Genomic DNA, 57671 nt, shown 5'->3' with positions numbered 1-57671 from the left:
GCTACAACCCGAGGTCAAGCGCGGGGTTGTCTTCAATCACGATTCACGGCCTGGAAAAGAGACTCGGTTCGGCCTGGACCAAAGCAAAGCGCGGCACTTGCTCGCCGTCAACCTCGACCGACTCCAGAAACATCTCCAATGGGCGTACCCACAGACCGTAATCGCCATACAAGGCTTGGTAAAACACCACTTCTTCTTCGGTCTCGGAGTGCCTGGCAACACTGAATACGCGGTACTCGGGGCCTTTGTAATGGCGGTAGAGCCCTGGCTGTAATTTCATGCTGCTGTCCTCGCAAGACACATTGGAAAACAATTCTATAAAACAGCTTTTGCCAAAATACAAAAGCCGGGGCACTTGGCCCCGGCTTGCGTCACCCTGACAAATCAGACGCGTTCGAAGACGGTAGCGATGCCCTGACCCAGTCCGATGCACATGGTAGCAACGCCGAGGTTGCCGCCATTCTGCTTCATGACGTTGAGCAAAGTGCCGGAGATACGCGCACCGGAACATCCAAATGGATGGCCCAGAGCGATAGCACCGCCGTGCAGGTTAACCTTCTCGTTCATCTTGTCGAGCACTTTCAAATCTTTCAGCACTGGCAGGGCCTGTGCGGCGAAAGCTTCGTTGAGCTCGAAGAAGTCGATATCCGAGATGCTCAGACCCGCGCGCTTCAAGGCTTTCTGGGTAGCAGGCACTGGCCCGTAACCCATGATTGCCGGGTCGACACCGGCCACGGCCATGGAGCGGATGACCGCCATCGGCTGGATACCAAGATCCTGGGCACGTTGGGCAGACATGACGATCATGCATGATGCGCCATCAGTGATCTGCGACGATGTGCCCGCGGTCACAGTTCCGCCTTTCGGGTTGAAAGCCGGCTTCAAGGCCGCGAGGCTTTCCAGGGTTGTCTCCGGACGAATGGTCTCGTCGTAGTCGAAAACCTTGAGCAGGCCGTTCTCGTCATACCCTTGCATCGGGATGATTTCGTCCTTGAACTTGCCTTCCAGCGTTGCCTTGTGGGCCAACTGGTGCGAACGCACGCCGAAAGCATCTTGTTGCTCACGGGTAATGCCGTGCATCTTGCCGAGCATTTCCGCTGTCAGACCCATCATGCCCGACGCCTTCGCTGCGTACAGCGACATGTGCGGGTTTGGATCGACGCCGTGCATCATGCTGACGTGGCCCATGTGCTCAACGCCGCCAATGACGAAGACATCGCCGTTGCCGGTCATGATCGCTTGCGCCGCGGTGTGCAGTGCGCTCATCGACGAACCGCACAGACGGCTCACGGTTTGTGCCGCCGAGGTGTGCGGAATCTGCGTCAGTAGCGACGCCATGCGGGCGATGTTCCAGCCCTGCTCCAGGGTCTGGTTGACGCAGCCCCAGATCACGTCCTCGACTTCAGCCGGGTCGACTTTGCTGTTGCGTTCCAGCAATTTGCTGATCAGGTGCGCCGACATGTCTTCGGCGCGGGTATTGCGGTGCATGCCACCCTTGGAGCGGCCCATCGGGGTGCGACCGAAGTCGACAATCACGACGTCTCTTGGATTCAAACTCATAAATTCACTCCTGAAAGGCGCTTAACCGAAGAAGCTCTGGCCGTTCTTGGCCATTTCACGCAGCTTCGCAGTCGGGTGGTACAAGGCGCCCAAGTCAGCATATTGGTCAGCCAGGGCGACGAACTCAGCGACGCCGATCGAGTCGATGTAACGCAACGCACCGCCGCGGAACGGAGGGAAACCGATGCCGTAGATCAAGCCCATATCGGCTTCTGCGGCGGTATCGACGATACCGTCTTCCAGGCAACGCACGGTTTCCAGGCACAGCGGGATCATCATCCAGTTGATGATGTCCTCGTCGGACACTTCGCGCTGTTCGTAGATGACCGGCTTGAGCACTTCAAGCACAGCGGCATCGCTGACTTTCTTCGGCTTGCCCTTCTTGTCCGTCTCGTAGGCGTAGAAACCTTTGCCATTCTTCTGGCCCAGGCGCTTGGCTTCGTAGAGCGCGTCGATGGCAGAGCGACGGTCGTCCTTCATGCGATCCGGGAAGCCTTCGGCCATCACATCACGACCATGGTGACCGGTGTCGATGCCGACCACGTCCATCAAATACGCCGGGCCCATTGGCCAGCCGAATTTTTCCATGACCTTGTCGATGCGCACGAAGTCCACGCCCGCGCTGACCAGTCTGGCGAAACCGCCGAAGTACGGGAACAGCACGCGGTTGACCAAAAAGCCCGGGCAGTCATTGACCACAATCGGGTTCTTGCCCATTTTCTTGGCGTAGGCCACGGTGGTAGCGACGGCGACTTCACTGGACTTCTCGCCACGGATCACCTCAACCAGCGGCATCATGTGCACCGGGTTGAAGAAGTGCATGCCGACGAAGTTTTCCGGGCGCTTGAGGGCTTTGGCCAACAGGCTGATGGATATCGTCGAGGTGTTGGACGCCAGAATGGTGTCTTCGCCCACCTGGGACTCGACTTCGGCCAATACTGCCTGCTTGACTTTGGGGTTCTCGACGACGGCTTCAACCACCAGATCGACATTACCGAAATCGCCGTAGGACAGCGTCGGACGAATCGCGTTAAGCGCTTCAGCCATTTTCGGCACGGTCAGACGGCCTTTTTCAACGCGACCGCCGAGCAATTTGGCTGCTTCGTTCAGACCCAGTTGAATGGCGTCTTCGCGGATGTCCTTCATCAGGATCGGCGTGCCTTTGACAGCCGATTGATAGGCAATACCGCCGCCCATGATGCCAGCGCCCAATACGGCGGCCTGCTTCACGTCCTTGGCGACTTCGTCGTAGATCTTGGCTTTCTTTTTCAGTTCCTGATCGTTCAGGAACAGACCGATCAGACTCTGCGCCGCAGAAGTCTTGGCCATTTTCACGAAACCGGCGGCTTCGATTTCCAGCGCCTTGTCACGACCGAAGTTCGCGGCTTTCTGGATGGTCTTGATCGCTTCCACCGGCGCCGGATAGTTCGGACCGGCTTGACCGGCAACGAAACCCTTGGCGGTTTCGAAGGCCATCATCTGTTCGATGGCGTTCAGCTTGAGCTTGTCCAGCTTCGGCTGGCGCTTGGCCTTGTGATCGAACTCGCCGGAGATGGCGCGCTTGATCAGGTCCAGGGCTGCATCGCGCAGTTTTTCTGGTGCGACTACAGCATCGACTGCGCCGACTTTCAGCGCGTCTTCAGCACGGTTTTCTTTACCGGAAGCAATCCACTCGATGGCGTTATCGGCACCGATGATCCGTGGCAGGCGAACCGTACCGCCGAAGCCAGGGTAGAGGCCGAGTTTGACTTCCGGCAGGCCGATCTTGGCGCTGCTGGACATGACGCGATAGTCAGCGGCCAGGCACATTTCCAGGCCACCGCCCAACGCGACGCCATTGATGGCGACTACGGTCGGTACGCCAAGGTCTTCAAAGTCGCTGAAAATCCGGTTGGCTTCCAGATTGCCCGCCAATAGCTCGGCGTCCGGCAATTTGAAGTTTTCGACGAATTCGGTGATGTCAGCACCGACGATAAACACGTCTTTGCCGCTGGTGACAATCACGCCCTTGATCGAACCATCAGCCTTGATGGTGTCCACGGCCTGACGCAGGTCGTTGAGGGTGAGACGGTTGAACTTGTTGACGGACTCACCCTTGAGATCGAAATTCAATTCGACGACGCCACTCTCAAGAGCCTTAACCGTGATGGCTTTACCTTCGTAAATCATCAACTGATCTCCACGATATGGAAGCTGAACAATACACACCGGACGCTGGTTCTGGCGTGACTACGACGTCACCGTCGATGAAGCGCCAAATCACCAGGCACACCCGCCGGTGTAAGTAGCCGGGATTCTGTAAGAGCGGTCTGACGGACCAAACGCTCAATTCATACGCCCGTTTGATTTGGGTACGCACACCATCTTCCAAATCCGGATAATTGTCAATTCGGCTAAATGCCAATAAAACCGGGAAATGATCGGCGTCTGCGCAAGTAATCGTCCCGGTCAGCGACGATGATTGGCAGTCATTCAGCGCGTTTATCGTGAACAAACGGTGATAAACCCGGACAGGTTTTTGCACTGAAGCAGGTCACGCAAGAAAAAAAAGTGAAGGAATCGCGACAAAACGGCGCAGAAGGTCTACATTCAGCGCACTGCACAAGACGGCTGAACCGATCATTCGACCCCGCCGCTCTAGCCCGCGCTTTTTCGGCATTGCACCGAGATGCGCTACAGATTATCGGCCTGCCTGGCCAACCCCAGCCCGATGTTGTTGTCGGGCTTTTTAATGCCTGAGATTCAGTCCACGGGCCTCAAGCCAGGGCTTTAAGCACTGCAGCAATACGCTGCAATACTTCTGTCTCGCCCCGCTCGGCCCAATACAGGGCAATCATTTGCTCGTCAGCCTCGACCTTGAACACATCAGCGGGCAGCGTGTTGAATTGAGTCAACAAGCGCTCGTCCTCGCAGGGCTCACGCCAGCGATTGAGCCAGACGCCGGCCTCAGTCTGCCAATACACCCAGGATGCGGCTTTTTCCATGCGTCGTGGTCGGTGATATTGCGCACAAGGGCTCGGTGGCTCCTTGGGCAACCAGTGCGGCCACTCCTGCGGCGCCAGTTGCATGGCCAGCCCCATGCGCCGCGCCTCCATACGCAGTGCCATTCTGCCGCTCTGCTGCCGCGACGGCCGCAGCCACACCAATGGGCTGAGCATCACACCAACGATTGACAGGATTATCCAGACCGTCATATTGCTGCCTGCCTTTTGATTCGCACTGTTAAAAACAAGGGTCTGCCCAGAAAGGCATGAACCAGCCATACTGACGCCATTGCAAACCTCCGGAGGACTTCCTCATGAAGTATGAACACATTCTGGTCGCCGTTGACCTTACTGAAGAGTGCAGCCCTGTACTTGCCCGCGGTCGCGAGGTAGCAGTGCGCAACGGAGCCAAGCTTTCACTGGTGCATATCGTCGAACCCATGGCCATGGCCTTCGGTGGCGACGTGCCCATGGACCTTTCGCAGCTGCAACAACAGCAGTTCGATCAGGCCAAGGAAAAATTGGCCGCACTGAAAGTCAATTACCCTGAAGTCAACGTGGGCGACGCCCATCTTGTCTACGGGCAACCGCGTCAGGAAATTCACGAACTGGCCCGCAAGGAAAACTGCGACCTGATCGTGGTCGGTAGCCACGGCCGTCACGGCCTGGCCCTGCTGCTCGGCTCGACCGCCAATGACGTGCTGCACGGCGCCCCCTGTGACGTGCTGGCCGTACGCCTGAAAAAAGCTGAATAACTGCCAACTCCATCGCAGCCCGGCAGCAAAAAGCCCGAATCATTGAATGATCCGGGCTTTTTTATGGCAACGCCAAACGCACTCAGGCGTCCAGTTCAGCCCAACGCTCCAGCAAACCGTCAAGCTGAGCCTGCCGGTTTTCCAGCTGGGCCAGCACTGCGGCGGTCTGTTCGGCAGGACGCTGGTAGAAACCAGCCTCAGCCATTTCAGCATTCAAGGCAGCCATCTGCGCTTCGACTTCGTCGATTTGCTCAGGCAGCGCTTCCAGCTCGCGTTGCAGCTTGTAGCTGAGCTTTTTCTTGGCAACCGGCATGTCTTTGGCAGCAACAGGCGTTGCTTCGACGACTGCGGTGGCCAGCTCGGCTTTGCCGGACTTGGTATCAGTCACGCCCAGCAGACGTGGCGAGCCACCCTGACGCAGCCAGTCCTGATAACCACCGACGTATTCACGAACCTTGCCTTCGCCTTCGAACACCAGCGTACTGGTGACGACGTTGTCGAGGAATGCCCTATCGTGACTGACCATCAACACGGTGCCCTTGAAGGTCAGCAGCACTTCTTCCAGCAGTTCCAGGGTTTCAACGTCCAGGTCGTTGGTCGGTTCGTCGAGCACCAGCAGGTTGGCCGGCTTGCTGAACAGCTTGGCCAGCAACAAGCGCGCTCGTTCACCGCCGGACAGCGCCTTGACCGGCGTGCGGGCACGCTGCGGGCTGAACAGGAAATCGCCCAGATAGCTCAACACGTGACGGCTCTGGCCGTCGATATCGATGAAGTCACGACCTTCGGCGACGTTATCGATAACGGTTTTTTCCAGATCCAGCTGATGGCGCAGCTGGTCGAAGTAAGCCACGTCCAGGCGTGTGCCGACCTCAACCGAGCCGTTAGTCGGCTGCAGGTTATCGAGCATTAGCTTGAGCAAGGTGGTCTTGCCGGTACCGTTGGCGCCGAGCAGACCAATACGGTCTTCGCGCTGCAGGACCATGGAGAAATCCTTGATCAACATCGGGCCGCCCGGATGAGCGAAGCTGACGTTGTCGAGGACCATGACCTGCTTGCCGGATTTATCGGCGGTATCCAGCTGGATGTTGGCCTTGCCGGTGCGCTCGCGACGTTCGCTGCGCTCTACACGCAACTCTTTGAGAGCACGCACGCGGCCTTCGTTACGGGTACGACGGGCCTTGATGCCCTGGCGAATCCAGACTTCTTCCTGGGCCAGACGCTTGTCGAACAGTGCGTTGGCGGTCTCTTCCGCCGAGAGCATGGCTTCCTTGTGGACCAGGAAGCTGGCGTAGTCGCCGTTCCAGTCGATCAGGCCGCCGCGATCCAGCTCCAGAATCCGGGTTGCCAGGTTCTGCAGGAAAGAACGGTCGTGCGTGATGAACAACACGGCGCCCTGGAAGCCCATCAAGGCTTCTTCGAGCCAGGCGATGGCGCCGATGTCCAGGTGGTTGGTTGGCTCATCGAGCAGCAGCAGATCCGGCTCGGACACCAGCGCCTGAGCAAGCAGCACGCGACGACGCCAGCCACCGGACAACTCGGCCAGGGTCTTGTCGGCCGGCAGTTGCAGGCGACTCAGGGTGCTGTCGACCAATTGCTGCAGACGCCAGCCGTCACGGGCTTCGAGGTCTTGCTGCACATGCATCAGCTTGTCGAGGTCTTCCTCGGTTACGCAGTTCTGCGCCAGGTGATGGTATTGCGCGAGCAAGGCGCCAACGCCATCCAGGCCTTCGGCTACGACGTCGAATACAGTCCTCTCGTCGGCCACCGGCAATTCCTGGGGCAGTTCGCCGATCTTGAGCCCCGGCGCACGCCAGACAGCCCCGTCGTCGGGTTTTTGCACACCTTTGACCAGCTTCAACATGCTGGACTTGCCGGTACCGTTTCGGCCGATGATGCACACCCGCTCACCACGGGCAATTTGCCAGGACACCTTGTCCAACAACGGCATGGCGCCGAAAGCAAGGGACACATCGGTGAATTTGAGCAGGGTCATGAGCTTCTCCAAAAACTGGGGGCGCATTCTACCTGAGATAGCGGGCCTATGTTGGCTTTCAGTGATGATTGACCGGCCACCATAGGAGCGGTTGCCTCCTTATATAGTCGTCATTTATTTCCAAGTGCGACACCCCCGTCGGCAATGCTTTCACCCGGAGCTGGCAAAAGGCTAAGCTAGCGGCACTTTTCACGATTCATCTGCTCGGAAGTCTCATGCGCAGTCGCTTGTTCGGTCTTTTCTCCTGCCTCATCCTCTCGGCAACCGTGGCCCAGAGCACCTACGCCGCGGATCTTGGTCAACAACGCCAATATTACGATGAGGCCAAGCGCGCGCTGGCCAAAGGCGACACCGGCCCTTATCGGATGTACGCCGCTGAACTGGCCGACTATCCGCTGGAGCCCTATCTGGCCTACGACGAGCTGACCGCCCGACTCAAAAGCGCCAGCAATCCGGAAATCGAGAAATTCCTGGCCGAGCACGGCGACCTGCCGCAGGCCAACTGGATGAAATTGCGCTGGTTGCGCTCGCTGGCCGAACGCGGTGACTGGCAACCCTTCGTCAAGTATTACGACCCGAAGATGAATTTCGTCGAACTCGACTGCCTGTACGGCCAGTATCTGCTGGGCCACGGCAAGAAAGCCGAGGGCTACGCGAACGCTGAAAAACTGTGGATGACCGGCAAGACACTGCCGGAAGCGTGCGACGGCTTCTTCGCGCAATGGGCAGCCGACGGCCAGTTGCCAGAGCAGAAACGCTGGCAGCGCGCCAAGCTCGCGGCCACCGCTGGCAACTACAGCCTGGCGACAACACTGGTCAACAGTCTCAACAGCCTGGCCCCACAAGGCAGATTGCTGCTGGCGGTGGCGAAGAAGCCGGAAATGCTCAACAACCCGGGCCAATTCGCTCCGGTCGATGAAGCCATGTCCGATGTCGTTGGGCTCGGCCTGCGGCGTCTGGCGAAACAGGACCCGCAGAAAGCCCTGGAAATGCTCGACGGCTACGCGACCACCATGCACTTCTCCCGGGAAGAACAGGTGCAGATCGCCAAGGAAATCGGCTTGACCCTGGCCCGCCGCTACGATGGCCGCGCGTTGGAAGTGATGACCAAGTACGACCCGGAACTGCGTGACAACACCGTCACCGAATGGCGTCTGCGCCTGCTGTTGCGGCTTGGCCGCTGGGAAGATGCCTACGAGCTGACCCGCCGCCTGCCCAAGGATCTGGCCGACACCAATCGCTGGCGCTACTGGGAAGCGCGCTCACTGGAACTTGCCCAACCTGGCAGCCCGTTGATTGCCAACCTCTATAAAGGCGTGGCGAAAGAGCGGGATTTCTACGGATTCCTCGCCGCCGACCGCACGCAAAGCTCCTATCAGCTCAACAACAAGCCGCTGCTGCTCAGTCAGGCGCTGATCACCAAAGTGCGCAATACACCCGGCGTGCGTCGGGCTCTGGAATTTCATGCGCGCGGGCAGATCGTCGACGGTCGCCGTGAGTGGTACCACGTCAGCCGTTCGTTCAGCCGTGATGAAATGGTCGCCCAGGCAAAACTGGCCTATGACCTGAAATGGTACTTCCCGGCCATCCGCACCATCAGCCAGGCGCAATATTGGGACGATCTGGATATCCGCTTCCCGATGGCCCACCGCGAAACACTGGTCCGTGAAGCGCAGCTGCGTGGTTTGCATTCAAGCTGGGTGTTCGCGATTACCCGCCAGGAAAGCGCCTTCATGGACGATGCCCGCTCCGGTGTTGGCGCCAGCGGCCTGATGCAACTGATGCCGGCCACGGCCAAGGAAACTGCGCGCAAGTTCAGCATTCCGCTGGCATCGCCTCAGCAAGTGCTGGATCCGGACACCAACATCCAGCTCGGCGCAGCTTACTTGAGCCAGGTGCATAGCCAGTTCAACGGTAACCGCGTGCTGGCGTCGGCGGCTTACAACGCAGGCCCTGGCCGCGTTCGCCAATGGCTCAAGGGCGCCAATCACCTGGCCTTTGACGTCTGGGTGGAAAGCATCCCGTTCGACGAAACCCGCCAGTATGTGCAGAACGTGTTGTCTTATTCGGTGATCTACGGACAAAAGCTCAACTCACCGCAGCCGCTGGTGGATTGGCATGAGCGGTTTTTCGATGATTTGTGAGTGCTGAATTTGTTGGAGCGAGCGGGCGGCGTTCCGACTTGCCCACGAATCAGGCAGCGCGGTAGGCCAGACCCACCGCGTCGCTCCTCTTCGCGGGCAAGCCTCGCTCCTACGGACCGCTATTTAATCACTCCAGAATTTCAACTGGCATCCCCACCTCGATCACCCCGCGCCCATCACTGACCATGTTCTGGCCAAACCACACATCCCCTTCGCGTTCGCGATAAGTCTTGAGGGTGGTCAGGGGTTCGCGGTCGGCGTTGCGCTCGCCGGTGGCCGGGTCGATGGTGGTCAGGATGCAGCGCGAGCAGCCTTTGAGCAGGCGGAATTCGATGTCGCCGATGCGAATACGTTTCCAGCCATCCTCGGCAAAGGCTTCAGCGCCTTCGACCACCAGGTTCGGACGAAAGCGCAGCATCTCTTGCGGGCGGCCGATTCTGGCGGACAAGTCATCCAGCGATGCCTGACCGATCAACAGCAACGGGAATCCATCGGCGAACCCGACCTTGTCATCGATAGTGCCGTAACCACTGGGCAACCAGCGCGCACGATCCGAGGGCACATAAACCATGCGCGTCGGCTTGCCGATGAAGTCGCTGACCCAGCGCGCCGCTTCGTCACCGGCATCCGGTACGCGCAGGGTATCGCGCCAGAGCGTGACGCCACGCAATGTGGGCTCGCTGTTCTCGGGAAGTGGCACGTCAAGGGGCGAATGACCGGGCGCCGACAGCGTGACGCCGCCATCGCTGTTCCAAAGCACTGAAAGTTGCGACATGTGCGGCAAGGCGCGCTGGGTCAGGAAACGACCGCTGCTTTCTTCCACCAGCATCCAGCGTCGATCGCCGACCATCCCCAGTTCGTCAAACGCCGCCTGCTGCAACACATGGGCCTTGCAGGATTTGAGGGGGAATTGATACAGCGCACTGAGATGCAACATGGCCTGATCCTTGTGTAGCAGGTGATAAGCGAAGGCTCGGAGAGCAACAAGCTTATACGAACCTGCCAGGAATCAGACAGACAAAAACGACCTGCCCGAGCGGGTATCAACCCGGATTCAGGCAGGCACAAACATCAGCCGTGGATCATCATCAGGCGCTCACGCACCACATCCACCAGTTTGTCGGGCTGGAATTTGGAAAGGAAGTTGTCGCAGCCGACCTTTTTCACCATGGATTCGTTGAAACTGCCGGACAGCGAGGTGTGCAGCACGACATACAATTCGCGCAGGCGTGGGTCGTTACGGATTTCGGTGGTCAGACGGTAGCCGTCCATTTCCGGCATTTCGGCATCGGTAAAGATCATCAGCAGTTTGTCGGTCATGACTTCGCCGCTGTCCGCCCAGCCCTTGAGCATGTTCAGCGCCTTGAGGCCGTCGCTGGCTACGTGCAGCTTCACGCCGAGCTGGGACAAGGTGTCACGCAGTTGGCTGAGCGCCACTTTCGAGTCGTCGACCAGCAGGATTTCCCGGCCACGGGCACGCTCGAGAATCGGATCTTCGAGCTTCTCGCGCGAGACTTTGGCGTTGTACGGCACGATTTCAGCGAGGACTTTTTCCACGTCGATGATTTCCACCAGCTGGTCATCGACCTTGCTGATGGCGGTCAGGTAGTGCTGACGCCCGGCGCTGGCCGGTGGCGGCAGGATCGACTCCCAGTTCATGTTGACGATGCGGTCCACGCCACCGACCAGAAATGCCTGAACCGAGCGGTTGTATTCGGTAACGATGATCGTACTGGTTGGCCCCGGCACCAACGGGCGCATACCGATTGCCTGGGAAAGGTCGATCACCGGCAATGTCTGGCCGCGCAGATTGACCACACCGCAGACGAACGCGTGCCGCTGGGGCATCAGGGTCAGCTTCGGCAGCTGTAACACTTCCTGGACCTTGAACACGTTGATGGCGAATAACTGCCGACCCGCCAGGCGAAACATGAGAATTTCCAGGCGGTTCTCGCCCACCAGCTGTGTGCGTTGATCTACCGAGTCGAGAATGCCAGCCATGTATAGCTCCAGAAGCGTGGGTCACAGTGAGTCCGCTAGACCTGTTATCGGCTGATGTGAGCGAGACCTTAATCGCAATAAAATGCCACGTCCCAAGCTTGATGTCACATTAACACCATCGCTTGTCGGAATTTTCTTTCAGAGTGTCGGGCACGGCAAATGGGAGACCGGTCAGGTTTTGGCGAACTTCAGAATCGGCCTACAGACTTCCATTGGAAATCCACATTAACTGGCAGCCACTCGTCGAACGCGAGCCCCAGTCGCCGGCCATGGAATGTGGAGATCAAGCATGCTGAACGGCCTTCAATGGCAAGACAGATATCCCGAATTTCTCAGCGAAACCCAGGCGCTTCTGAGCCGCTTGCAAGAATGCCTGTCGCACCTGGAACTGATCAACGACGATCAAGACGCCATTGACTGCCTGATCGCCACGTTGCACAAACTCAGCGACGCGGCAGAAAACGCTGCGGTTGCCGGCGTTGCGGACTTCTCCCGGCAATTGCTGAGTGTGTTGAGTGCCGCAATGCTCGACAGGCATTTCCAGGACAACGTGCTGCAAGTGTTGAAAGACTGTTTCGCCCTGCTCGCCTGGCAACTCGAACTGATCGATCCCCGCGACGGGCTGTTACTGCTCGACGACAGCGAACAGCGTGAGCTGCTGGCAAATCTCACCTCTGCCACCCGACCTGCTGGAAGCGTGACGGACGCAGGAAAATGCTCGTTCCAACGGGTGCCGGTGTTTGCTGCGCGACAACGCGGCGCCTGGACGACAAGTCCTCTCCCACCGGAAGATCCAGAGGGTCAGTCCGCATGAGCTATGTGCCGGGGCGTCGTGAACAGCGCAGAATCGGCCGGCAGATGCACATGCAGCGCTGCCGGACGCGCCGAAAATCGCAGGTTTTCGCCTGACAACGGCTCGCCGTCCAGATTGATATCCAGCCCTTGGGCCGACTTCAGTTCGATCCAGGGCAGACGCGCGCGAATGAACATGTTGTCGATGCCCAACCCGCCCTCCAGCAGTCCTCTCAGGGTACCGACCAGTTCCTGGGGTGCGGGCAAGATGCTGATATCGAGCAAACCGTCATCGGCCAGCGCAGTTGGGCACAGCACATGTCCACCCCCGGCTTGTCGGCCATTGCCGATGCCCAGTGCCAGCAAGTCGCCGCGCCAGTGGAAATCCGGACCATTCAATTCACCGTAGGCCGTGCTCAGCTCACTGAAGCGTGTCAGCCCGGTGAACAGATAAGCGGCACCACCCAGGACCTTTTTCAGGTCTTCCGAGGTGTTGGCGGTGACTTGGCTACCGAAACCGCCGGTTGCCATGTTGAGAAATACCTTGCCGTCGACTTCGCCGAGATCCACCGGACGCGCAGGCACATCCAGCAAGTCCAGGGCCGCCTTGGGTTCCAGTGGGACGCCCGCCGCTCGTGCGAAATCATTGGCGGTGCCCAGCGGCATGATGGTCAGCTCTGCGTCGGTATCTGCCAGGGCTTCGGCGATGTCCCGCAACGTACCGTCGCCGCCACCCGCAATGATTTGCGTGTGTCCTGCAGCCAGCGCTTCTTTTACCAGACGTTGCGCATCGCCGCCCTCCCATGTGACACGCACGTCCAACTCCCAACCTTCATTGCGCTTGTCCATCACGGCCGCGCGCACTTCTTCATTGAGTGCCTGCTTACCGTGCAGAATTAACATCGCTTTTCGACCTGTCATCAACGCGCCCTCCCCTCTGATTCATTGCGCAAGATGTTGACCTCAGCGGAAGAAGAAAAACCCTTCAATCGCAGAATAATTTCTCCCGGGCGGCTGATTTCTTCGGACACGTCCCGTTTCATGAGCTTTACTCCCCAAAAATATCCGCTTGGGGGTGGTTCACTCAGCTAAATAGCAGCCCACTGCGTTTCGAATGGATAACGAACGAGAAATATCAGCAAAACGACAGAAGGGGTCGTGAAAATCGCGCACAAGCCAAAATACTGACTATATTTTTATCTTTCGCGACAAGTGACGTTTTATTGACCGCTCAATACCTGATTTGTCATGTCGTCTAAAAAGGGGCTGCGTGGTTAGACACTTACAACCTTTACGCACTGTCCCCGCAGTGCTTTTCACTCGTGAGGCTAATTGATGAGCACCCTCATCCCTTGCATCATCGCCGGCGGCGCCGGCACCCGGTTGTGGCCGGTCTCCCGCGAAGCCATGCCCAAACCTTTCATACGGCTTCCCGACGGCGAAAGCCTGCTGCAGAAAACCTTCATGCGCGCCGTAGGGCTGCCCGACGTTGATCGATTGCTCACCGTAACCAATCGGGAGGTGTACTTCCGCACGGTTGACGACTACCGGCAACTGAACAAAACCCGGGTCGCGCTGGATTTCATCCTTGAGCCATTTGGCCGCAATACCGCACCGGCAGTGGCTGCCGCCGCCTTGCACGTGGCCCGCCTGTATGGCGAAGACGCCCAGTTGCTGATTCTGCCGGCAGACCACCTGATTGCCGACGTCGCGGCCTTCTCCGCAGCGGTCCAGCAGGCACGAGTCCTGGCTGACCAGGGCTGGCTGGTGACCTTCGGGATCTTGCCGGACAAGGCGGAAACCGGTTTCGGCTACATCGAAAAAGGTCAGTCGTTGAACGACCACGGCTATCAGGTCGCGCGTTTTATTGAAAAACCGGACGCGGCGACCGCGCAAAGCTATCTGGACGGTGGCCTGCATTTATGGAATGCCGGCATGTTTTGCATGCGCGCCGATACGCTGCTGAGCGAATTCCGGGAGCATGCGCCGCAGATCCTCGCGGCGGTCGAGAAATGCCTTGAGCAAAGCACCAGCAAGCAAGGCAATCACGAACTGCAACTGGAGCTGGACAGCCATTCCTTTGCCCTGGCGCCGGATATCTCCATTGACTACGCGCTAATGGAACGCTCGCAAAAGGTCGCGGTGATCCCTTGCCAGTTGGGCTGGAGCGATATCGGCTCCTGGCAGGCCTTGCGCGAACTGACCCCGGTCGATGAGCTAGGCAACCAGTGCAACGGTCAGACCGTGCTGCACGACGTGACCAACTGTTACATCGACTCGCCGAATCGCCTGGTAGGTGGCATCGGCCTGGATGACCTGATCATCATCGACACGCCGGACGCCTTGCTGATCGCCGATGGCACGCGCAGCCAGGATGTGAAAGTCATCGCTCAGGAACTCAAGCGCCAGGGCCATGATGCCTATCGCCTGCATCGCACGGTCACCCGGCCATGGGGCACTTATACCGTGCTGGAGGAAGGCAAGCGCTTCAAGATCAAACGCATCGTGGTCCGCCCCCAGGCATCGCTTTCATTGCAAATGCATCACCATCGCAGCGAGCACTGGATTGTCGTCAGCGGCATGGCCAGCGTCACCAATAACGATGCCGAATTCATGCTCGACACCAATGAATCCACCTTCATAAAACCAGGACATACCCATCGCCTGGTCAATCCGGGGGTCATCGATCTGGTGATGATCGAGGTGCAGAGCGGCGAATACCTCGGTGAAGACGACATCGTGCGTTTCACCGATATCTATGGCCGGGTGCCGACCGAAGCGGCAAAGGTCTAGCGAACCGATCGGCAACTTGTATAACGCAGTCCTGCCGCACGTGCTGGTGGCAGGCCTGATCCTGTGATCCGGGTTTCAATGACTGATCATCCATGGCCTTCCTGCCATCTTGCCTTTCAGCGCATGGGGATTGGCCTTGGTCGGCAGCACGGTTTTGCTCGGCGCACAGCAGGAGCAACCGCTGGGGTGACGCTTGCTTTCCTGGTATTCGGCCACGGTTTTGGGGGCGTTGGCGCTGCGCTCATTGGTTTCGAGGGCGCGGCGCTTGTTGCCTGACACCGTACTCAAACCCGGCGCCGACAGAATCACCCGCATGCTCGACTCGCCGCATTGCGGGCAGGCGCAAGGCATGCCGCTTTCGGCCATGGGTTTGAGCGCCGTGAAATCGCCACAGCTGGGGCAATCGAATTCGTACATGGGCATGGGCAAATCCCTGAAAGTTGTTGAAATCTTGTTAGAGCGAGGCTTGCCCGCGAACCAGTCGCCTCGGTGTATCAGGCATCCCGCGTTATCGTTCTTCGCGGGCAAGCCTCGCTCCAACAAGTAGAACCTACAAATCGTAGGCAATCGGCAAATCCACCAACCCATCGATAAACCTGGTCGGGCCGTTGGCGTTGGGGTTGATGTCGAACTGGAAGATTTCCGTCGGCAGCCACAGGGTCGCGCAGGCGTTGGGGATATCGACGATGCCGCTGATATGCCCTTGCACCGGCGCAGAACCCAGCAGCGCATAACCCTGTGCCGGGGAGTAGCCGAACTTGGTCAGGTAGTTGATCGCGTTCAGGCACGCCTGGCGGTAGGCGATGTTGACGTCCAGGTAATGCTGCTTGCCGGCCTCGTCCACCGAGATGCCTTCGAAGATCAGGTATTTGTTGTAGTTGGGCACGATCGGGCTGGGCTTGAACACCGGGTTCTTGATGCCGTATTTCTCCATGCCGCCCTTGATCAGCTCGACGCGCATGTGCACCCAGCCAGCCATTTCGATGGCGCCGCAGAAGGTGATTTCACCGTCGCCCTGGCTGAAGTGCAAATCGCCCACCGACAGCCCCGCGCCGTCCACGTAAACCGGGAAGAACACCTTCGAGCCGCGGGACAGATCCTTGATGTCGCAGTTGCCGCCATGCTCGCGGGGTGGCACGGTGCGCGCGCCAGTCGCGGCCGCCAGATCACGGGCCGGGCCTTTGAGTTTGCCCAGGTGCGCAGTTGCAGCAGAGGGCGGATTGGCCAACGGCGGCACGCGAGTCGGATTGGTGTCGATCAGCTCCTGCTCGCGCTTGTTCCACTCGGCGAGCATTTTGTGATCCGGCAGGCAACCGATCAGACCGGGGTGAATCAGGCCGGCGAACTCGACACCCGGAATGTGCCGGGAGCTGGTCATCATGCCCTTGAAATCCCAGATGGCTTTTTGTGCCGACGGAAAGTGATCGGTCAGAAAGCCGCCGCCGTTATTGCGCGAGAAAAACCCGTTGAAGCCCCATTGGGAATCGGCACGTGCGCCGATGTCGAGCAGGTCCACCACCAACAAATCACCGGGCTCGGCGCCATGCACGCCAATCGGGCCGGACAGGTAATGCACGGTGGACAGGTCCACGTCGCGCACGTCGCTGGCGTCGTCGTTGTTCTTGATCGCGCCGGCAGTCCAGTCGTAGGTCTCGAGGATGAAGTCATCACCCGGCTTGACCCACGCGGCCATGGGAATGTCCGGATGCCAGCGGTTGTGGATGTTTTCGTTTTCGGTGACAGGCTGGTTGAGGTCGACTTTGATCAGAGTTTCGGTCATGGCGTATCTCCATTGGGTGAATATATTTTTTGTTGGAGCGAGGCTTGCCCGCGAAAGCACTGTTCCAAACGCAAGTGGAGGTGACGGATGTACCGGCCTCTTCGCGGGCAAGCCTCGCTCCAACAGATCAGTGTCACACCGACAAATACCGGCTGATCGTCGCTTCATCGACATTGGCGCGGGTTTCTTCGATCACGAAGCGGCCCTTCTCGATGACCAGGAAGCGATCAGCGATTTCCAGGGTGAACGACAGCACTTGCTCGGAGACCACGATGGTCAGGTTGCGCAAGGTGCGGATCTCTTTGAGGGTGCGGGCGATGTCCTTGATGATCGACGGCTGGATGCCTTCGGTGGGCTCGTCCAGCAACAGCACTTTGGGATTGGTCGCCAGCGCCCGGGCGATCGCCAGTTGCTGCTGTTGCCCGCCGGACAAGTTGCCGCCGCGCCGACCGCGCATGTCGTAGAGCACCGGGAACAGCGCGTAGAGGTCTTCCGGAACGATGCCGCGAGCCGACGCGGGCAAGCCGGTCTGAATGTTTTCCAGCACGCTCATGGCCGGAAAAATCATTCGGCCTTGTGGGACGTAAGCCATGCCGTGCTCAACCCGCGAGTGGGTTTCCATGCCGGAAACTTCCACACCCGCCACCTGAATCTGCCCGCCCCATTGTGGGAGGATGCCCATCAGGCTTTTGAACAGCGTGGTTTTGCCCATGCCGTTGCGGCCCATGACTGCGACGATTTCCTGCTTCTCGACGTTGAGGTCCAGGTCATGAAGAATCTGGCTCTGGCCATAACCGCACGCCAGCTGATTGATCTTGAACATGCCGCGCTCCTTATTAGTGGCCCAGATACACTTCGATGACTTTCGGGTTGTTCTGCACCGATTCCATGCTGCCTTCGGCCAGAACCTTGCCCTGGTGCAGCACCGTGACCTTGTGCGCGATGCTTTTGACGAACTCCATGTCGTGCTCGATGACCAGCACCGAGCGGCCCTGGCTGATGCGATTGAGCAACTCGGCGGTCTGCGAACGCTCACTAACGCTCATGCCCGCCACCGGCTCGTCGAGCATCAGCAGCTCCGGGTCCTGCATCAGCAACATGCCGATTTCCAGCCACTGCTTCTGCCCGTGGGAAAGCAGACCGGCCTGTTGCTGGAGCAATTCGCCGAGGAAGATATCCGCCGCCACTTCGTTGACCCGCGCCACCACTTCGGCGGTGCGTTTGAAGAACAGCGCACCGAACACCGAGCGGCCCGCCGGGAAGGACATTTCCAGGTTTTCGAACACGCTCAAGTTGTCGTAGATCGACGGAGTCTGGAATTTGCGCCCTACCCCGGCGCGAACGATGTCGTACTCATGCATCTTGGTCAGCTCGCGCCCGTCGAACTGGATACTGCCGCTGGTGGCGCGGGTCTTGCCGCAGATCAGGTCGAGCACCGTGGTCTTGCCCGCACCGTTGGGGCCGATTACCACGCGCACTTCATTGCGGTCGATGTACAGATTCAGGTCGTCCACCGCCTTGAAACCGTCGAAGGAAACCGTCAGCCCTTCGATGGCCAGCACCGGTTTGTGCATTTGAAAAGCCGTTGGGCTGCTCATGGCTGAGTCTCCATCGAAGTCGCGGCAGTCTTGGAGGGTGCCGCGACAGGTCCCGGCGGCGGCGTAATGACTACCGCTTTGGCAATCTCCGGCTCGGGTTTGTGCAGCACGCGGTCGAACCACTTGCGACCATGGCTTTCCCACAACCCGGCCAGGCCGTTGGGGAAGTACATGACCACGGCGATGAACAACCCGCCCATCAGGTACAGCCACAGCTCAGGGAAGGATTCGGAGAAATACGTCTTGCCATAGTTGACCAGCAGCGAGCCGTACACCGCGCCAAGCAGCGACATGCGCCCGCCCACTGCGGCGAAGATCACCATTTCGATGGAGGGCACGATGCCCACGAACGACGGCGACATGAAGCCCACCTGCAAGGCAAACATTGCCCCGCCAATCGCCGAAAACGCGGCCGCAACGCAGTAGACGAAGATCTTGAAACTGGCCACGTCGTAGCCGGAGAAACGCACGCGCTCTTCCTTGTCGCGCATGGCCATCAGCAAGCGGCCGAGCTTGGACGCGAGGATGAATTTGCCGATCAGAATGCAGCCGAACAGCAGCGCAGCATTGATGAAGTACAAGGCCAGCTTGGCGCTGTCGTCGCGGATATCCCAGCCCAGCAGCGTCTTCAGATCGGTAATGCCGTTGACGCCACCGGTCAGGCCTTGCTGGCCGATGATCAGCACCGTCAGGATCAGCGCGATGGCTTGGGTGACGATGGAGAAATACACGTCACCGACCCGACGCTTGAACATGGCCAGGCCAATCACCAAAGCCAACAACACCGGTACCGCGATCACCGCAACGACCGTGAACGTGAAACTGTGAAAGGGTATCCACAACCAGGGCAGTTCGGTGATCTGGTTCCAGTCCATGAAGTCCGGAATACCGGGCGTGGACTGGATTTTGGTGCTTTCCGGGTCCGACGCTTCCAGCTTGAGAAACATCGCCATGCAGTAGCCGCCCAGGCCGAAGAACACGCCCTGCCCCAGGCTGAGAATCCCGCCATAGCCCCAGCACAACACCAGGCCGACCGCGACAAACGCGTAGGTCAGGTATTTGCCGACCATGTTCAAGCGAAACGCATCGAGGGTGAGTGGGAACACCACCAGAATCAGCACGGCGAGTATCAGCAGGCCGATCACACCCTGCCGGCCGCCGAGCATACCGGCCCCCTCCCGGCTAAAGCCGGTCCTACGGTTTAGAGCATTCATGGGGCCGCCTCTATTTGCGTACTTTGCTGGAAAACAACCCTTGCGGGCGCATCAACAGAATCAGGATTACCGCCGACAAGGTCAGCACCTTGGCCATGGAACCGCTCATGAAAAACTCGGAAATCGACTGCGTCTGAGCGATGGCAAATGCCGAGGCGATGGTTCCGAACAAGCTTTGCGCACCGCCGAAAACCACCACCAGAAAGGTGTCGACGATGTACAGTGAACCGGCGGTTGGCCCGGTGGAGCCGATGGTGGTGAATGCAGCACCGGCGACCCCGGCCACGCCGCAACCCAGGGCGAAGGTCATGCGGTCAACCTTGCGGGTGTTGATCCCCACGGCACGACTCATGATCCGGTTCTGTACCGTAGCCCGCACATGCAGGCCCCAGCGGGTGCGATACAGCATCAGGAAAATCGTCGCTGTGAGCAGAACAGTCAGGCCCATGACGAACAGACCGTTACGCGGAATCTCAATGGCATCGCTCAGGCTCACCGAACCCATCAGCCATTCCGGCGGCGTGGCGCTGACTTCCCGGGCGCCGAAGATCGAACGAAAACCCTGCTGCATCACCAGCGACAAACCCCAGGTGGCGAGCAAGGTATCCAGCGGACGATGGTACAAGCGGCTGATCATCACCGACTCGACGACCCAGCCCACCGCACCAGCCACCACGAACGACAACGCGATGGCGAAGAAGAAGTAATAAGGCTGCATGGACGGCATGTACTGCAGCGTCAGGCTGGACATGACGTAAGTGGTGTATGCGCCGATGGTGAGAAATTCACCATGGGCCATGTTGATAACGCCCATCTGGCCAAAAATGATCGCCAGCCCCAGGGCCATCAGCAGCAGGACGCAGAACACGGAAAGCCCGTTGAACCCCTGCATCGCCGCGATGGCACCAAATTCCGATAGCCATTCCATGATGATGGTCTCCGAGGTGGAAAAGTGCGGTTGTGGCAGCGTCGTAGGACCGGCTTTAGCCGGGAGGGCTATTTGCGAAACAGCACATGATTTGCGGTAAGTGAACTGACGCCCTCCCGGCTGAAGCCGGTCCTACAACGTCCCGCGAAGCGGCTCTGTTATTGGTAGCCTTTAGGAAACGGATTCGGCTCGATCAACTCCGACTCGTAGATGACTTTGAACTGGCCGTCGGCCTGCACTTCGCCAATGCGCGTCTTGCTCCACAAGTGATGGTTTTCGTGGATTTTCACGTAGCCTTCAGGTGCGGTTTTCAGCTCGATGCCAGGGGATGCGGCGACCACTTTGTCGACGTCGAAGCTGCCGGCTTTTTCGACGGCGGCCTTCCACAACCATGGGCCCAGGTAAGCGGCCTGAGTCACGTCGCCCATGACCGAATCCTTGCCGTACTTGGCCTTGAAGCTGTCGACGAAGGCTTTGTTGTTGGGGTTATCCAGGCTCTGGAAGTACTTCATCGAAGCGAAGAAGCCCTTCATGTTTTCGCCGCCGATACCCAGCAGTTCGTCTTCGGTGACCGAAAGCGTCAGCAAGGTCTGCTTGGTGGAATCAACGCCTGCCGCCTTGAGCTGTTTGTAGAAAGCAACGTTGGAACCGCCGACGACCGCAGCGAAGACCACGTCAGGTTTTTTCAGCTTGACCTTGTTGATCAGCGAACCGAACTGGGTGTTGCCCAGTGGGTAGTAATCTTCGCCAACCACGGTGCCGTGCAGCACGTTTTCAATGTGCTTGCGGGCGATCTTCATCGAGGTACGCGGCCAGATGTAATCCGAGCCGATCAGGTAAAAGGTCTTGGCGCCTTTGGTCTTGGCGATCCAGTCCAGGCTGGCGAGGATTTGCTGGGTGGCTTCCTGGCCGGTGTAAATCACGTTTTTCGACTGTTCCAGGCCTTCATAAAAGGTCGGGTAATACAGCAGGCCGTTTTCTTTCTCGAAGACGGGCAACACCGCTTTGCGCGACGCCGACGTCCAGCAACCGAAGACCGCCGCTACCTTGTCGCCGACCAGCAGCTTCTTGGCTTTCTCGGCAAAGGTTGGCCAGTCGGACGCGCCGTCTTCCTGCACAACCTTGATCTGCCGACCGAGGATGCCACCCGACGCATTGATCTGATCAATGGCCAGCCGTTCGGCCTGGATCGAACCGGTCTCGGAAATCGCCATGGTGCCGGTCGCCGAGTGCAGCTGGCCCACGGTTACTTCAGTAGCGGTAACGGCAAGTCCGGTGGTGTTGGCGTCATCGGCCAAAGCCACCTGGCCAAATACACCTGCCGCAATCAGCGAGAGCGCAGCTGCGCCCAACGCCAATCGACGCGGCAAAAAACGTTTGGCGCCTGTCAGTCGTGAATCCATGTTCCCGCTCCTGTGCTGGTGGTTCGCCGAGATCCGGTTAAGGCGTCGTGGCGAGGTTGGAGCAAGCATGAAGTCGCGGGACGAAAGCCGGTATACGCACCATGACGTACCGGGCTACGTCATTTGACGTAGGGCCGGATGGGCGCAAAGCGAGGATGATGGCGCCCGTGTGAGGCTGGCGTAGCTCCGTTGGAGCGAGGCTTGCCCGCGAATCATGCGCCGCGGTGGGCCAGACCCACCGCGTTAACGTTCTTCGCGGGCAAGCCTCGCTCCAACGACCCAGGCCCAGGCACGGAAGTTGCTGTCGCCAATTCCATAACCATAAACATCCTTCTCAGGAATCCCCGTGCGACCCTCCGGCTCCCAACGCATCGTCAAGGTGCGCCGCGATTACAACAGTCTGGTCGCCGACGAGACCATGGAGGACTACGCCTTACGCTTCACGCCGAAATCCTTTCGCAAGTGGTCGGAATTTCGCATCGCCAACACGGCGGTCGGCGCAGTTTCGTTTCTGGCGCTGGAAGCCATCGGCGGCGCGCTGGTCATGAGTTACGGCTTCACCAACACCTTATGGGCGATCCTCGCCACGGCGCTGGTGATTTTCCTGACTGGCTTGCCGATCAGCTATTACGCGGCCCGCTACGGTGTGGACATGGATTTGCTGACCCGTGGCGCAGGCTTCGGCTACATCGGTTCGACCATCACTTCGCTGATCTACGCCAGTTTCACCTTCCTGTTTTTCGCCCTCGAAGCGGCAATCATGGCCCTGGCCATCGAGCTGTATTTCCACATTCCGCTGGCCATGGCCTATGTGATTTGCTCGATTATCGTCATCCCGCTGGTGGCCTATGGCATCACCCTGATCAGCCGTCTCCAGATGTGGTCGCAACCGCTGTGGCTGACCTTGTTGCTGGTGCCCTACATCTTCGTGATCTGGAAAAACCCCGAAGCGCTCTCCGACCTGACCAGTTTCGCCGGGCGTGAAGGCGAAGGCGGCACCTTCAATTTGCTGTTCTTTGGTGCAGCGTTCAGCGTGGCGCTGTCGTTGGTGACGCAGATCGGCGAACAGGTGGACTACCTGCGTTTCCTGCCGGAGAAAACCCGCAAGAACCGCAAGCGCTGGTGGGCCGCGCTGCTCATGGCCGGGCCGGGCTGGATCATTCCCGGCGCGATCAAGATCATGGCTGGCGCGTTTCTGGCGTTTCTCGCCCTGCAACACGAAGTGCCCATCGAGCGCGCCGCCGAGCCGACGCAGATGTATCTGGTCGCCTTTCGCTATGTGTTCAGCTCGCCGGAATGGGCGCTGGCGGCCATGGTGCTGTTCGTGATCATTTCCCAGATCAAGATCAATCTGACCAATGCCTACGCCGGTTCCCTGGCCTGGTCGAACTTCTTCGCCAGGGTCACGCACAGCCATCCCGGTCGCGTGGTGTGGCTGGTGTTCAACGTAGCGATTGCCCTGATCCTCATGGAATTGGGGGTCTTCGACGCCATTGAACAAGTGCTCGGCCTGTACGCCAACGTGGCCATTGCCTGGATCGGCACACTGGTGGCCGATCTGGTGATCAACAAACCGCTGGGCCTATCGCCCAAATACATCGAATTCAAGCGTGCGCACCTGTACGACATCAACCCGGTGGGCGTCGGCGCGATGTCGATTGCCTCGCTGCTGTCGATCAGTGCCCATTTCGGGGCATTCGGCGCCCTGGCGCAGACCGCCCCGCCGCTGATTTCCCTGACCACCGCGCTGATCGTCGCACCGCTGATCGCCTGGTGGACCAAAGGCAAGTACTACATCGCCCGCACCAGCGACCCGTTGCAATTGTTCCCCCTCGGTCAGCAGACCAGCCTGCGCTGCGGGCTGTGCAGCAATGAATTCGAAACCCCCGACATGGCGTATTGCCCTGCCTACAGTTCGCCGATCTGTTCGCTTTGCTGTTCCCTGGACGCGCGCTGCGCCGACCAATGCAAAAGTCGCGCGCGCCTGTCGATGCAGTTTGAAGACGCCATCAGTCGGCTGTTGCCGAAATTACCACTGCACTACCTGCACACCCGACTCGCCCAGTATCTGGGTTTGCTGACGGTGTTGTTGCTGACGATATCCGGCGCGCTGGCGGTGATTTACGGTCAGGTTTCCCACAGTCTGGTAGACCAGTCTCCGACAGTGCATCACACGCTTTTCCTGGCGTTCCTCAAGGCGTTTTTCACCCTGTGCGTGTTCGCCGGAATACTCGCCTGGTGGGTCGTGCTCACTCGGGAAAGCCGTCGCGTCGCCCTGGAAGAATCGGATCGCCAGACCTCATTGCTGATGCAGGAAATCGACGCCCACGACAAGACCGATCAGGCGCTGCAAAAAGCCAAGGAAGCGTCCGAGGCCGCCAACGCCGCCAAGAGCCGCTACGTCACCGGGCTGTCCCACGAACTGCGCACGCCGCTGAACAGCATCCTCGGTTTCACCCAGATTTTGCAGCGCGACACCGCGACTCCCGCCCATCAGCAAGACCCGTTGGCGACCATTCTGCGCAGCAGCTCGCACCTGCTGTCGTTGATCGACGGCCTGCTGGATGTGGCCAAGATCGAAGCGGGCAAGCTGCGCCTGGAACCCTCGGAAATCCTCTTTCAGGAATTCCTCCACGACCTCGAACATATGTTCGCCCCCACCGCCCGGGAAAAAGGCCTGAGCTTTCGCCTCGACGTGGTCGGCCGCATGCCGGCCGTCGTGCGCGGCGATGAGAAACGCGTGCGGCAAATCCTGATCAACCTGCTGGGCAACGCGGTGAATTTCACTGACAGCGGAGAAGTCTGCCTGCGGGTCAGCTATCGCCGGGAAACCGCGATCTTCGACATCATGGACACCGGCATTGGCATCGCCCCGGAACAGATCGAACGGATTTTCCAGCCGTTCGAGCGCGGCGGACTGGTTCGCCAGGACAACGGCGTCGGCCTGGGCCTGACTATCACCCGCATGCTTACCTCGCTGATGGGCGGCGCGCTGTCGGTGACCAGCCAGCCTGACGACGGCACGCATTTTCAGGTGCGACTGTTCCTCTCCGAAGTGCGAGTGCCCAAAGCGGTGATTCATGTCGATCACGATGTGATGGGCTACGAAGGTCCGCGCCGACTGGTGCTGGTGGTGGACGACCACATTGAACATCGCAAGGTCATCAGCGGCATGCTCACGCCGCTGGGTTTCGAGGTCGCCCAGGCGGCCAATGGCCAGGAAGCGATTCGTCAGGTGTCATTGCTGCATCCGGATCTGATCCTCATGGACCTGTCGATGCCGGACATGGACGGTTGGGAAACCAGTCGGCTGATTCGCCGCAACGCGCTGTCGCTGGCGCCGATCATCATCATTTCCGCCAACGCCAACCCCTTCGCCGACGACAAGGAGCGCAGTCTCCCCGAAGTCTGCAACGATTACCTGGCCAAACCGGTGCATATCCAGCAACTGCTCGACCGCATGCAGCATCACCTGCAACTGCACTGGCTGCGCCGTCTACGCCCCGCGCCACTGATCAAGCTGCCCTGGACGCTGCCGCCGCGTCAGGATCTGGAGGATTTGTACGAACTCTGTGGCCTGGGTTATGTGCGCGGCATTCAGGCCAAACTCGACGCCATCGAACGTGACAGCCAGCACAGTGCCAGTTTTGTCGCCGACCTGCGGATGCTCGCCAAAGGCTTCCGACTCGATGAACTCAGCCTGCAACTCAAGGAGGCCCTCAATGAACGCCCTGACTCAACCCGCTGAAAACGGTGTGATCCTGATTGTCGACGACACGCCGGACAATCTGGCCTTGCTCTCCGACGCGCTTGATGAAGCCGGCTACATGGTCCTCGTCGCGCTGGACGGCACCAGCGCCCTGAACCGCATCCAGCGCCGCCGCCCGGACCTGATCCTGCTCGACGCCATGATGCCCGGCCTCGACGGCTTCGAAACCTGTCGGCGCATCAAGGCCCAGACCGACACCGCCAATATCCCGGTGCTGTTCATGACCGCCCTCACCGACAGCGAACACGTGGTCAAAGGCTTCGAAGCCGGCGCCATCGACTACGTGACCAAACCCATCATCTGCAACGAAGTCCTGGCCCGCGTCGCCTCCCACCTGCGCACCGCCCGCATCCTGCAATCGGCACGCAACGCCTCACAATCCGCCAGCCTGGGCTTCAACGACAAACCCGCCTACGGCAAACTCTCCAGCCGCTTCCAACTCACCGAACGCGAAATCGAAGTCCTGCGCTGGGTCGCCTGCGGCAAAACCAACAAAGACATCGGCGACATCCTCCAACTCAGCCCCCGCACCGTGAACAAACACCTGGAGCATATTTATATAAAGCTTGGGGTCGAGACGAGAACGGCGGCGACGTCGGTGGCGTTGGCGGCGATGACGGATAGGGTTTGAAAGTTGGCTACCGTTTGGTAGCCCGGCTTTTATTGTCTGTAGGCTATACATTTAAATTCGCGCTTTGGGTAACGCCCGAATTTCGTAACTCTCTGCTTCCAGCTCTAGCTGGCCATAATAGAAAGCGCCTTGATATTGGCTGCTTACCATGACTCTGGCCCAATCAAGCTCGGCTGAATCCTTCACCCGATTAAACTCCAGAAGCGCCCCACCCCGGAAAATACAGTCTGCTGAAACGGGTTCGTTGTCACGGTTGTAGAAGTTGAATTTTTGTATACCGTTTATTTTAAAGGTGAAGGGTTGATATGGATTATGATTATCGTCCAGCGTTGTTAAGCTCAGCTCGAATGCATCGCTTTTGAAAACCCTTTCCAGACGCATCCGCTTAAGCGATAAAAATACGCGTAAGGTTGGGCTGAAAGCGCGCGATTGGAGTGGCTGGCAAAATACATAGAAAAGATCAATCACGGGTTTTAACGCAGCAAAACCGAACGCGAAAGCGGCCAGTGACGCAAGAAGCATCCCGACAGGTGCGCAAGCACCGCGCCGCCGTGCGACTCTATAAGTGCAAACGTCAGGATCACGTATAGGCTCTGATACAACCCAGAAGGTGGCAACGCAAAAAGTTGTGAACAGCAAAAATACCCATAGCGTCCTCTCTACATTTTCAAGGCGTTCCCAACGTTCACCAAGGCGAAGATTTTTTAAACTCATAAGACTTAGTCCACATACCGAACATGCCGCGCCATCAGGTTCGGGCGTTTGAAGGTGTCGATGTTGTCGATATTTTCCAGCAACTGGTTTAGCTGCTGCTTATAGGTTTCGTCGTCCATGTCGATCCAGAAGCGCGGGTTGCGGCCGGTTTTCAGGTCGTGGGCGGCGGTGGTCGGGTCCAGATGGCGGAACTCTTCGTAACGTGGCAAATCCGGCAGCGGGCGGCTGGTGTCCATGTAATTTTGCAGAAAGTCCCATAGCGCGCAGGGCATTTGCCAGCGGTTATCCAGATTCACCAGTGACGAGAAATTGATCACGATGTCCCGATAACGGTGGGCGATGCATAACACATGGTTCATCGAACCCTGCCGATCCGGCCCGGATTCGAGGTAGGCGTCGAACTCGTAGAACGGCGCGGTTATTTCTCCGATAGTGCCGTTCTTTTTGTATTCGCCGTTATTGTTGTAGTCGAATAGCGTGACCAGACCGGTGCGGCGGTTTAGTTCCCAGATTGGGCCTCGGGAAGGTTTTACCCAGAGTTTGGGGAATTTGTAGATGACGAGGCTACTTAATGCCCATGCCGCTAAACATGGAAAAGAAATTATCTGAGCCATTCTCAAGATACTATTCAGGAAAGCTGTGATAAATGGCAGGAGCGATTTGGATGCCGAAATTAGCCCAACCACAACTATCAATGGTGTAGATAGTAGAAACCACCACTTTCCGAACATATGCATATGCAACCAGAATTGCGCGCGACCCGCCCAAAGTGAAAACCTGAACCGCTCATGGTCGTGCCTGTCATGGAAATCCACATGTTCATAAGGCGCGGGAACGTAACTCCCCAAGGCAAGTTTCTCCTCACGCTCTTTTCGCATGTCGTCTTGAAAACGTAACTTCTCAGGCGCACGTTCACGCAGAAAATCATCTGGAGCAACGTTTTGAGATTTTCCCCAAGGCAGACGTTTTTTGGCAAACCGTTTTAGCCACGACCGCTTCGTGGAGGGCGCTTGATTTGGAATGCTGTCTGAACGATAAGCCGTGGCTGCATAGAAAGCCGCGTTGCCGTTATTAAAAACTGTCATCGTTAATCCACATACCGTACATGCCGCGCCATCAGGTTCGGGCGTTTGAAGGTGTCGATGTTGTCGATGTTTTCCAGTAGCTGGCTGAGCTGTTGTTTGTAGGTTTCATCATCCATGTCGATCCAGAAGCGCGGGTTGCGGCCGGTTTTCAGGTCGTGGGCCGCAGTGGTTGGGTCCAGATGGCGAAACTCTTCATAGCGCGGCAAATCCGGCAGCGGACGGCTGGTGTCCATGTAATTTTGCAGGAAGTCCCACAACGCGCAGGGCATTTGCCAGCGGTTATCCACGTTCACCAAAGGCGAGAAATTGATCACGATGTCCCGATAACGATGGGCAATGCACAACACATGATTCATCGAACCCTGCCGATCCGGTGCAGATTCGAGGTAGGCGTCGAACTCGTAGAACGGCGCGGTTATTTCTCCGATAGTGCCGTTCTTTTTGTATTCGCCGTTATTGTTGTAGTCGAATAGCGTGACCAGACCGGTGCGGCGGTTTAGTTCCCAGATTGGGCCTCGGGAAGGTTTTATCCAGAGCTTGGGGAATTTGTTTAGTACCAACGAAGCTAACGCCCAAGCAAGAAATGGCGGAATTAAGATAATGTGATATGTTTCAGCCATAAAGCTTACAAAAGCGATAAGAAATGGCTCATAAGAAGTTAAAGCTACGAGAAGTGCTGTAACTAGGTAAAGAGGGCTAAATATCATCGACCAACCTTTGCCAAATATGTACAGATATGCCCAAAACTGGGACCGACTAGACCAACGCGAAAACCTGAAACGCTCATGATCATGCCGATCATGAAAATCTACATGTTCATAAGGCGCCGGAACGTAGATTCCAGACTTAAGTTTTTCTTCACGCTCATCTCGCATACTTTCTTGAAAACGCAGTTTTTCAGGTGCACGTTCACGTAGAAAATCATCTGGTGCAACACTTTGAGGTTTCCCCCACGGTAATCGTCTTTTGGAAAACCGCTTTAGCCATGAGCGCTCCGCGGAGGGCGCTTGATTAGGAATGCTGTCTGAGCGATAAGCCGTGGGGGCATAACAGGGTGTCTTCTGGGCATTCATTTCGCATCCTTCGCCCGGTTTTCAGTTTCGTCGGCCCAGAACAGCCGTTCAGTGTTTTCAAAGTCTGGTCTCGCATAGGTCGGCCCAAAGGGGGTCGGATCCTTGGGTGGTGGGGCGGGGAATACCCAAGTGCGCTGACCGTCGTTCAGCGACAGTTGCGCGCGTACGCGCCATACGTGATAGACCTCGGGCAAGTTTTCTGCAGGTTCTGCCTTATAGGAAAAAGGTGTTTTGACGAACAGCTCCAAGGCGCCCGGCAATAGCCGATAGGCAACTGGCGTTACAGCTATCTGCGAGCTGCTGGTCTTGCTCCGATCGCTGTATTGATCGAAAAAGACTTCAAAGCTTTTCAGATTGAGGAAAGCCTGAGTTCCCAACTCACCCAACCCACTCAATAGTCCTCCCAGATTGCTTTCAATACGAATCCGCGTGTTGGCGCTGCGCACTACGAAGGGCACCGTGTCGCTAAAATCAAGCATGCCGTCAGGAACGTATTCCGGGTTACGGTCAATACTTACCCGGATATTGGCAAACAGACTGACCAAGTAATAGAAGGCGTTCTGAGCGTCTTGCAGATGTGGTGCGGCGTTATGTGGATCGTCGCCAAAAGGCCCTTTTTTCAGCCAATCTTCAATGGGCTTGCTGCTCAGCCAGTACGCCAATCCCGCGCCAGCGACAATCAACAGCAAACCGGCCCAGGCCAAAGGACTTAAACCAAGGAAGGCAGTGCCACCCACCAAAAAGCTGCTCGATGTGCCGATTAAACCGCCGGATGCCATGATCAAATGGCCGATATAGGCGTCGTCGCCCCAGCTGTAGGAGCACCAAGCGTCGTAGAGGTTAAGCCCGGAAAATATTAAACCGGCGCTGATTTGACCAAGTAATCGAGAGCTGTATTTTTTTACCAGCCGATCACTAAGCGATCCGAAAAATTGCTTGGCGATATCATCAGATATAGTGAGTACGGTTTTACGCCCCGCAGCCAAAATTGATTTACTTCCTGCCAGCTTGACAGTCAGCGCTTCGAGCGCTACCGCCAAATCGACAACCGCTCCGAAAGAACCTACACCACCTCGTATTGCAGTTTTTTCCCTATTAGTTTGCTCGCGCGCGCCTAACTCATTCATTAAATTCCAAATCTCCAACCCCACAATCAGCCCCGCCACCGGCACCGAATCCAACACCCGGAAAGCCGTACTGTCGCGCATCGAATCCCGCAGTTTGATCGCGTTCTCCAGCCCACTCAGCTTTTCCGCCTTGTCCGCCGTGTGCTTAGCCATGTCTTTTTGCCAAGCGTCGTTAAACCCTTGGTTAAGTCGACTGACCGTCAACGCTGTCCGGTGGTTGCGCGGGATGCCGATGACGATTCGTTCTGGCGGCAGATCCGGCTGCGGCCGAGCAAAACCGTGATCCTCAGCGGGGGATTTCATGACGCCATTCTGGTTGCGATAAACCCCGTAGACCTGCGCAGAGCGGCCGATGTTCTCGGGCATGTCGTCCAGGCCGAAAATGTAATAGGCCTTTCTCCGGGCGTCAGCGTGAGACAGAAAGTGCAGGTCGCCAAACGCTTGCGGCAGCATGCCGCGCAGTTGGGCAAGGCTGCGTCGATGTGCTGCTTCGTTCAGTCGAAAGCGTTTGGCAGCAGGGTCTTGCAGTGCAATGTGCTGCGCACCATGGACCGCTCTTTCGGCTGCTTCGAGGGCGCCTTGCAGGTTTTCATTGATAGCGACCAAAACCCCGGCGCCCGCCTTGCCGGTCACCGTCAGAGTATTTTTCAACTCCCCCATTTTCAGCAAACTCGCCAAAAACATTGCATCGATCGTCGAGTACGCACCAGCGGGAGCAACACTGTCCTGTTCGGTACTGGCCAGTTCCGTCGCCCGAAAAGCGCCATCGCCCTGATTGACCTCCGGGTTGGCGGGCGCTTGATACGGCGCGTCGAGATCCTGTTGCCCGGCATCCGGCCAGAGCATGCGGTGCATCGGGTGCTGCGGGTCGTTGCTGACGTGGGCGATCCACTGTTGGCCGACACTGGCGTCGGGGCTGTAGAGGCTAAGGCCGGTCATGGCGTCGCTGATGTCGCCGCTGGCGGCCAACGGGTCATAGCCCGACGGACCCAGCGCCAAGGTGACGAACAGCTGGCTGACAAAATGAAAAGCCGCCGCGTATTTGAAGCCATCGAGGCTCAGGTGGTCGGCCAGGCATTGTTCGGTCTGCCGTTGTTGCAGGCATTCGCTGAGCAGCGCTTGGCTCATTTCCTGCTGACGCCACAGCTGGGCGCGTTCGCTGCTGGCGGTGAAGCGGTTGATATCCAGCCGGCTCTTTTCCTTGAGCATGTCGAGTTGCTGATGCAGCGGGTTCTTCTTGCCGCCGATGGAGTGCGGAACAATCAGCTGTTGCACCAGCAAGGCGCTGGCGTGATGCGGATAACGCTGCGCCCGCGCGCCGCACAGTTCCAGCAGGTGACGCTGGTCATAAATCCGGGTGCTCAGATGGCGCAGGCGGTACTGGCTGTCGAGCAGCATCACGCCGTAGAGTGCGCGGGATCGCGCCGTTTGCAACACGTCGGGCGCAGGCGGTTGAGCCGTCCACAGGCCCGCATCGCCCTGGGTATTCGGATCGACGATGTGCTCAAGGCATTGTGCCCAGGCGCCGATTTCCAGCGGCAATGGCACGTAAGGCGCGGTCCCCGCTTCGCATAGCTGCACATGTTTGCGGGCAGCGCTGAAAGCGTCTGCCAGAAACTCTCCGCTCAGGTCGCACAGGTAGCGCGCCGGCTGGTCGATCATCCACTCAAAACTGGTCTGGCGCGCGCGTTGCGGGGCCGGGACTGACAGCGGAAAAGCGCCGCGATTGAGGTTCAACCAAGTGACATGGGCTCTGCTGGCCGCAGCCTGATTATCCTTGTCACGCACATCAAAAGTGCTGAAAGCGTCCAGCATGGCCACGCCATCCGGTCGGTTGGCGAAGACCGTTTTGGAGCGTTCTTTCGAGACCCGCAAGTCCGGGCTTTGGCAGCGCTGACGACGCAACGCCGAGTCGCTTTCCAGACGCTGCAATCGAGCTCCGCTCAGTTGCACCTCGCTGAAGCACAGCTGCGTGTCGACCGGTCGATCATTCCAGTTGGAAGGTAACCAGATGTCGTCCAAAGCCTTGCCGGTAGCGAGCCGCGCTTCATCGCCGTATCCCTCGCCCTCGCGAAATTTCTCCAGCTCGATATCGTGATAGGTGGTGCGCTCGTCGCTGATCCGGACTTCCAGTTCACGCCACAGCCTGCCGTCGACGAAGACATAAATAAACCCGGCGCGGCACAACACGGGAGCGCCATGATCGTGAGCGCTGTTGACGCCGGGCAGGGCCACAAATGGCAGCACCGGGACGATCTGGTTCCACTGCTGATCGAGTTGCCTCTGCGTAATGCGGGTTTCCGGGAGCGGCAACAGGATCGGTTTGCCCTGCGTGGTCTCGACCTCCAGCATCAGGCGATGTTGGGGTTCGCCAGACCAGTCCCAGACATGCAACTGGCTTGGCGCACACATGTAAGCGGTGATGGTTTCGGGACGGTCTTGCGCGGTAACTGCATCCAGCCGTTTACTGGCGTCTTTCTCGTAGAAAGCCAATCGCTGGGTCGAAGGATGATGCGTGCCAACCACCTGAACGATGAGTTTGTTGATTTCGCAGCACGGGCCACGGCTCAGGGTGCCAACGGGATTAGGCATGTCAGGACTCCTGTCCTGTCACGAAATGCTGGCTGCGAGATGCGATAGACATGATCAAGTCCTGGCCGTAAAAACACAGGACTTTGCATCTTGATAGGTGAAGAGTAAGTCAGCGAGAGACTGCTGAAGCTGTGGGATGTTTCTGAGTTTCGTGACGGCAATTCCGACTATGTAGCAACCGTTTCGTTAGGACGGCGCCATACGGAAATCCGTGCCAATCAGTTCGCCCAGTCACCCCAAAACCACCAACCGATTCGGCAACTCATTCCTGACCTGGGTCACCGGTACGTGTTCGGCCAGCACTTCCCCGCAGCCTTGAATACAGTCGAGAAAGCCCTGCAAAGTCTGACCGTCGCGCACGTGTTGGGTGAAGATGTCGATCAGGGTTTGCCAGGTGTCGTCATGCAGACGGCTGGAAATGCCGTGATCGACGAGGATTTCTACGTAGCGTTCGGCTTCGCAAACAAAGATAAGAATGCCGGTGCCGTCCACCGTGTGATGCAGGTTTTGCTCCAGGAACTGGCGACGGGCAAGATTGCCCGCGCGCCAATGCCGAACCGAAGCGGGAACCAGATACATGGTCAGCGGGCTGAAACGGCAGATCAGTGCCACGACGATGAAGGTTGCGATTTGCGTCAATAGCAGTTCGTTGGCGCTCAACCAGCCGGAAAAGTAATTGAGCAGGCCAGGCACCAGCAAAGCCACCAGCCCGGCCCAGATCAGCGGGACATAGGTGTAATCGTCGGCCTGGCGGGCCAGCACCGTCACCAGTTCGGCATCGGTGCGCAGTTCGACCCGCGCGATTGCCTCGGCGACCTGGCGCTGTTGGTCTTGATTCAGTAAAGCCATGGTTGCGTCACTCATTGATCCATCGATTACCAACTGCCCGAAGCACCGCCGCCGCCGAAGCTGCCACCGCCGCCACTGAACCCACCGCCGCCACCGCCACCTGAGCCACCGGAACCGAGTCCACCCAGACCGCCCAGCCCACCGGCGGTAATAAAGCCCCCTCTGCCGCCCCGACCGCCGCCGCCACGCCCGGATTTCAGGAAAATCAGGATCAGAAAAACCACCACGATGATCAGCACTGGCACATTGTCGAACCCCGTACCCTGCTGTTCAGCGTCAGCCGCCGCTTGCGGTTGCGCCAGTGGATTGCCGCCCAGCACCTGAATGATCGCTTGCGCACCCTGAGTGATGCCGCCAGCGAAGTTGCCGGCTTTGAAGGCGGGAGTGATCACCTGATTGATGATCACCGAAGACTGCGCATCGGTCAGGCGCTCTTCCAGGCCGTAACCCACTTCGATGCGCACCTTGCGATCATCACGGGCGACGATCAACAGCGCGCCGCTGTCCTTGCCCTTCTCGCCAATCCCCCACGCCCGGCCCAGCTGATAGCCGAAATCCTCGATGCTGGTGCCTTGCAAATCCGGCAGCGTGACCACCACCACTTGCTCGCCGGACGCCTGTTGATGGGCCTCAAGCATCTGCGTCAACTGCGCTGAACTCTGCGCATCGAGCAACTGCGCGTTATCGACCACGCGTCCGGTCAGCGGCGGAAATACCAGTGCGGCCTGCGCCGACAAGGCGCAGGCCCACAGCAGAAGGACCGGCAGCGCGAGCCGCAATGCCTTCATCAGAACTTCACTTCCGGGGCTTTCTCGGAACCTGGCGTTGTCGCTTCGAAGTTCGGGCGAATCGGCAAGTCGCTGTACATCACGGTGTGCCAGAGACGGCCCGGAAAGGTGCGAATCTCGGTGTTATAGCGCTCGACCGAGGCAATGAAGTCACGACGCGCAACGGCGATGCGGTTCTCTGTGCCCTCCAGTTGCGACTGCAATGACAGGAAATTCTGGTTGGCCTTGAGGTCCGGATAGCGTTCGGAAACCACCATCAAGCGGCTCAATGCACCCGTCAGCTGACCTTGGGCGTCCTGGAACTGCTTGAGTTTGGCCGGATCGTTCAAGGTATTGGCATCGACCTGGATCGACGTCGCCTTGGCCCGGGCTTCGATGACCGCCGTTAGCGTGTCTTGCTCGTGCTTGGCATAGCCCTTGACGGTTTCCACCAGATTGGGGATCAGGTCGGCGCGACGCTGATACTGGTTCTGCACCTGAGCCCAGGCCGCTTTCACCTGTTCGTCGTAGGTGGGGATGTTGTTGATGCCGCAGCCGCTCAACAGGCTGCTGAGCAGCAGTAAAACGCCGGTTGCCCAGGTATAGCGACGTACGCTGTGAGGCTGGCAACGCTGTAAGAGAATCATTATGTAACTCCTGTAATGGCTATTTATTCCGTATGGCTCAAGTGATTTTAGCCAAAACAGAAGTTCCCCGGCATAATCCGTCGCCAACGCCGGATCATCGGATAAAAAGTGGCTGCGCTACAAAGATGCCGGTAATGACAAAGAGTTCAGCGGCATCCCATCGCCCCTGACCGACAATAAGCGCCAAAGGTCTAAAACCCAAAATATGGCTGCCTGACATTTAACGTAAGTTGCAGGCAAAAGCCTTGAGAAATCATTCATGAATAAGCTGTGTTTACTCGGTCTTCTGGTCAGTCTGGCCAGCCAGCCAGTGTTGGCTGCAAACAATGTCAGTGCGCCGGTCGCCACTAATCAGGCCACGTTGCAAGCGAAAAACGCGTTCATTTCCAATCTGCTCAAGCAAATGACCCTCGATGAAAAAATCGGGCAATTGCGGCTGATCAGCATCAGTTCGGAAATGCCACAGCCGATGATTCTCAAGGAGATCGCCGCAGGCCGGATTGGCGGTACGTTCAATTCCATCACACGCTCGGAAAACCGTCCGCTGCAGGAAGCCGCTGTCGCCAAGAGTCGTCTGAAGATTCCGATGTTCTTCGCCTACGACGTGGTCCACGGCCATCGCACGATTTTCCCGATCAGCCTGGGCCTCGCTGCCAGCTGGGACATGGACGCCATCGCCTTGAGCGGTCGTATTTCGGCCATCGAGGCCAGTACCGACAGCCTAGACATGACCTTCGCGCCAATGGTGGATATTTCCCGCGATCCGCGCTGGGGCCGGTCCTCCGAAGGTTTCGGTGAAGACACCTACCTGGTGTCGCGAATCTCCGACGTGATGGTCAAGGCCTTTCAGGGCAAGAGCACCGCCGCCTCGGACAACATCATGGCCAGCGTCAAGCACTTCGCCTTGTACGGCGCAGTTGAAGGTGGCCGGGATTACAACACCGTGGACATGAGTCCTACGCGTATGTACCAGGATTACCTACCGCCTTATCGCGCAGCGGTTAATGCTGGCGCGGGCGGCGTGATGATCGCCCTCAACTCGATCAACGGCGTGCCTGCAACCTCCAACACATGGTTGCTGCAAGACCTGTTGCGCAAGGATTGGGGCTTCAAGGGCGTCACCATCAGTGATCACGGCGCGATCAAGGAACTGATCGACCACGGCGTGGCAAAAGATTTCCGCCAAGCCGCCAAGCTGGCCATCAAGGCTGGCGTCGACTTGAGCATGAACGACAAGGCTTACGGCGAAGAACTGCCAGGGCTGGTAAAAGATGGCGAAGTTTCCGTCAAGGAAATCGACAACGCCGTACGTGAAGTGCTGGGCGCCAAGTACGACATGGGCTTATTCGCCGACCCGTACCTGCGCATCGGCAAAGCAGCGCAGGACCCGGCCGATACCTATTCCGACGACCGCCTGCACCGCACTGAAGCGCGGGATGTGGCGCGCAAGACGCTGGTGCTGCTGAAAAACCAGAACGAAACCCTGCCGCTGAAAAAGCAGGGCACCATCGCCGTGATCGGCAGCCTGGCCAAGAGTCAGCTGGACATGCTCGGCAGCTGGTCTGCCGCCGGTCGACCGAATCAGTCGGTCACCGTGTATGACGGTCTGGCCAATGCCGTAGGCGACAAGGCCAAACTGGTTTATGCCCGTGGCGCCAACGTCAGTGACAACGACCATATCAATGAATACCTGAACTTCATCGAGCACGAAGTCGATGTCGATCCACGTCCAGCCCAGGAAATGATCGACGAAGCGGTCAAGGCCGCCGAACAGGCTGATGTGATCGTTGCCGTGGTTGGCGAGTCCCGTGGCATGTCGCATGAAGCGGCCAGCCGCAGCAGCCTGAACATTCCTGGCAAGCAACGGGACCTGATCAAGGCACTGAAGGCCACCGGCAAGCCGCTGGTCCTGGTATTGATGAACGGTCGCCCGCTGGTGCTGGTCGACGAACTGGCTCAGGCCGACGCGATGCTGGAAACCTGGTTCCCCGGCACCGAAGGCGGCAACGCCGTGGCAGACGTGCTGTTCGGCGACTACAACCCTTCCGGCAAACTGGCCATGTCGTTCCCACGTTCAATTGGCCAGCTTCCTACTTACTACGCGCACTTGAACACCGGTCGCCCGTACTCTCCGGACAAGGTCGGCAACTACACGTCGCACTACTTCGAAGAAACCAACGGCCCGCTGTTCCCGTTCGGCTACGGCTTGAGCTACACGCAGTTCGACGTATCGGACATCATCCTGTCGGCTAAGGACATGCCCCGCAAAGGCAAGTTGACCGCTAGCGTGACGGTGAAGAATACCGGCAAGGTTGCTGGCGCGACCGTGGTTCAGCTATATCTGCACGACGTTGCCGCGTCCATCAGTCGTCCGGTCAAGGAGCTGAAGAACTTCGAGAAAGTCATGCTGCAGCCCGGTGAAGAGAAAGTCGTGAGCTTCACCCTCAGCGAAGACGATCTGAAGTTCTATGATCCGAGCCTGAAATACGCGGCAGAAGCCGGCGAATTCAAAGTCATGATCGGCCTTGATTCAGAAGCAGTGAAGCAGGCGAGTTTCAATTTGTTGTAAGGCTGCAACTGCTACGCACGATCCGTAGGACCGGCTTTAGCCGGGAGAACGCCCTCCCGGCTAAAGCCAGTCCTACGGACTAACGCGCTGCAACCGCCATAAATCAGGCAAGCCCCATATGCCATTCACCTCCCGCACCTTACGCATCGTCCTTTATGCACTGCTGATTCTCGCTGGCGCAACGGTGTCGGCGGGCTTGGCGATGCGTCAGGCGCAGCGACATGCGTTGTCGGACGATGCTGCACGAGCGGGCGTTCAGCTGTCCCTCTACGCCAATACGCTGCACACCTTGATTGAACGCTATCGGGCGCTGCCGGCGGTGTTGGCGCTGGACCCGGAAATACGCGCGGCACTCAACGGCCCGATCACGGCGCTGTCCCAGGATGCGCTGAATCGCAAGCTGGAGCGTATCAATGGCGCGGCGCAATCCTCGACCCTTGAGCTGCTGGACCGTGATGGCCTCGCCGTGGGCGCCAGCAACTGGCGTTTGCCTAGCAGTTACGTCGGCCATAACTACGGCTTTCGTCCTTACTTTCAGCAAACCAGGGCCAAGGGCATCGGCCGCTTTTACGCGGTAGGTGTTACCAGTGGCATTCCTGGTTATTTTTTGTCCAATGCAGTGGTGGACGATAAAGGCGGTTTTCTCGGTGCCATGGTGGTCAAGCTGGAGTTTCCCGACCTTGAGCATCAATGGGCGCAAGGCGACGATTTATTGTTGATCAGCGATGCCAAGGGCATCGTGTTCATCGCCAACCAGCCCGGCTGGCGTTATCGCGAGTTGCAGCCGATTTCGGTTGAGGACCGCGCGCAGCTGCTCAGCACCCGGCAATACGACCGGCAACCGCTTTCGCCATTGCGCCGCCGCGAGCTGCGCGAATTTGGCGAAAACAGTCATCTGACCCGTGTTGACGGTCCTGACGAAACGGCGGATTACCTCTGGCAATCAATGCCCTTGCCTGCCGAAGACTGGACGTTGCATCTGCTGCGCAAACCGCAGATGGCCAGCGAAGACATTCGTAACGCAGCCATCGCCGCCGCCGGTGCCTGGCTGACGCTGGTGTTCCTTGGGTTGTTTCTTTATCAGCGCTGGCGCCTGGCACGCATGCGCGAACGCAGCCGCGACGAACTGGAGCTTCAGGTGCTGGAGCGCACTGTGGAACTGCGCACTGCTCAGGACGGCCTGGTGCAATCGACCAAACTCGCGGCGCTCGGGCAGATGTCCGCTGCGCTGGCGCATGAAATCAACCAGCCGCTGACGGCCCAGCGCATGCAACTCGCCACCTTGCGCCTGTTGCTTGATCACGGGCGCATTGATGATGCTTATAAAGCCCTGGCGCCGCTGGACCAGCAACTGACGCGCATGGCTGCGCTGACTGGACACTTGAAAACCTTCGCCCGCAAAAGCCCAGGAGGCCTGCGCGAGCGACTGGATCTGGCGGCAGTGGTCGATCAAGCCTTGCTGCTGCTGGATTCGCGTATCCGTGCCGAACACATACAGTGCGTACTGCATCTGACCCGGCCCGCGTGGGTTCGCGGCGATGCCATTCGCCTGGAGCAGGTGCTGATCAACCTACTGCGCAACGCCCTGGATGCCATGAGCGACAAACCGCTCAAGCGTCTGGAAATCGTGATCAGCGCACAGGAGAATCGCTGGCGCCTGAGCGTCATCGACAGCGGCGGCGGCATCGCCGATGAGCATATGGTCAGTTTGTTCGACCCTTTCTTTACCACCAAACCGGTCGGCGACGGTCTTGGACTGGGGTTGGCGGTGTCATATGCCATCGTGCATGAACTGGGCGGACGACTTGCGGCGCAAAATCATGGTCATGGCGCGCGATTCTCGTTCAGTCTGCCCAACGACTTCCTGGAGGCTGAACCCGCATGCTGAATTCCGTCATTGTCGTCGACGACGAAGCGCCGATCCGTGAGGCCGTGGAGCAATGGCTGACGCTGTCCGGATTCCAGGTGCAGGTTCATAGCCGCGCCGAGGATTGCCTGGCGAACCTGCCGGAACATTTTCCGGGGGTAATTCTCAGCGACGTGCGCATGCCGGGCATGGGCGGCCTGGCGTTGCTGGCCAGACTGCAAGCGCTGGACGCCGACCTGCCGGTCATCCTGCTGACCGGGCATGGCGATGTGCCGATGGCGGTGGATGCCATGCGTGACGGCGCCTATGATTTTCTGGAAAAACCCTTCAGCCCGGAAACCTTGCTGAGCAATCTGCGTCGCGCATTGGAAAAGCGTCAACTGGTTCTGGAAAACCGCCGCCTGCACGAACAGGCCGATGCCCGCTCGCAACTGGACGCGACGCTGCTCGGCGTTTCGCCTGGCTTGCAGACCTTGCGCCGACAGGTGCTGGATCTGTCGCAGCTGCCGGTCAACGTGATCATTCGGGGTGAAACCGGCAGCGGCAAAGAGTTGGTTGCGCGCTGCCTGCATGACTTTGGTCCGCGCGCCAACAAGCCCTTCGTCGCCTTGAACTGCGCGGCGATCCCCGAACAGTTGTTCGAAGCCGAACTGTTCGGCCATGAAACCGGAGCGTTTACCGGCGCCCAAGGCAAGCGCATCGGCAAGCTGGAGTACGCCGACGGTGGCACCTTGTTTCTCGATGAAATCGAAAGCATGCCGCTGGCCCAACAGGTCAAGTTGCTGCGCGTCCTGCAGGACAAACAGCTGGAACGCCTGGGCTCCAACAAGCCGATCAAAGTGGATCTGCGGATCATCGCGGCGACCAAGCCCGATTTGCTCGAAGAAGCCCGCGCCGGACGTTTTCGCGAGGATCTGGCCTACAGGCTGAATGTCGCTGAACTACGCCTGCCGCCATTACGCGAGCGCCGCGAAGACATTCCGCAGCTGTTTAACCACTTTGCGCAGGCGGCTGCGCAACGCCTGGGCCGCAAAGCACCGGAACTCAGCGCTGCGCAGTTAAGCCAGTTGCTGACCCACGACTGGCCCGGCAACGTACGCGAACTGGCCAACGCCGCTGAACGCCAGACACTGGGCCTGAGCACGCCGGAACCCGTCGCGCTGGACGCAGGACCATCGCTGGCAGCGCAGCAGGAAGCGTTCGAAGCCCACTGCCTGCGCGCCGCCCTCACCCGGCACAAAGGCGATATCAAGGCAGTGCTCCACGAACTGCAACTGCCACGCCGCACGTTGAACGAAAAGATGCAGCGGCATGGATTGTTGCGCGAGATGTTTGTGTAGGACCTTGCGATCTGTTGGAGCGAGGCTTGCCCGCGAAGAGGGGACATCCGCACATTTTTCCGCGCCCGAGAGGAAGCGTTCGCGGGCAAGCCTCGCTCCAACGGACTTGTCAGCGCCCTCATCGGCAATTTTCCGCTCACTGCCATCCGCACCATAAGCGGATTCCCGCTCATAAATCCCTGAAAACCCTTCTAAACCGGGCCTCTGCCCGCTGGCACAGCTCCTGCTATAGGAAGGCACGGCCGCATTTTGACGTGCCCTTCTAAAAACAATGAATGTAAGGAACATGATGGAAATCCCTACCTCCCTGTCGCAAGGGTCGACCAGCGCGCCTGCTGCTGTGAAGACCACCTCAAGTCGTCTCAAATCAATCTTCAGCGGTTCGGTCGGCAACATGGTCGAGTGGTATGACTGGTACGTCTACGCCGCCTTCTCGTTGTACTTCGCCAAATCCTTCTTCCCCAAGGGTGACACCACCGCGCAACTGCTCAACACCGCAGCGATCTTCGCCGTGGGCTTCCTGATGCGCCCGATCGGTGGCTGGCTCATGGGCTTGTACGCCGACCGCAAGGGACGCAAGGCCGCCTTGATGGCTTCGGTACTGTTGATGTGCTTCGGTTCGCTGATCATCGCCCTGACACCGAGCTATGAAATGATCGGCGTCGGTGCCCCGATCCTGCTGGTCTTCGCCCGCCTGTTGCAGGGTTTGTCGGTGGGTGGCGAATACGGCACCTCGGCAACCTATCTCAGCGAGATGGCGACCAAGGAGCGTCGCGGCTTCTTCTCCAGCTTCCAATACGTAACGCTGATTTCCGGGCAGCTCATCGCTCTGGGCGTGTTGATCGTGCTGCAGCAAACCCTGACCACCGAACAGCTGTACGCGTGGGGCTGGCGTGTGCCGTTCGTGATCGGCGCGCTGTGCGCAGTGGTTGCGCTGTTCCTGCGTCGTGGCATGGAAGAAACCGAGTCGTTTACACGCAAGAAGAAAGAAAAGCCAAAAGAAAGCCTGATGCGCACGCTGATGCGCCATCCCAAGGAACTGATGACCGTGGTCGGCCTGACCATGGGCGGCACGCTGGCCTTCTATACCTACACCACGTACATGCAGAAATACCTGGTGAACACGGTCGGCATGAGCATCACCGACTCGACGACCATCTCGGCGGCAACGCTGTTTCTGTTCATGGTCCTGCAACCCTTTGTCGGCGCGCTGTCCGACAAGATCGGTCGCCGTCCCATCCTGATCGCCTTCGGGGTAATGGGCACGCTGTGTACCGTGCCGATCCTGACCACGCTGCACACCGTGCAAAGCTGGTGGGGCGCGTTCTTCCTGATCATGGCGGCACTGATCATCGTCAGTGGCTACACGTCGATCAATGCGGTGGTCAAGGCTGAGTTGTTCCCGACTGAAATCCGCGCCCTGGGTGTTGGCCTGCCCTACGCGCTGACGGTATCGATTTTTGGCGGCACCGCTGAATACATCGCGCTGTGGTTCAAGAGCATCGGCATGGAGACGGGGTATTACTGGTATGTCACCGCCTGCATCGCCGTATCGCTGCTGGTTTATGTGTTCATGAAGGACACGCGCAAGCATTCGCGCATCGAAACTGACTGAGTCATATCAGCTTGAGTGATCAAGGGCAGCCACATTTGATGTGGTTGCCCTTTTTTCTGGGGGGAAGCTTTAGCAAGGACGCAGATATTCTGGTGCAATTTTTCACTGAAAAATCAGCAAATACCGCAACCAAAGTTAACTATTTATTTTGTCAAGTCAGCTTGTTGCAAGACTTTTCAAAGAAATGCACCACAACCGCGCAACAACCCGCGACACGCCCGAAAACCGCGCCCTGCGGCGTACTATCATTTTTGGCGATGATCGCTAGCAACCCTATTAACTTCTTAATAAAAGTCAGGCGCGTAGCATTAGCTCCATAACGAGTCGCAAACAAATTCGATGTGGAGTAAATCATCATGAAAACCAACAAACTGATTTTTGGCTTGGCCTTCTCTGTTCTGGCATCAAGCGCTTTCGCTCTTCCTGCCGTCGATACCAGCAACCTGCTCAATTCCACCGTTGTCGCTGAAGGCGGTTCGTCGCACACCAACGCGACTCACAACCCTCAAGCTGCTGATGGCGCTGATCACGTAGGTGCAAATCGTCTGGCTGCTGATGGTGCTGACCGAGTGGGTCAAAATCGTCAGGCTGCCGATGGCGCTGATCACGTAGGTGCAAATCGTCTGGCTGCTGACGGTGCCGACCATGTTGGTGCAAATCGCCAGGCTGCCGATGGTGCTGATCACGTAGGTGCAAATCGTCTGGCTGCTGACGGCGCCGATCATGTTGGTGCAAACCGTCTGAGCTAATCGCTCAACGGCTACACCCAGCCCGGCTTAATGCCGGGCTTAATCGTTTCTGAGCCCTAAAATCTGCCGGCAACTCTGGAATGTCCAGCGCCAGCCTTGCACTATGACGCAACTCTGCCCTCTCTTCGCGGCAACAGGAATTGCGCCAATGTCAGATGACATCCATTCGTACGAACCTTCCCAAGGCCATCGCCTGCCCCACGACCCGTTCAATGCCATTGTTGGCCCACGTCCTATAGGCTGGATCTCGTCGCAGGACGCCAACGGCAAATTGAATCTGGCGCCGTACAGTTTCTTCAATGCCTTCAACTACATTCCGCCGATCATCGGCTTTTGCAGTGTCGGCCGCAAAGACAGCCTGAATAACATCGAACAGACCGGCGAGTTCGTCTGGAACCTGGCCACGCGGCCGCTGGCCGAAGCCATGAACCAGAGCTGCGCGCCGGTATCGCCGGAGGTGAACGAGTTCGAACTGGCCAACCTGACGCCGCTGGCGTCGCAAATTGTTGCGGTGCCACGAGTCAAAGAGACGCCGGTGTCATTCGAGTGCAAGGTTACCCAGATCATCCAGCTGCAACGCGCCGACAAAGAACTGGTGCCCAGCTGGCTGATTTTGGGCGAAGTGGTTGCGGTACACATCGCCAAGCGGCTGCTCAAGGACGGTATTTACGACACGGCAGCGGGCGAGCCGATCCTGCGTGGCGGCGGTCCTGCGGATTATTTCCAGCTCGGGCCGGAAGCGCTGTTCCAGATGTTCCGCCCGAAAGCCTGATACGGCAGGTTGCTCACTGCGGGTCGAAAACCAGATTGCCCTCGGAGTCGATATCGGTCAGCCGCGCCAGTTCTGCGGTGGCGGCAAGGTCGGCGTCGTGAGCGGTCTTGAACTTCTGCCCGTCCAGCACTCGATGAAACGTTGGAGCGCCGCCAGCGTGCAGGGCTTTGACGGCAATCGCTGCGTCGTAACCGCCTTCGCCTGGGACCATTGCGGTAACAGCTTCGAAATCCTGAAATTCTTTACGGGCCATGAATGCGATCCTGCTGTGCGTGGAAAGCAGGGGATTCTAAACGGTCGGGGCTGCGGTGGGTTACCTAGATTGAGCGCAGCATCTGCTGCACATTGGCATCGGCACCGTCGTCGGTAGCGAAGGTATGAAAATCCAGGCTGCTGACGATGAGTTCCTGAACGATCTCGGAAAACACCTGCAAATGCGGGGTATTGAACCAGGCGCTCATGGCCTGTTCGTCAGCCCATGAACCGGAAATCAGCCACAGATCGGGGTCTTGCGCCGAATGCTGCAAGGCAAACTCCAGGCATCCAGGAGCGTTGAGCGAAGGCGCGATCAGACTGTCCAGGCGTGCGCCGAGCTGGTCACTCTGACCGATCCGGGCACGGGCGAAAACGAGATGGCTCACCGAAGTTGATTGAGGCATGGTCCTGGCTCCTTGTTTTTACGTGCCGCGTGAAAAATTCGCAGTGCTGCGACAGGAGCTGAGATTAAAGGCTGCTGGCAATTACCCGGTAGACAGTTCCTGCCAGGTTCTTGCCTGATTCTGCACGGAGGCGGTTTTCTGCGCTAAATCTTCGACCTGGCAGGCAACCACCGAACTACCGTGAATGCTGGCAAACCGGCCGTCGCATCGCCTCGCGCGACACCGCCCGGCAGGATCAGGCAATCATCCGGCAGGAATCGCGTAGCGCTTTGGCTTGCACAAAAATAAGCTGGGGGCATTCACCAAGGATCAAAGGACTCGATACATGTCGCAGCTCGAACGCCACGTTGAAACGCTAAGCGAAGACATGGAAAAGCAGCGCACCGAGCTGGCTGACCTGATTCGCCGCTATGCGCCGAAGGAAGGCTCGTTCCAGACCGCTATCGCGCCGCTGTTCATGTCCCGCTATGAAAGTCCGTCGGAGAGCCTGCCGGCCGTGGCCCAACCGGCTTTATGTATCTTCGCTCACGGCAGCAAGCAAGTGCGACTCGGCGACGAAACCTACACCTATGATCCGCTGAATTATCTGGTGGTGTCGGTGGCGATGCCATTGAGCGGCAAGATCGTCAACGCAACGGTGGATAACCCCAACCTGGCGTTGCGCCTGGATATCGATCCCGTTGAAATCAATGCGCTGATTGCCGAAGCCGGCCCCATGAGCGTGCCGACCCGCCCGAGCGGGCGCGGCTTGTATATCGAGCGCATCGACACGCAGTTGCTGGACGCGGTACTGCGGCTGTCGCGTTTACTGGACAACCCGAAAGACATCGCCATGCTCGCGCCGCTGATCAAACGCGAAATCCTCTATCGCTTGCTGCGTAGCCAACAAGGACATCGCTTGTACGAAATTGCCATCGCCAACTGCCAGACTCATCGCGTAACCCAGGCAATCACTTGGCTGAACACGCACTTCGGCGAGCCGTTGCGCATCGAAGAGTTGGCGCGGGAAGTCAATTTGAGTGTCTCGACCCTGCATCACCGTTTTAAAGCGGTGACGGCCATGAGTCCGCTGCAATACCAGAAGCAACTGCGCCTGCAAGAAGCCCGGCGCTTGATGCTGGCCGACGGCCTGGATGCGTCCGCCGCTGGATACAAAGTAGGCTATGAAAGCGCGTCGCAGTTCAGCCGGGAATACAGCCGACAGTTCGGCGCGCCACCGCTTCGGGATTTGGCGCGCCTGCGCAAGATCGTTTGACCGGTTTGCGGAGTCAGGCGCTCAACACCCGGCAGGCTTCGGCTGGAATGGTTACCGATACCAGATTGCCAATGCTCAGCCCCACACACTGATTCGGCGTGCTCAGCGCAGTCAGCGACACGCCGGAACAATCGACCGTGGTTTCAATGGTCGCGCCAATGTCACGAATGAAGGTCACGGTGCCCGCCAGCTGATTTGCTGCTGCGGTTTGCGGCAGTGACAGCTGCAAGTCTTCAGGGCGAACCAGCATTTTGATGTTGGAGCCGACAACGATGCTGTCGCTGATCGGCACATTCAGCGCTTCCCCGCCCGGCATGCCGACCCTTCCGTTACCCAGCGCAGTCGCCGCAAAGATATTGCCCGAGCCGATAAAGTCCGCCACAAATTCATTGGCCGGATTGCGGTAAATCTCGATGGGCGTGCCCACCTGTTGTATCCGATGTTCGCCCAGCACCACGACGATATCGGCCATGGTCATGGCCTCGCGCTGGTCGTGGGTGACCAGAATCGTGGTGATATTCAGGCGCTTTTGCAGCTGGCGGATTTCCACTTGCATGGACTCGCGCAGCTTGGCGTCCAGCGCTGATAAAGGCTCGTCGAGCAACAGCAGCTTGGGATGCGAAGCGATGGCCCGGGCTATCGCCACGCGTTGACGCTGGCCGCCAGACAATTTTGCCACCGGGCGATCAACCATTTGCTGCAACTGGATCAACTCCAGCAACTCACTGACCCGTGCCTTTTGCTCGGGCTTGCCGACGCCGCGTAGCTTGAGCGGGTAAGCGATGTTTTCGCCGACGGTCATGTGCGGGAACAGCGCCAGCGACTGGAACACCATGCCGAAATTGCGCTGATGCGCCGGCGTATGGCTGATGTCTTCACCGTCCAGGCGGATTTCGCCGCTGGTCAGGGTTTCCAGCCCGGCGATCATGCGCAACAAGGTGGTCTTGCCGCAGCCGGACGGGCCGAGAAAGCACACCAGCTTGCCTTCCGGCAGGTGCAGATTGACGTCAGTTACCGCACACGCCGAGCCGTAGTATTTCTCTACGTTTTCCAGAATCAATCCGGTCATTTTTTGTAAACCTCAATGGGCAATCAGAACGAGACGCCACCTTCGCCAACCAGCTTCTCCAGCGCCCAGATCAGGACGAAGTCGATGAGCACGATCAGCACGGCGAAGGAAAAAACAGTTGGATCCAGCGACGACACGGTGCGGCTGTACATCCAGATCGGCACGGTCATCACATCGATGTTGTAGAGAAAGTAGGTCACGGTGAATTCGTTGAACGAGACGATGAACGCCAGCAGCATGCCGGCGAGAATTCCCGACTTCATCAGCGGCACCACGACGTCGACAATCGCCCGCAGCGGCGAAGCACCGAGCATTTGCGCGGCCTCCTCCACTTCGCTGCCGATGGACATCATCGCCGCCGTGCAGTTTTTCACCACGAAGGGCAGCGCCAGGATCACGTGGGCAATCACCAGCCGCGAGGTGTCCATGTGGAACGGCAGGCTGTCGAATATCAGCAACAGCGCCAGGCCCAACACCACCATGGGAAACACCAGCGGCAGGGACATCAATTGCATGGCCACGGCCTTGCCGCGAAATTCGCAGCGGGTCAGCGCGTAGGAAGCAGGCACGGCGATAATCGTCGCAAAAACCATGGTCAGGCAGGCCACCAACAGGCTGGTGGTCATGGCTTTGCCCAGGCTCAGAACATCGCTGGAGTCCGGCGAAACAAAGGTGCGCCAGGCCGCTTCATACCATTTGAGGCTGTAGCTGGAAGGCGGGAAATCCAGGTTCGATGCGCCGCTGAATGACATGACGATCATGGTCAGGATCGGCATGACCGCCAGCAGCAGGATGAAACCGGACAGAATTGCCGCGAAACGGCCGGTATCGCCAGGTAGAACCGGTTGCAGGCGAAAGCGTTTTTTCGTCGAAAGACTCATTGCGAAGCCTCCAGCATGCGGCGTCGACGCCCGGTGATGTATTCCGAAAGGGTCATGATCGCCAGCGTCGTGATAATCAGCACCACACCCGCTGCCGAGGCCGCGGGCCAGTTCATCAACGGTGCGATCTGGTCGTGAACCATGACCGCCAGCATCGGCACACGCCTGCCGCCCAGCAGCAGCGGTACGACAAAACTGCTGGCGTTGTAGGCAAACACCAAGGTGGCACCGGTAATAATCCCCGGTAGGCTCATGGGCAGAACGACCTGACGAAACACCTGAAAGCGGCTGGCGCCAAGGGTCGCGGCCGCTTCTTCGTAGCTGCGGGAAACGCCGCGCATGGCGCTGGCAATCGGCAGCACCGCAAGGGGGAACGCGGTCTGCACCAGCCCCATCAACACGCCGTTCTGGTTGTACAACATCATGATCGGCCGCGTGATCAGGCCCATGCCTTTGAGCGCCTGATTGAGCATGCCGCCCGGACCGAGAATCACCAGCCAGCCATAGCTTTGCAGCAGCAGGTTGACCAGCAGCGGCAGCAATACGGCAGCCAGAAATAGGCGTCGGATGAAGGGCGATTGCAGACGCGACATGGTGTAGCCGACCGGGATCGCCAGGATCACGGCAATCACGGCGCTGATCAGTGCCAGGCGCAAGGTCAGCAGCAACGATTTCAAGTAATAGGGTTCCAGCAGTTGGGCATAACTGTCCAGGCTGAAACCGGTCCACTCCGCGCCCTTGGTGCCAACGCTCATGCGCAGCACCAACAGGCTGGCGGCAATCAAGACCGCCATGAACAGCATCGATGGCGTGAGGAACAGCCAGGCGCGGGCGGTTGGGGAGAATGTCCTCGGTTTGCGTGCAACAACCACGGCTACCGGGCGGGTCAAGGGTTGGTGTTCCATGGTGGTGTTCTCTTTATTAGTAACCGAGGTATCACCCGACGCTCTGCAATGAAACCCGGGATTGTGGGAGCAAGCTCGCTTGCGAAAGCAATGTTTCAGACCCACTGAAAGTGTCTGATGCACCTGCCCCTTCGCGAGCAAGCTCGCTCCCACATTTCTCAGGAAGAGAAAATCTCGGTATAGCGGCGAATCCACTGGTCGTGCACGGTGGCCAGGAAAGCGTTGTCGTGCATGATCGCTTTGTCGGCGATTTGCTCCGGGGTAAGGATGTACGGGCTCTTGCGCGCCTCGGCGGAGATAATTGCCTTGGAGTTGACCGGCCCGTTGTAGATATCTTCAGCCATCTTGCCCTGCACCAGCGGGTCCAGAGAGTGGTTGATGAAGGCGTAGGCCAAATCGGTATCACCCGGACGATTTTTCGGCAGGACCGACTGCATCAGATCGGTATAGAAGCCTTCTTTCATGCCGAACGTGGCGCCTAGACCGTAGGCCGGATCACGAATCTGATTCGGAAAAAACGCTGGAGCGTATAGGCCGCCCATGTCCAGCGAGCCGGTGCGGAACAGTTCGGCGATCTGGTTCGGGTTCTCGCCCAACGTCACCACGCGATCCTTGAGCTCGGCGAGCTTCTTGAAGCCCGGCTCGATATTGTGTTCGTCACCACCGGCCAGCTTGGCGGCGATGATGATCAGGTCCATGGCCTCGGTCCAGTTCGGCGGCGGCAGGAAAATGCTCGGCGCCAGGTCCTTGTCCCACAAGGCGGCGTAGCTGTCCGGCGCTTCCTTCACGGTGCGCGTGCTGTAGATCAGGCTGTTGCACCACAGCAGATAACCGATGCCGTGGCCGTTGGCGCCGGTGCGGTATTTTTCCGGGACGTCGACGATGTTGGGGATGCGGTTGAGGTCAGGTTTTTCCAGCAGACCGGCCGCTGCCAGGCCTTCGGCGCCGACGCCAGCCAGGGTAATGACGTCGTATTGCGGGCGATCACCGCCAGCCTTGAGCTTGGCGACCATTTCCGAGGTGCTGCCGGTGCGGTCGGCAATAACCTTGGCGCCGGTCTTGGCTTCGAAGGTTGCCGCAATGTTGCGCAACGCGGCCAGGCCGGTATCATCGGACCAGGTCAGCAGACGCAGGGTCTTGCCCTGGAACCTGGTGTCGCTGGCGTTGGCGCGGATGAACGGCATCGACATGGCTGCCGCGGCTACCGATGCGACGCCCACTGTCTTGATGAACTGTCTTCTGTTCAGATCATGCTGGCCCATTCTGGACTCCATTTTCGTTGCTGCATGTTGAAGGTGACGCATCGTCGCGACAGGCGAACCGCGTTCCCGAAGCTCTCACCAAAGGCCCGTGATCCGGGCGCATCAGCTGAGTCGGCGAGGTCATCCTGAGTGCCCGTCGAACCCTCAACAATCGAAAATTTGTCATTGAAGCCATGTGTCCAACGCATGCCTCGCCAAGAGGCATGCGTGAGCCGTTCGTGCCCGATCAGGCAGCGCGGATGACGTGTTTTATTTCCTGGAAAGCCTGCATGCCCCAAGGCCCCAACTCGCGCCCTAGGCTGCTTTGTTTGTAACCGCCCCAGGCCGCCTGCGGGAAAATCACCTGTGGCGCGTTGATCCACACCAGTCCGGCTTGCAGGGCATTGGCGACCCGTTCGGCTGCCTGCGGATCGGCGCCGACCACGCTGGCCACCAGCCCGTATTCACTGTCATTGGCCAGAGCAATGGCTTCGGTTTCCGAGGCAAAACCCCGCACACAGAGCACCGGTCCGAAAATCTCCGCGCGCCACAATGCACTGTCCAGGGGCACGTCAGTGAACACCGTGGGCCGTAAAAAATAGCCCAACGGACGATCAGCCGGGCGTTCGCCGCCGCATAACAGCCGCGCACCGGCCTGTTTGCCGGCTTCGATATGGGCAATCACGCGCTGATATTGCGCCTGATTGACCAGCGGGCCCATTTCCACGCCCTCCTCCGACGGCTCGCCGACTTGAATCGCGTCGGCCCGGGCGGTCAGGCGTTGTAAAAATTCCGGTAGCAATGCCTGGGCGACCAATACGCGGCTGGTGGCCGAGCACATTTGCCCGGCATTGAAATAGCCGCCGCCACTGGCCAGTTCGACCGCCAGATCCAGATCCGCATCGGCCAATACCAGCAGCGACGACTTGCCACCCAGCTCCAGGCTCACGCCCTTGACGGTTTCAGCGGCGCGCTGCATGACTTGCACGCCGACGGCATTGCTGCCGGTGAAAGAGATTTTCGCGATGCGCGGATCGGCGGCCATGGGCGCGCCAACGGCAAGACCAGTCCCGCAGACCAGATTGAACACGCCCTCCGGCAGGCCGCTGGCGGCAATGATCTTCGCCAGCTGCAGTTCGGCCAACGGCGTGACTTCAGAGGGTTTGAGGACCACGCAACAACCAGCCGCCAATGCCGGGGCGAGTTTCCAGGCGGTGGTCACCATGGGAAAATTCCACGGCACGATCAGCCCGACCACGCCACACGGCTCACGCCGCAAACGCGCAGTGAAATCTTCACTGGGCAACACGACGGGCCGATCCTGCTGCTCATCCAGCGCCTCGGCGAGGCCCGCGTAATATTCAAAGGTGGCGATGACATCATCGACATCGATGGCAGCTTCAAACTCGGGCTTGCCGTTGTTGCTCGATTGCAGCTGCATCAAGGTCACGCGCTGTTCGGCGACGCCAGCGGCGATAGCACGCAGAATCCTGCCCCGCGCCGCGCCGGAGGTCTTTGACCACGAGGCAAATGCCACACTCGCGGCCTGCACCGCCTGATCCACCGCCAAGGCATCGCCGCCGGCAACCGTCGCCAACTGCGCCTCGGTTGCCGGGTTGATCACCGTCAGCAATTCGCTGCCCGAACGCCATTGTCCGTTGATATAAACGCCGTGTTGCACAGTCATCATGCTCATCAGTCTTGCATCCCGTTCATCCAGACCTGCTGGTCGATTTCAATCAAGGTCGGTCCCGGACGTTCGTGCGCGGCCTGCAACGCGACCTTCAATTCTTCAACACCGGACACCGCCTGTGCCGCGCAGCCCAGGGCCTTGGCCACGCCGACGAAATCCGGCGTGTAGATGTCCACGCCAACCGGCTCGATGGCGCGGTTGAGCATGTATTTCTTGATCTCTTCGTAGCCCTGGTTATTCCACAGCAACACGATGATCGGCGTGCGTGCTTCCACCGCGCTGGCCAGTTCCGCGAGGGTGAATTGCAAACCGCCATCACCAATCAGGCAGACGACCGGATTGCGCGCCCCGGAATCAGAGCAGCCCAGCCAGGCGCCGATGGCTGCGGGCAAGGCGTAACCCAAAGTGCCGTAGCCTGTGGAGGAGTTGAACCAGCGGCGCGGGTGCTCCAGATTCAACGTCAGGTTGCCGGTATATACCGGCTGAGTGGAGTCGCCGACCAGCACCACGTCAGGCAGGACGTCGAGCACGGTTTGCAGGAATCGGGTTTGCCCGCGTGTTGCGCTGTCCCAGGACGTTTCAAGGGTGTCACGCAACGCGGCGGCGCGGGTGCGGCCCCAATCCTCAAGGCGCTCTTCCCGATGTTGGCCAACCAGCTCGGTGAGCAACGCATTGACCGCGATTTCAGCATCGGAAACCAGCGCAACCGCTGGCGGGAAATTACGCACGGTCTGATCCGGATCGATGTCGATGCGCAGCAGTGTGCCGGGAATCTTGAAGCTGTCGGTGAAGGTGATGTCGTAATCGGTTTCCGCCAACTCGGTGCCAATAGCCAGGACCACGTCGGCATCCATGACCAGCGCCCGCGTCGGCGCCAGGGATTGCGTCGAGCCGATCAGCAGCGGATGCCGCGATGGCAGCATGCCTTTGGCGTTAATGGTCAGCGCAACCGGCGCGTCCAACTGCTCCGCCAGTTTCATCAACGCTTGTGCCGCATCGATGGCCCCGCCGCCGGCAAGGATCAACGGGCGTTTGGCCTTGGCCAGCAGGCTGGCCATTTGCGTCACGGCCGCAGGTGCCGCGCCGGAGCGATAAACGTTGACTGGCTTGCTTTGCAGCAGCTCATCGGCCTCCTCCACCAGGACATCCAGAGGAATCTCGATATGCACCGGCCGCGGGCGACCGGCCTGGAACAAGGCAAACGCGCGTGCCAGCACACCCGGCAATTCACTCGCCGACATCAAGGTATGGGAAAACGCCGCGACGCCAGCCACCAGCGCACTTTGCGAAGGCAACTCGTGCAGCTTGCCGCGCCCGCCGCCCAGTTGGTTGCGCGATTGCACGCTGGAAATGACCAGCATCGGGATCGAGTCGGCATACGCCTGGCCCATCGCCGTGGTGATGTTGGTCATGCCGGGGCCGGTGATGATGAAACACACGCCGGGTTTGCCGCTGGTGCGGGCATAGCCATCCGCCATGAAACCCGCGCCCTGCTCGTGGCGGGGCGTGACGTGGTTGATCGTCGAACCCGCCAGGCCACGGTACAACTCGACGGTGTGCACCCCCGGAATACCGAACACCTGCTCGACGCCATAACCTTCCAGTAACTTCACCAACACTTCGCCGCAAGTCGCCATTTGCCATTCATCCTTCATCGGTTCGAGAACTGTCCGACGTTCGCGCATCAGGTCAGGCGCGAGTGGGCACAGTTTGTGAGGGTAATTGGAACTGCCGGGCATGGTTGTGACAACGCATAAAATGTCATGCTTAGGCATGTTCCCCACGCATACCTGAAATCCCATGAAACGTTTGCCGCCACTTCCAGCGCTTCACACCTTCCTGATCACGGCCCAGTGCTGCAATTTCACTCGCGCCGCCGAACTGTTGCACATCACCCAGGGCGCAGTCAGTCGGCAGATTTCCGGGCTGGAAAGCCATCTGGGTTATTCGTTGTTTCAACGCCAGGCACGCGGCTTGAGCCTCACGGCGCAAGGTCGGGAACTGTTTCCGCGCATTCAGCAGGTCTTCGCGCTGATCGACGAAGCCGTGGAACAAGTGGGCGTAAAACGCGACGCGTTGCAACTCAAGGCACCGACTTGCCTGATGCGCTGGCTTCTTCCCCGCCTGCTGCAATGGCAGAAGGAGCGGCCGGATGTACCGGTGGAACTGACCACTACGGTGCAGCACGCGGTGGATTTCCGTCGGGAGGAATTCGACGCTGCCGTGGTCTACGGCGCGCGCCCGGACAGCTCGATGCAGGTCCATCACATTTTCGACGAACAACTGACGCCGGTCTGTTCCCAACAACTGCTGGCCGGCCCGGTGCCGCTCAAAACCTTCGCGGACCTGGAACAGCACATGCTGCTGCATCCAACCCGGGATCAGCGCGACTGGGAACAGTGGCTGAAAGCCGCAGGCGCGACCGTCAGCAATATCAGCAAAGGACAGCATTTCGACACCCTGGACCTGGCGATGTCGGTGGCGTCGCAAGGCACGGGCGTAGCGATTGGTGATTGGGCGCTGATTGACGAAGACCTCAGCACCGGCCGACTGGTCATGCCCTTCGACCTGAAAGTCCGCACCGGCGCGGCCTATTATTTTGTGTTCCCTACCCGACCTGGCGCTTCGCCACAGTTGCGCGAACTGATTGACTGGCTCTTGGCGCAAGCGGCGCAACGGGCGGACCTATAACCGTTGGTAGCGAACTGGCCATTTGCTAGACCTTTTCTTTCCTACGCCACCGCAGAACGTGTCCTACAATTTCCTCAGTCCCTTTCAGAACTGCTCTGTAGTCGGAATGAGGAAAGCGTCATGAACATAACAACAAGAAAGTGCCTGGCTGTACTGGGCGCCAGCGCCATCGTTGCCCTTTATGCAGCTGGCGCATACCGGATCGAGCTGATCCGCGAAGCCCCCCGCGTGGCCAGTTGCAGCTTCGGCCATTGCGTACCCACTGATGCAACCTTCAGCGCGTTGCGATGAGCTACAACTTCAGACTGTGGGAGCGTTCGGAGGTTACGACGGCCGCGAATCGGTGTGTCAGGTCAACCGCTTTCGCTGCCTCGCGTTGCTCGTAAGCTCCCACAGAGTTTCTCCACAGGCTATGCATAAGGCAGCTATCGATTAGCAAGCTATCGGATTAGACTGACGGCTTTCTCCTGCCGCAATTGCGGCGGGTAAACACTGTCGATCAGGTTCAGCCTTGACCAACCTTAATCAAACCACGCCGTCCATCCGCAGCGTTCTGTTTGCGTTGATGATGGCCGTATTTCTCAGTGCGCTGGACCAAACCATAGTCGCCGTCTCGATGCCGGCCATCTCCGCGCAATTCATGGATTTCGACCTGCTGGCTTGGGTGATTTCAGGCTACATGGTGGCGCTGACCGTGGCGGTGCCGATCTACGGCAAACTCGGCGACTTGTACGGGCGACGCAATCTGATGCTGTTCGGGCTGGGGCTGTTTACCTTGGCCTCATTGTTTTGCGGCATGGCGCAAAGCATGGAACAACTGGTGCTTGCGCGGATCATTCAGGGCATCGGCGCGGGCGGCATGGTTTCGGTGAGCCAGGCGATCATCGGCGACATCGTTCCGCCGCGCGAACGCGGGCGTTATCAGGGTTATTTCAGTGGGATGTATGCCGCCGCCAGCGTAGCCGGACCCGTGCTGGGCGGGTTCATGACCGAGTATCTGTCGTGGCGCTGGGTATTTCTGATCAACCTGCCACTTGGCCTGCTCGCCTGGTGGGTCGCCAAACGCACGCTGATCGGCCTGCCCGTTCCACAACGCAAACCCATCATTGATTACCTCGGCACCGTGCTGATGATCGTCGGCCTCAGCGCCTTGTTGTTGGGCATCACCGAGATTGGCCAAGGCCGCAACTGGCGCGATGATCAAGTAGTCGCGCTGCTGGGCATCGCGCTATTGGCACTGGTGGTGTTCGTGCTCTACGAACGGCGCGCACAAGAGCCGCTGCTGCCCATGCACCTGTTCGCCAATCGCAGCGCGGTGCTGTGCTGGTGCACGGTTTTCTTCACCAGTTTCCAGGCGATCTCGCTGATCGTGCTGGTGCCGCTGCGTTTTCAGACCGTGACCGGCGGCGGCGCCGACAGCGCCGCCCTGCACCTGCTGCCGCTGGCGATTGGTATGCCGATGGGCGCTTATTTCGCCGGCCGCCGCACGTCCCTGACCGGACGTTACAAACCCTTGATCCTGGCCGGCGCGCTGCTGATGCCGCTGGCGATCCTCGGCATGGCTTTCACCTCGCCGCAGTCGGCGCTGCTGACCAGTCTGTTCATGGTGCTGACCGGTTTTGCCAGCGGCATGCAATTTCCGACTTCGCTGGTTGGTACGCAGAACTCCGTCGCGGTACGCGACATGGGCGTCGCCACCAGCACCACCAACCTGTTTCGTTCCCTGGGCGGGGCCGTGGGCGTGGCGGTGATGTCCGCGCTGTTACTGGCCATGTTGCAAGGCACAGGCCTGGCTCATGTCGGTGGCGCGGTGGCAGGTGTTGAAAGCGGTTCCGGCAATGTGCTGATGGACAGCCTCAACGCAGCCAGTGGCCCCGCGCTGCAAAACCTGCGCAGTGAACTGGCGCTGACGTTCGAGCACCTGATGATGATCAGCGCGGCGGTATCCCTGTTCGGCCTGGCCGCCGCGCTGTCGATGCCCAATAATTTGTTGCGGGGTAGAGAGCATCAGGAGCGGTGATCTTGTAGGAGCCAACTTGTTGGCAGGGCGTCGCACCTATTCGCGAGCAAGCTCGCTCCCATACAAGTTCGCTCCTACGCGGCCGACTACTTATTGTAATACCCCACCGCCACCAGATGACTACCCGCTTTGCGCACATAAGCGTGCTTGTTTTCCACTTTGTTGGTGACCGGGTTAAGCCAGCGGTACTCGTATTCGCCTGTATCCTGCCGGGCGATCAGTGTCAGGATTGGCTCGCCCACGGGCTTGCCTTCCGGATCCTTGACCTTTCTGAAGTCGGTATTGATCAGACGCAGATTGGTGCCGTGGGCGACGTAGCGGTCGTTGCTCAGATCGACCACGAACACATACAGATCGTCCTGAAGGAATCCGCCCTTGAGGCTGTTTATCGCAGTCAGCGTTCCCTTTTGGTCGCGGGCCAGTTCGGTGACAGCCTTGTCCAGCAACGCCCTTGCCTGCTCGGGCGAAGCACGCGGTACGTAATAGCCCACCGCCAGGATGCGTTCGCCGATCCGCTGAAAGTACACGCGCTTGCGTTCTACCTTGCCGTCAGCCCAGTTGTTCCAGCGATATTCCGCCTGCTGCACACCCTTGGTTTCGGGCGTTTGCAGCACTTGTTTGAAAGCCTTTTGCAGATTCGGTTCCAGCACCTGGGAAACGTCCCGGCCGATCAGCACCACGGATGGTCCGCCACTGGCGAGCATCACGCCCTTGGTATCGACCACGAACACGTAACGCTCCCCGTCGACGAACTCACCCTGGCGGCTGAATTCGGCAAAGGCCTTGTCGCCCTCTTGCTGATAACGCTGCACGGCCTTTTCCAGCAGCGCTTTGGCCGCCGGTCCTTGATCGGGGCTCTCTGCCCCGGCCCAGGCTTGCCCCAGCCACATTAGACATACCCACCCCAAGAGCGCTTTTCCGAGCCCGATACTGCGTGGCGACGACGGCATTACCGATCCCTCTTTTATTGATTTGGACAGAGCTTAGCCAATAACCGGACGATGACGAACTATTCACAGGACGCTGCCAGGGCGGGCCGTGCGTTCAGTCAGCCCAGAACCATTGCGTGCGCTCAGGCTTGAGATGCTCGAAGGTCGGCATGACTTCGCCCTGGTGGAAAAATCGTCGCGAGCGCGCCTTGGCATT

49 protein-coding genes (1 of these 49 only partly in view) are annotated in these 57671 nt (G+C 58.8%); 17 read left to right on the top strand and 32 right to left on the bottom strand.

Annotated features, from left to right (window positions below; translation table 11 throughout):
• Positions 1 to 43: 43 nt before the first annotated feature.
• The 4 genes from AFK24_RS17775 to AFK24_RS17760 all read right to left on the bottom strand — a co-directional run bounded on the left by AFK24_RS17775 (position 44) and on the right by AFK24_RS17760 (position 4754).
• Positions 44 to 280 (bottom strand): DUF1653 domain-containing protein, encoded by a 237-nt coding sequence (locus tag AFK24_RS17775; RefSeq protein WP_020294131.1) that lies wholly within the window; start codon positions 278 to 280, stop codon positions 44 to 46.
• A 104-nt stretch (positions 281 to 384) separates the two neighbouring features.
• The gene (gene fadA, locus AFK24_RS17770; RefSeq protein WP_065834471.1) at positions 385 to 1560 is read right to left on the bottom strand and encodes an acetyl-CoA C-acyltransferase FadA; all 1176 of its coding nucleotides are present in this window, start codon (positions 1558 to 1560) and stop codon (positions 385 to 387) included.
• Positions 1561 to 1581: 21 nt separating this feature from the next.
• Positions 1582 to 3729: a fatty acid oxidation complex subunit alpha FadB gene (gene fadB / locus AFK24_RS17765; protein WP_065834470.1), complete on the bottom strand. Its 2148-nt coding sequence runs from the start codon at positions 3727 to 3729 to the stop codon at positions 1582 to 1584.
• Positions 3730 to 4316: 587 nt separating this feature from the next.
• The gene (locus AFK24_RS17760; RefSeq protein ID WP_065834469.1) at positions 4317 to 4754 is read right to left on the bottom strand and encodes a hypothetical protein; all 438 of its coding nucleotides are present in this window, start codon (positions 4752 to 4754) and stop codon (positions 4317 to 4319) included.
• 104 nt (positions 4755 to 4858) lie between these two features.
• Here AFK24_RS17760 and AFK24_RS17755 point away from each other — a divergent pair, with 104 nt between their 5' ends.
• Positions 4859 to 5299, top strand: coding sequence for a universal stress protein (locus tag AFK24_RS17755; protein ID WP_065834468.1), 441 nt, complete (start codon positions 4859 to 4861; stop codon positions 5297 to 5299).
• An 82-nt stretch (positions 5300 to 5381) separates the two neighbouring features.
• Here the strand turns inward: AFK24_RS17755 and AFK24_RS17750 are convergent, their stop codons facing one another.
• On the bottom strand, positions 5382 to 7292 hold the full coding sequence (locus AFK24_RS17750) for an ATP-binding cassette domain-containing protein (protein WP_065834467.1): 1911 nt from the start codon (positions 7290 to 7292) through the stop codon (positions 5382 to 5384).
• A gap of 215 nt (positions 7293 to 7507) precedes the next feature.
• On the opposite strand from AFK24_RS17750, the gene AFK24_RS17745 reads away from it, so the two are divergent.
• Positions 7508 to 9436: a transglycosylase SLT domain-containing protein gene (locus AFK24_RS17745; protein ID WP_065834466.1), complete on the top strand. Its 1929-nt coding sequence runs from the start codon at positions 7508 to 7510 to the stop codon at positions 9434 to 9436.
• A gap of 127 nt (positions 9437 to 9563) precedes the next feature.
• Here the strand turns inward: AFK24_RS17745 and AFK24_RS17740 are convergent, their stop codons facing one another.
• Entirely contained in the window at positions 9564 to 10373 is an 810-nt protein-coding gene (locus tag AFK24_RS17740; protein ID WP_065834465.1) for an MOSC domain-containing protein, read from the bottom strand.
• Between the two features lie 134 nt (positions 10374 to 10507).
• Positions 10508 to 11437: a chemotaxis protein CheV gene (locus tag AFK24_RS17735; RefSeq protein ID WP_065834464.1), complete on the bottom strand. Its 930-nt coding sequence runs from the start codon at positions 11435 to 11437 to the stop codon at positions 10508 to 10510.
• A 289-nt stretch (positions 11438 to 11726) separates the two neighbouring features.
• Between AFK24_RS17735 and AFK24_RS17730 the strand changes: the two genes are divergently transcribed.
• A complete protein-coding gene (locus tag AFK24_RS17730) occupies positions 11727 to 12251 on the top strand; it encodes a hypothetical protein (RefSeq protein WP_065834463.1) in 525 nt (174 codons plus the stop codon).
• Here AFK24_RS17730 and yegS read toward each other — a convergent pair.
• Positions 12239 to 13150, bottom strand: coding sequence for a lipid kinase YegS (yegS, locus tag AFK24_RS17725; protein ID WP_065834462.1), 912 nt, complete (start codon positions 13148 to 13150; stop codon positions 12239 to 12241). The two genes, AFK24_RS17730 and yegS, sit on opposite strands and share 13 nt — an antisense overlap.
• Before the next feature lie 414 nt (positions 13151 to 13564).
• On the opposite strand from yegS, the gene AFK24_RS17720 reads away from it, so the two are divergent.
• Positions 13565 to 15022 carry a mannose-1-phosphate guanylyltransferase/mannose-6-phosphate isomerase gene (locus AFK24_RS17720; RefSeq protein WP_065834461.1) on the top strand — a complete coding sequence of 486 codons (1458 nt, stop codon included), beginning with the start codon at positions 13565 to 13567 and terminating at the stop codon, positions 15020 to 15022.
• 75 nt (positions 15023 to 15097) lie between these two features.
• On the opposite strand, the gene AFK24_RS17715 is transcribed toward AFK24_RS17720, so the two are convergent.
• The 7 genes from AFK24_RS17715 to urtA all read right to left on the bottom strand — a co-directional run bounded on the left by AFK24_RS17715 (position 15098) and on the right by urtA (position 21945).
• Positions 15098 to 15445 (bottom strand): FmdB family zinc ribbon protein, encoded by a 348-nt coding sequence (locus AFK24_RS17715; protein WP_065834460.1) that lies wholly within the window; start codon positions 15443 to 15445, stop codon positions 15098 to 15100.
• Positions 15446 to 15572: 127 nt separating this feature from the next.
• Complete coding sequence (fmdA, locus tag AFK24_RS17710) at positions 15573 to 16802, bottom strand: formamidase (RefSeq protein ID WP_065834459.1); 1230 nt, start codon at positions 16800 to 16802, stop codon at positions 15573 to 15575.
• 133 nt (positions 16803 to 16935) lie between these two features.
• Complete coding sequence (gene urtE, locus AFK24_RS17705; RefSeq protein WP_020294146.1) at positions 16936 to 17625, bottom strand: urea ABC transporter ATP-binding subunit UrtE; 690 nt, start codon at positions 17623 to 17625, stop codon at positions 16936 to 16938.
• Positions 17626 to 17638: 13 nt separating this feature from the next.
• Complete coding sequence (gene urtD, locus AFK24_RS17700; RefSeq protein ID WP_065834458.1) at positions 17639 to 18400, bottom strand: urea ABC transporter ATP-binding protein UrtD; 762 nt, start codon at positions 18398 to 18400, stop codon at positions 17639 to 17641.
• Positions 18397 to 19566, bottom strand: a complete 1170-nt coding sequence (gene urtC, locus AFK24_RS17695) for an urea ABC transporter permease subunit UrtC (RefSeq protein ID WP_139110526.1) — start codon at positions 19564 to 19566, stop codon at positions 18397 to 18399. The genes urtD and urtC overlap by 4 nt, the downstream gene beginning before the upstream one ends.
• A 58-nt stretch (positions 19567 to 19624) precedes the next feature.
• Positions 19625 to 20542: an urea ABC transporter permease subunit UrtB gene (gene urtB / locus AFK24_RS17690; RefSeq protein WP_065834456.1), complete on the bottom strand. Its 918-nt coding sequence runs from the start codon at positions 20540 to 20542 to the stop codon at positions 19625 to 19627.
• Positions 20543 to 20700: 158 nt separating this feature from the next.
• On the bottom strand, positions 20701 to 21945 hold the full coding sequence (gene urtA, locus AFK24_RS17685; protein WP_020294150.1) for an urea ABC transporter substrate-binding protein: 1245 nt from the start codon (positions 21943 to 21945) through the stop codon (positions 20701 to 20703).
• A gap of 346 nt (positions 21946 to 22291) precedes the next feature.
• Here urtA and AFK24_RS17680 point away from each other — a divergent pair, with 346 nt between their 5' ends.
• Both AFK24_RS17680 and AFK24_RS17675 read left to right on the top strand, forming a co-directional pair.
• Positions 22292 to 25693, top strand: coding sequence for an ATP-binding protein (locus tag AFK24_RS17680; RefSeq protein ID WP_065834455.1), 3402 nt, complete (start codon positions 22292 to 22294; stop codon positions 25691 to 25693).
• A complete protein-coding gene (locus AFK24_RS17675; RefSeq protein ID WP_065834454.1) occupies positions 25668 to 26345 on the top strand; it encodes a response regulator in 678 nt (225 codons plus the stop codon). The genes AFK24_RS17680 and AFK24_RS17675 overlap by 26 nt, the downstream gene beginning before the upstream one ends.
• Before the next feature lie 51 nt (positions 26346 to 26396).
• Here AFK24_RS17675 and AFK24_RS17670 read toward each other — a convergent pair whose 3' ends face one another.
• The 7 genes from AFK24_RS17670 to AFK24_RS17640 all read right to left on the bottom strand — a co-directional run bounded on the left by AFK24_RS17670 (position 26397) and on the right by AFK24_RS17640 (position 35199).
• Positions 26397 to 27059, bottom strand: coding sequence for a hypothetical protein (locus tag AFK24_RS17670; RefSeq protein ID WP_139110525.1), 663 nt, complete (start codon positions 27057 to 27059; stop codon positions 26397 to 26399).
• A gap of 5 nt (positions 27060 to 27064) precedes the next feature.
• Positions 27065 to 28144, bottom strand: a complete 1080-nt coding sequence (locus AFK24_RS31620; protein WP_240500410.1) for a hypothetical protein — start codon at positions 28142 to 28144, stop codon at positions 27065 to 27067.
• A gap of 2 nt (positions 28145 to 28146) precedes the next feature.
• A complete protein-coding gene (locus AFK24_RS31615; protein WP_240500409.1) occupies positions 28147 to 29217 on the bottom strand; it encodes a hypothetical protein in 1071 nt (356 codons plus the stop codon).
• Positions 29214 to 32936: a hypothetical protein gene (locus tag AFK24_RS17655; protein ID WP_065834451.1), complete on the bottom strand. Its 3723-nt coding sequence runs from the start codon at positions 32934 to 32936 to the stop codon at positions 29214 to 29216. Before AFK24_RS17655 ends, AFK24_RS31615 begins: the two co-directional genes overlap by 4 nt.
• Positions 32937 to 33167: 231 nt before the next feature.
• Positions 33168 to 33785, bottom strand: coding sequence for a TPM domain-containing protein (locus AFK24_RS17650; protein ID WP_065834450.1), 618 nt, complete (start codon positions 33783 to 33785; stop codon positions 33168 to 33170).
• Positions 33786 to 33811: 26 nt separating this feature from the next.
• Positions 33812 to 34573 (bottom strand): TPM domain-containing protein, encoded by a 762-nt coding sequence (locus AFK24_RS17645; protein ID WP_065834449.1) that lies wholly within the window; start codon positions 34571 to 34573, stop codon positions 33812 to 33814.
• A complete protein-coding gene (locus AFK24_RS17640; protein ID WP_065834448.1) occupies positions 34573 to 35199 on the bottom strand; it encodes a LemA family protein in 627 nt (208 codons plus the stop codon). The genes AFK24_RS17645 and AFK24_RS17640 overlap by 1 nt, the downstream gene beginning before the upstream one ends.
• A gap of 259 nt (positions 35200 to 35458) precedes the next feature.
• Here AFK24_RS17640 and bglX point away from each other — a divergent pair, with 259 nt between their 5' ends.
• The 7 genes from bglX to AFK24_RS17610 all read left to right on the top strand — a co-directional run bounded on the left by bglX (position 35459) and on the right by AFK24_RS17610 (position 44111).
• Positions 35459 to 37768: a beta-glucosidase BglX gene (bglX, locus tag AFK24_RS17635; protein WP_065834447.1), complete on the top strand. Its 2310-nt coding sequence runs from the start codon at positions 35459 to 35461 to the stop codon at positions 37766 to 37768.
• A gap of 118 nt (positions 37769 to 37886) precedes the next feature.
• The gene (locus AFK24_RS17630; RefSeq protein ID WP_065834446.1) at positions 37887 to 39656 is read left to right on the top strand and encodes an ATP-binding protein; all 1770 of its coding nucleotides are present in this window, start codon (positions 37887 to 37889) and stop codon (positions 39654 to 39656) included.
• Positions 39650 to 40975 carry a sigma-54-dependent transcriptional regulator gene (locus AFK24_RS17625; RefSeq protein ID WP_065834445.1) on the top strand — a complete coding sequence of 442 codons (1326 nt, stop codon included), beginning with the start codon at positions 39650 to 39652 and terminating at the stop codon, positions 40973 to 40975. The genes AFK24_RS17630 and AFK24_RS17625 overlap by 7 nt, the downstream gene beginning before the upstream one ends.
• Positions 40976 to 41264: 289 nt before the next feature.
• Positions 41265 to 42590 carry an MFS transporter gene (locus tag AFK24_RS17620; RefSeq protein ID WP_065834444.1) on the top strand — a complete coding sequence of 442 codons (1326 nt, stop codon included), beginning with the start codon at positions 41265 to 41267 and terminating at the stop codon, positions 42588 to 42590.
• Between the two features lie 11 nt (positions 42591 to 42601).
• Positions 42602 to 42910, top strand: coding sequence for a hypothetical protein (locus AFK24_RS31225; protein ID WP_170826354.1), 309 nt, complete (start codon positions 42602 to 42604; stop codon positions 42908 to 42910).
• A gap of 36 nt (positions 42911 to 42946) precedes the next feature.
• Entirely contained in the window at positions 42947 to 43339 is a 393-nt protein-coding gene (locus tag AFK24_RS30035) for a hypothetical protein (protein WP_080482199.1), read from the top strand.
• A 148-nt stretch (positions 43340 to 43487) separates the two neighbouring features.
• Positions 43488 to 44111: a flavin reductase family protein gene (locus AFK24_RS17610; RefSeq protein ID WP_065834442.1), complete on the top strand. Its 624-nt coding sequence runs from the start codon at positions 43488 to 43490 to the stop codon at positions 44109 to 44111.
• Between the two features lie 13 nt (positions 44112 to 44124).
• Here AFK24_RS17610 and AFK24_RS17605 read toward each other — a convergent pair whose 3' ends face one another.
• Both AFK24_RS17605 and AFK24_RS17600 read right to left on the bottom strand, forming a co-directional pair.
• Positions 44125 to 44364: a hypothetical protein gene (locus tag AFK24_RS17605; RefSeq protein WP_065834441.1), complete on the bottom strand. Its 240-nt coding sequence runs from the start codon at positions 44362 to 44364 to the stop codon at positions 44125 to 44127.
• 64 nt (positions 44365 to 44428) lie between these two features.
• On the bottom strand, positions 44429 to 44770 hold the full coding sequence (locus AFK24_RS17600; RefSeq protein WP_065834440.1) for a putative quinol monooxygenase: 342 nt from the start codon (positions 44768 to 44770) through the stop codon (positions 44429 to 44431).
• A 325-nt stretch (positions 44771 to 45095) separates the two neighbouring features.
• Here AFK24_RS17600 and AFK24_RS17595 point away from each other — a divergent pair, with 325 nt between their 5' ends.
• Positions 45096 to 46025, top strand: a complete 930-nt coding sequence (locus AFK24_RS17595; RefSeq protein ID WP_065834439.1) for an AraC family transcriptional regulator — start codon at positions 45096 to 45098, stop codon at positions 46023 to 46025.
• Positions 46026 to 46038: 13 nt separating this feature from the next.
• Here AFK24_RS17595 and AFK24_RS17590 read toward each other — a convergent pair whose 3' ends face one another.
• The 6 genes from AFK24_RS17590 to AFK24_RS17565 form a co-directional block, all read right to left on the bottom strand.
• Positions 46039 to 47094 (bottom strand): ABC transporter ATP-binding protein, encoded by a 1056-nt coding sequence (locus AFK24_RS17590; RefSeq protein WP_065834438.1) that lies wholly within the window; start codon positions 47092 to 47094, stop codon positions 46039 to 46041.
• A gap of 23 nt (positions 47095 to 47117) precedes the next feature.
• Positions 47118 to 47975 (bottom strand): ABC transporter permease, encoded by an 858-nt coding sequence (locus AFK24_RS17585; protein ID WP_065834437.1) that lies wholly within the window; start codon positions 47973 to 47975, stop codon positions 47118 to 47120.
• Positions 47972 to 48880 carry an ABC transporter permease gene (locus tag AFK24_RS17580; RefSeq protein WP_065834436.1) on the bottom strand — a complete coding sequence of 303 codons (909 nt, stop codon included), beginning with the start codon at positions 48878 to 48880 and terminating at the stop codon, positions 47972 to 47974. Before AFK24_RS17580 ends, AFK24_RS17585 begins: the two co-directional genes overlap by 4 nt.
• A 158-nt stretch (positions 48881 to 49038) precedes the next feature.
• Positions 49039 to 50142: an ABC transporter substrate-binding protein gene (locus AFK24_RS17575; RefSeq protein ID WP_065834435.1), complete on the bottom strand. Its 1104-nt coding sequence runs from the start codon at positions 50140 to 50142 to the stop codon at positions 49039 to 49041.
• Positions 50143 to 50368: 226 nt separating this feature from the next.
• Positions 50369 to 51817 (bottom strand): aldehyde dehydrogenase family protein, encoded by a 1449-nt coding sequence (locus tag AFK24_RS17570; RefSeq protein ID WP_065834434.1) that lies wholly within the window; start codon positions 51815 to 51817, stop codon positions 50369 to 50371.
• Positions 51817 to 53451, bottom strand: coding sequence for a 5-guanidino-2-oxopentanoate decarboxylase (locus AFK24_RS17565; protein ID WP_065834601.1), 1635 nt, complete (start codon positions 53449 to 53451; stop codon positions 51817 to 51819). Before AFK24_RS17565 ends, AFK24_RS17570 begins: the two co-directional genes overlap by 1 nt.
• A gap of 163 nt (positions 53452 to 53614) precedes the next feature.
• On the opposite strand from AFK24_RS17565, the gene AFK24_RS17560 reads away from it, so the two are divergent.
• The 3 genes from AFK24_RS17560 to AFK24_RS17555 all read left to right on the top strand — a co-directional run bounded on the left by AFK24_RS17560 (position 53615) and on the right by AFK24_RS17555 (position 56525).
• Entirely contained in the window at positions 53615 to 54505 is an 891-nt protein-coding gene (locus AFK24_RS17560) for a LysR substrate-binding domain-containing protein (RefSeq protein ID WP_065834433.1), read from the top strand.
• Between the two features lie 120 nt (positions 54506 to 54625).
• Positions 54626 to 54796, top strand: a complete 171-nt coding sequence (locus AFK24_RS31220) for a hypothetical protein (RefSeq protein WP_170826353.1) — start codon at positions 54626 to 54628, stop codon at positions 54794 to 54796.
• Between the two features lie 220 nt (positions 54797 to 55016).
• Positions 55017 to 56525, top strand: coding sequence for an MDR family MFS transporter (locus tag AFK24_RS17555; RefSeq protein ID WP_065834432.1), 1509 nt, complete (start codon positions 55017 to 55019; stop codon positions 56523 to 56525).
• 86 nt (positions 56526 to 56611) lie between these two features.
• Here the strand turns inward: AFK24_RS17555 and AFK24_RS17550 are convergent, their stop codons facing one another.
• On the bottom strand, positions 56612 to 57415 hold the full coding sequence (locus tag AFK24_RS17550) for a cache domain-containing protein (protein ID WP_240500408.1): 804 nt from the start codon (positions 57413 to 57415) through the stop codon (positions 56612 to 56614).
• Positions 57416 to 57569: 154 nt separating this feature from the next.
• On the bottom strand, positions 57570 to 57671 hold the 3' end of the coding sequence (locus AFK24_RS17545) for a DUF3396 domain-containing protein (RefSeq protein WP_065834430.1). Its footprint extends 1023 nt past the window's final position; only the last 102 of its 1125 coding nucleotides appear in the window; the start codon falls outside the window, past its right edge; its stop codon occupies positions 57570 to 57572.

The sequence above is a fragment of the Pseudomonas syringae genome (genome assembly GCF_001698815.1).
In the GTDB taxonomy this organism is placed as follows: Bacteria; Pseudomonadota; Gammaproteobacteria; order Pseudomonadales; family Pseudomonadaceae; genus Aquipseudomonas; species Aquipseudomonas syringae_A.
The sequence above is the reverse complement of the archived record's forward strand: the minus strand, read 5'-3'. Positions and strand labels throughout refer to the sequence as shown.

Coding starts and splice junctions, on each gene's coding strand:
- yegS (WP_065834462.1), bottom strand. CDS start 13,150: ATGACAGGTCGAAAAGCGATGTTAATTCTGCACGGTAAGCAGGCACTC.
- AFK24_RS17730 (WP_065834463.1), top strand. CDS start 11,727: ATGCTGAACGGCCTTCAATGGCAAGACAGATATCCCGAATTTCTCAGC.
- AFK24_RS31615 (WP_240500409.1), bottom strand. CDS start 29,217: ATGAATGCCCAGAAGACACCCTGTTATGCCCCCACGGCTTATCGCTCA.
- AFK24_RS17605 (WP_065834441.1), bottom strand. CDS start 44,364: ATGGCCCGTAAAGAATTTCAGGATTTCGAAGCTGTTACCGCAATGGTC.
- AFK24_RS17655 (WP_065834451.1), bottom strand. CDS start 32,936: ATGCCTAATCCCGTTGGCACCCTGAGCCGTGGCCCGTGCTGCGAAATC.
- AFK24_RS17750 (WP_065834467.1), bottom strand. CDS start 7,292: ATGACCCTGCTCAAATTCACCGATGTGTCCCTTGCTTTCGGCGCCATG.
- urtD (WP_065834458.1), bottom strand. CDS start 18,400: ATGAGCAGCCCAACGGCTTTTCAAATGCACAAACCGGTGCTGGCCATC.
- AFK24_RS17745 (WP_065834466.1), top strand. CDS start 7,508: ATGCGCAGTCGCTTGTTCGGTCTTTTCTCCTGCCTCATCCTCTCGGCA.
- AFK24_RS17585 (WP_065834437.1), bottom strand. CDS start 47,975: ATGAGTCTTTCGACGAAAAAACGCTTTCGCCTGCAACCGGTTCTACCT.
- AFK24_RS17595 (WP_065834439.1), top strand. CDS start 45,096: ATGTCGCAGCTCGAACGCCACGTTGAAACGCTAAGCGAAGACATGGAA.
- AFK24_RS31220 (WP_170826353.1), top strand. CDS start 54,626: ATGAACATAACAACAAGAAAGTGCCTGGCTGTACTGGGCGCCAGCGCC.
- AFK24_RS17760 (WP_065834469.1), bottom strand. CDS start 4,754: ATGACGGTCTGGATAATCCTGTCAATCGTTGGTGTGATGCTCAGCCCA.
- fmdA (WP_065834459.1), bottom strand. CDS start 16,802: ATGACCGAAACTCTGATCAAAGTCGACCTCAACCAGCCTGTCACCGAA.
- AFK24_RS17625 (WP_065834445.1), top strand. CDS start 39,650: ATGCTGAATTCCGTCATTGTCGTCGACGACGAAGCGCCGATCCGTGAG.
- AFK24_RS17675 (WP_065834454.1), top strand. CDS start 25,668: ATGAACGCCCTGACTCAACCCGCTGAAAACGGTGTGATCCTGATTGTC.
- AFK24_RS31620 (WP_240500410.1), bottom strand. CDS start 28,144: ATGACAGTTTTTAATAACGGCAACGCGGCTTTCTATGCAGCCACGGCT.
- AFK24_RS17580 (WP_065834436.1), bottom strand. CDS start 48,880: ATGGAACACCAACCCTTGACCCGCCCGGTAGCCGTGGTTGTTGCACGC.
- urtC (WP_139110526.1), bottom strand. CDS start 19,566: ATGCTCGGCGGCCGGCAGGGTGTGATCGGCCTGCTGATACTCGCCGTG.
- AFK24_RS17720 (WP_065834461.1), top strand. CDS start 13,565: ATGAGCACCCTCATCCCTTGCATCATCGCCGGCGGCGCCGGCACCCGG.
- AFK24_RS17560 (WP_065834433.1), top strand. CDS start 53,615: ATGAAACGTTTGCCGCCACTTCCAGCGCTTCACACCTTCCTGATCACG.
- AFK24_RS17640 (WP_065834448.1), bottom strand. CDS start 35,199: ATGATTCTCTTACAGCGTTGCCAGCCTCACAGCGTACGTCGCTATACC.
- urtB (WP_065834456.1), bottom strand. CDS start 20,542: ATGGAATGGCTATCGGAATTTGGTGCCATCGCGGCGATGCAGGGGTTC.
- AFK24_RS17590 (WP_065834438.1), bottom strand. CDS start 47,094: ATGACCGGATTGATTCTGGAAAACGTAGAGAAATACTACGGCTCGGCG.
- AFK24_RS17670 (WP_139110525.1), bottom strand. CDS start 27,059: ATGAGTTTAAAAAATCTTCGCCTTGGTGAACGTTGGGAACGCCTTGAA.
- AFK24_RS17650 (WP_065834450.1), bottom strand. CDS start 33,785: ATGGCTTTACTGAATCAAGACCAACAGCGCCAGGTCGCCGAGGCAATC.
- AFK24_RS17755 (WP_065834468.1), top strand. CDS start 4,859: ATGAAGTATGAACACATTCTGGTCGCCGTTGACCTTACTGAAGAGTGC.
- AFK24_RS17740 (WP_065834465.1), bottom strand. CDS start 10,373: ATGTTGCATCTCAGTGCGCTGTATCAATTCCCCCTCAAATCCTGCAAG.
- AFK24_RS17550 (WP_240500408.1), bottom strand. CDS start 57,415: ATGTGGCTGGGGCAAGCCTGGGCCGGGGCAGAGAGCCCCGATCAAGGA.
- fadB (WP_065834470.1), bottom strand. CDS start 3,729: ATGATTTACGAAGGTAAAGCCATCACGGTTAAGGCTCTTGAGAGTGGC.
- AFK24_RS17575 (WP_065834435.1), bottom strand. CDS start 50,142: ATGGGCCAGCATGATCTGAACAGAAGACAGTTCATCAAGACAGTGGGC.
- AFK24_RS30035 (WP_080482199.1), top strand. CDS start 42,947: ATGAAAACCAACAAACTGATTTTTGGCTTGGCCTTCTCTGTTCTGGCA.
- AFK24_RS17610 (WP_065834442.1), top strand. CDS start 43,488: ATGTCAGATGACATCCATTCGTACGAACCTTCCCAAGGCCATCGCCTG.
- urtE (WP_020294146.1), bottom strand. CDS start 17,625: ATGTTCAAGATCAATCAGCTGGCGTGCGGTTATGGCCAGAGCCAGATT.
- AFK24_RS17645 (WP_065834449.1), bottom strand. CDS start 34,573: ATGAAGGCATTGCGGCTCGCGCTGCCGGTCCTTCTGCTGTGGGCCTGC.
- AFK24_RS17620 (WP_065834444.1), top strand. CDS start 41,265: ATGGAAATCCCTACCTCCCTGTCGCAAGGGTCGACCAGCGCGCCTGCT.
- AFK24_RS17570 (WP_065834434.1), bottom strand. CDS start 51,817: ATGAGCATGATGACTGTGCAACACGGCGTTTATATCAACGGACAATGG.
- AFK24_RS17715 (WP_065834460.1), bottom strand. CDS start 15,445: ATGCCCATGTACGAATTCGATTGCCCCAGCTGTGGCGATTTCACGGCG.
- AFK24_RS17600 (WP_065834440.1), bottom strand. CDS start 44,770: ATGCCTCAATCAACTTCGGTGAGCCATCTCGTTTTCGCCCGTGCCCGG.
- fadA (WP_065834471.1), bottom strand. CDS start 1,560: ATGAGTTTGAATCCAAGAGACGTCGTGATTGTCGACTTCGGTCGCACC.
- bglX (WP_065834447.1), top strand. CDS start 35,459: ATGAATAAGCTGTGTTTACTCGGTCTTCTGGTCAGTCTGGCCAGCCAG.
- AFK24_RS17630 (WP_065834446.1), top strand. CDS start 37,887: ATGCCATTCACCTCCCGCACCTTACGCATCGTCCTTTATGCACTGCTG.
- AFK24_RS17735 (WP_065834464.1), bottom strand. CDS start 11,437: ATGGCTGGCATTCTCGACTCGGTAGATCAACGCACACAGCTGGTGGGC.
- urtA (WP_020294150.1), bottom strand. CDS start 21,945: ATGGATTCACGACTGACAGGCGCCAAACGTTTTTTGCCGCGTCGATTG.
- AFK24_RS17565 (WP_065834601.1), bottom strand. CDS start 53,451: ATGGCGACTTGCGGCGAAGTGTTGGTGAAGTTACTGGAAGGTTATGGC.
- AFK24_RS17775 (WP_020294131.1), bottom strand. CDS start 280: ATGAAATTACAGCCAGGGCTCTACCGCCATTACAAAGGCCCCGAGTAC.